This window comes from Photobacterium phosphoreum (genome assembly GCF_002954725.1).
Lineage (GTDB): Bacteria > Pseudomonadota > Gammaproteobacteria > Enterobacterales > Vibrionaceae > Photobacterium > Photobacterium phosphoreum.
The window spans coordinates 1-57,671 of record NZ_MSCQ01000003.1; the positions used below are offsets into that span (position 1 = coordinate 1).

Consider the following 57,671-nt stretch of genomic DNA (forward strand, 5'->3'; position numbering starts at 1 on the left):
TTTTCATATTAGCCTTAATATCTACATTCCCAGTATTAGGTAAAGATGCACCACAAGAAGCAGCGACTAATGAACCAAAAGAAAAATGGGGATTAGGCGTTCTATTTCTAGCGATTGCTGCTTTATGTTACATCCTAGGTCAACTTGGCTTTATTTCTTGGATCCCTGAGTATGCAACCCAAAAACTAGGCTTATCGATTAGTGATGCTAGCCAATTAGTCAGTTACTTCTGGGGTGCTTATATGATTGGTATGTGGATTTTCAGTGCATTACTGAAAAAATTCGACCTGCATTATTTTGTGGTTGTTTTATCTGGATTAGCCACTGTGCTAATGTATCTATTTAATAAAGATACTGACCCACATAACCTTATCTACATTATTTCAGCACTAGGCTTTATCAGTAGTGCAATTTACACCACGATCCTTACTTTAGGCTCACAACAAACCAAAGTATCATCACCAAAATTGGTTAACTTTATTTTGTTATGCGGCACAATCGGTACCATGTTAACTTTCGTGGTAACAAGTCCTATTGTTAAAAACTATGGCGCACACGCAGCTCTAGTTACTGCTAATGGTCTTTACGCTGCAGTATTTGTAATGTGTATCTTGGTCGGTTTTGTGACTAAACATCGTCTTCATGGTCATGCTGATCACTAGCTAAAACGCTAACCAATAAAAAAGCCTCATTTCATTATGAGGCTTTTTTTATAACTAAATAAAAGCAGAGACCACTCTGCTTTATCTATTTATTGTTTAATTATTACTAGGGCGCATTGATGGGAATAAAATCACATCACGAATAGTATGTGCGTTAGTAAATAACATCACTAAGCGATCAATACCAATCCCTTCACCCGCTGTTGGTGGTAAGCCAAACTCTAGCGCACGGATATAATCTTCATCATACTGCATGGCTTCATCATCGCCAGCGTCTTTAGCGTCCATCTGTGCTTTAAAGCGTGCGTCTTGGTCCTGAGCATCATTAAGCTCAGAGAAGCCATTGGCAACTTCACGACCACCAACAAAAAACTCAAAGCGATCAGTTAAGAATGAATCTTCATTACTGCGACGTGCTAATGGGGAAATGTCAGCAGGGTAGCCAGTAATAAAGGTCGGTTGAATTAGCTGAGGTTCAGCCGTTTCACCAAAGATTTCCTCTAATAACTGACCACAAGTCCAGAATGGTTCAACCGTTAAGCCAACTTCACGTGCAATATCTGCCATTAATTGACGATTTTTAACATCATCATAGGTTAACGCTTGAATACGCGCATTGTCTTTAGTGTAGTGCTGAATTGCCGCTAGCATTGTCATACGAGTATAAGGACCATTAAACTCAATAACATGCTCACCATAAGGTAGGGCTGTGTTACCACAAAGATCTTTAGCAATAGTACTTAATAAGCTTTCTGTAAAATCAATCAGATCATTATAATCAGAATATGCCATGTAAAATTCCATCATGGTAAATTCTGGATTATGGCGAGGCGATAAACCTTCATTACGGAAATTACGGTTAATTTCGAACACACGCTCAAAACCACCAACGACAAGACGCTTCAAGTAAAGCTCTGGTGCAATACGAAGATACATATCAATATCTAACGCATTATGATGAGTTACAAAAGGTCGAGCAGAAGCACCGCCAGCAATTGGGTGCATCATTGGGGTTTCAACTTCCATAAATTGCTGTTTGATCATGAATTGACGAATCGCTGCAACCACCTTAGAGCGCATAATCATTGTCTTGCGAGATTCTTCATTAATGATCAAATCAACATAGCGCTGACGGTAACGTTGTTCTTGATCTGTTAAACCATGATATTTTTCAGGTAATGGACGTAATGCTTTAGTTTGTAGCTCATAGCTATCCATATTGACATAAAGCTCACCACGATCGGAACGATATAGTTGACCTTTAACACCGATAATATCGCCAATATCTAAACCGTGATATTTTTCTTTTAATTCTTTTTGTACTTCTTTACTCGCATAAACTTGAATACGTCCAGAAACATCCTGTAATACTAAGAATGGTCCTCGTTTTGCCATAATACGACCGGCAACTGCGGTGGTATAAATGGTATTAATTAAATCTTCTTTTGATTTATTTTCAAACTCAGTAATTAATTCATTTGCTAATTTCAACCGACGAAAAGTATTTGGGTGACCATTTGCTTTACTGCCTTTTCTTATATGATCAAGTTTTGCTCGACGTTCCGCAATCAGCCTATTTTCATCAATTTCATTTTCTAACATAATATTACCTTTAATCAATTAATCGTTTTATTAAAAAGAGAGGTTTCGAATATTTATTTAAAAAAACTAAATTTATAACCCGATTATGGGCCTACTTTAAAATAAATAACCACCAAATAAAAAACGTGACATTCGTCACAAAACATTAGAAAGGCAATAAATATCTTTTATTCTAGGTTAAAAATGAAATATGAAATTACAGTTAGCCTTTGATTAATAATTTCCATCTATATATAAAAGCAAATAATATAGAATTAATTAAACACAATCATTAACAATAGAAATGAAACCAAATGGCTTGGGTAAATTATAAAATAAATAACTGGTTATTAATTACAACAGAAAATTGTTTATATAAATCAGGTAAAAATTATATTATTGAACCCAGGATAACCAAACTATTAGCTTTTTTAGCTAAGCATCAAGGTATCGTATTTACACGAGACGAACTGATTGAAAATGTTTGGGATGGTGCTGTAGTTAGTGAACAAGTAGTAACACAGTCTATTTTTGAGTTACGTAAAATACTAAAAAAAATGGATGAAGAACATTGGATTGTTACTATTCCCAAACGAGGCTATAAGCTTGATATCGATGTACAACAAATATATGTCGATCCTAATACTGGTTTTAAGCTAGAAGAATTTCATTCTTCACATGAACATACCAATGATGTGTCAACTCATGCATCATTTCCAGCGGGACCAATGACACGGGCTTTTAACAATACAGCAAAAGAAACCCCATCGGCCACAACGAAAGCAGTTGATAATGCTAAATGGAACCATTGGTTTTTCGATATCTGCATTCTAACCATGCTACTAATAACACTCGTATTTATCAGTTGGAGCAACGAAAAAGTTACCCCTCCTACTGCGGCCTTAAATCCTCGTTTAATCAATATAGTATCGGCACCGCAATCAGCAACCAATCAATTGTACTCACTTGCAAATATAATCAAAGACACATTATTTAAGTCGACGAATTACATCAGTAGTTTTAGTCATCAACCCAATGCAGGTAAAACGCTATCGCTATACGTTAATCAACACCATCAATTACATATTGAATTGTTTAATAACATATCAAAAACAATTATGTTACGTAAAAATCTAAGCCTTGATAGTAATAACGCATATCTGATCATTGAAAAACTACTTAATGATTTAATACAATCCCTTAATTATAACCACCAACAAACTCAGTATTATATTGCTATTACTAACCCCGACATATTGTATGATTACCTTGAGTTACCAACTGTTATCACTACTGATAACCAAACAAATACTCACTATATTGAAAAAATAAACACACTTATTCAATCATACCCTCAAAATAGTTACTTATTAGCACAACGATATCTTGCTTATGCGATCCTACTTACGACTAACAATAAAATAACATCGATGCCAACACTAATGAATTATGGTAAAGTATTAGTCAAAAATGTCACATTAAATAAACAACATGAACCTACTGAAATATATGATGCTTTAGCACTTAATGAACTTTACCAAGGTAATTTAGCAGCGTCTTATCATTATTTGTCTCTTGCAAAATCACAGTCGCAACAAAATACAGCTTTCCGCTATATATTATTAGGTAAGATCAGTGAATTGACACATAAAAACCAACAAGCTAATGAGTATTATAGTATGGCTCTGTATTTATCCCCGGATCAAGAAACACGAATACTATGTGAAAAGCTCGTTTTCATATCACAAATAAATACGACAGAAGGCACTCCCCGCCATTAGTTTTATAACGTCATAGTATTGATCACACAACAACTGTGCTTGTTTCATTATTCATTGAATAAGATTAGCTATTCAAATCTTATGATAGACCTTAGCTGTAGCACTTTTTTACTGCTCATAACAATGGCAGCATTACAATGCTAATTAAAATTAACACTCAATCTGAGGTTTATAACCATTATAAACGAGTAATTATTTTATTGATAAATAAATTATTTTTTCACTATCAATGTAACGCATTGATTAAATTAAACTTAAAAATAAAATAAATTAAAAAAAAACCAATTTTATTATTTTAAAATTGTGAGTAGAAGGTTATTTAATTAACGTTTCTATCTGCTGTAGATTACATCGAACTTACTCGTCATTGATTATTTGAAAGTAAAAACATTCTTATTAATGACGCTAAACGTACATAAACATTTTAAATATAATTGTATTCTTTGGAGATTGTTACATGTCGTCCGATACATCCAAAAAAATAGGCTTAGTAGCCTGTACTGGTGTGGTAGCTGGTAATATGATGGGTAGTGGTATTGCGCTGCTTCCCTCGACATTAGCAAAAGTCGGTTCTATATCTATTTATAGTTGGATTATTTGTTTAGTCGGCGCGTTATCATTAGCTTTTGTTTACGCCCGCTTAGCAACCAATAACCCTCAAGAGGGTGGTCCAATTGCCTACGCTGGTGAAGTTTCGCCTGCTTTTGGTTTCCAAACGGGTGTGCTTTATTACCATGCAAACTGGATTGGTAACCTTGCTATTGCAATCACTGGGGTATCTTACCTTTCTGTGTTTTTCCCAATTTTGAATAACACTATTCCAGCGGCAATCGCAACTATTGCTTCAGTATGGGTATTCACCATTATTAACTTACTTGGTGGTTCATGGGTAAGTCGTCTATGTACGTTAGGTCTAGTACTAATTCTTGTTCCTATCGTTGGTACTGCTGTTGTTGGTTGGGGTCACTTTGATGCGACAACGTACATGCAAAACTGGAATACATCACACAGCTCAAACTCTCATGCAATTGTAAGTGCTGTATTGATCACTCTATGGTCATTTGTGGGTGTTGAATCCGCCGCAGTATCCTCTGGTATGGTAAAAAATCCTAAGAAAACAGTTCCGTTAGCAACCTTACTTGGTACGATTATTGCGGGTGTTATCTATATTCTATCAACCCAAGTTATTGCTGGTATGTTCCCAGCTTCTGAAGTAGCTGCTTCTGGTGCACCATTTGCACTAGCAACAACCGCTATTTTTGGTGCTTGGACTGCTCCATTTGTTGCAGCATTTACCGCTTTAGCGTGCTTTACATCTCTAGGTTCTTGGATGATGTTGGTCGGTGAGGCTGGCAAACGTGCAGCTCGTGATGGCAACTTCCCTGCTGTTTTTGGTGAAACAGATAAAAACGGTGTTGCTAAAAAAGGCTTAGTACTTGCTTCTGTGATGATGACTATTCTGATGATCGCAATCACTCTCTTTAGCTCAAGTGATAGCCATGCTTCAAACCTATTCGATATTTTAACTTCTGATGCAGTGTTATTGACTATGCTGCCTTACTTCTACTCAGCGGTTAACCTTATTCGTTACGAAGGTATGACTACCCGCAATGTATTTGTGATGTTATTTGCAGGTGTTGCATGTATCTTCTGTTTCATCGCACTTATCGGTGCAGATCCATCAGCATTAGCCGCAACGTTTGTTGTTTCGCTAGCTATCTTCATGTTCTACGCTCGTAAGCTTGGTTTCCGTCAACACTTACAACTAGAACAAGAAAAAGCAAATAAAGTGGCACAATCCCACTAAATTAACCCCCTCATAATATTATTCAGGCGCACAATTACACCTCCCAAACTGGAGTGGTGCGCCTTTGTTTACTCTGGAGATATTCAACAATGAATACCATAGCAATCTTAAATAACTTAGGTGTATTCTTCAAAAAATACCCAGTTCAAGAATTAGAACAAGCATTAGCAGCACGTGGCTACAAGGCTGTGTACCCTGTTGATGAAAAAGACTTAATGAAACTACTTGAAATGAATCCACGTATCAGTGGTGTGATTTTTGACTGGGATACTTACTCATTAGACTTGTGCCAGCAAATTAACCAAATTAACGAGAAACTACCGTTATATGCATTTGCTAACGAGCATTCAACCTTAGATATTAACTTAGCGGATCTACGCTTAAATATTTACTTCTTTGAATATTGCCTTGGTAGTGCTTCTGATATTGCGCATAAAATTGAGCAAGCAACGGAAGACTACAAAGACAGTATTCTACCACCACTAACAAAAGCATTATTTAACTACGTTGATGAAGCTAAATATACTTTCTGTACGCCTGGTCACATGTCAGGTACAGCATTTAATAAAAGCCCAGTGGGTAGTATCTTCTACGATTTTTACGGTGCGAATACCTTCAAGGCTGATATTTCAATTTCAATGCCTGAACTCGGTTCGCTATTAGATCACTCAGGTCCTCACAAAGAAGCTGAAGAGTACATTGCGCGTACGTTTAACGCGGATCGTTCTTACATTGTGACTAACGGTACGTCTACTGCAAACAAAATTGTGGGTATGTTCTCAGCACCTGCTGGTAGCACTGTACTGATTGACCGTAACTGTCATAAATCATTAACTCACATGATGATGATGACAGATGTTGTGCCAATTTATTTCCGCCCAACACGTAATGCTTACGGTATTTTAGGTGGTATTCCTAAGAGTGAATTTAGCCGTGAAGTGATTGCTGAAAAAGTGGCTAACACTCCTGGTGCAACTAAACCTGGCTATGCGGTTATTACAAACTCAACTTATGACGGTTTGTTCTATAACACCCAATTTATCAAAGAATCATTGGATACTAAGTTCATTCACTTTGACAGTGCTTGGGTACCTTACACTAACTTTAACCCTATTTACGAAGGTAAGTGTGGTATGAGTGGTGAAGCAATGCCGGGTAAAGTGTTCTATGAAACCCAATCAACCCATAAATTATTGGCAGCATTCTCACAAGCTTCAATGATCCACGTTAAAGGTCAGCTTGAAGAAGAATCTTTCAACGAAGCATTCATGATGCACACTTCAACATCACCACAATACGGTATTGTGGCGTCTGCTGAAATTTCTGCAGCTATGATGCACGGCAACGCAGGTCGTCGTTTAATTCAAGACTCAATTGATCGCGCTATTCGTTTCCGTAAAGAAATCAAAAAATTACGTTCAGAATGTGACGGTTGGTTCTTTGATGTATGGCAACCAGAAAACATCGATACTACTGAATGTTGGAACCTAAAACCTAATGAAAAATGGCATGGTTTCAAAAACATCGATGAAGATCATATGTTCCTTGATCCCATTAAGATCACCCTCTTAACCCCAGGGATGAACGAAGATGGCGAACTTGATGCTTCAGGTATTCCAGCATCACTTGTGGCTAAATTCCTTGATCAACATGGTATCGTAGTTGAAAAAACTGGTCCATACAGCCTATTGTTCTTGTTCTCTATCGGTATCGATAAGCCAAAAGCAATGCAGCTACTACGTGCTCTAACTGAGTTTAAACGTGGCTATGATCGTAACATGACCATTAAGTCATTCTTACCATCGCTATTTAAAGAAGATCCTCAGTTCTACACTAATATGCGTGTACAAGATCTTGCTCAAGGTATTCACGACCTAACAGTGAAATACCAATTGCCAGAACTAATGTACAAAGCATTTGATGTGTTACCAGAAATGAAGATGACACCACATGATGCATGGCAGCAAGAACTACGTGGTGAGGTTCGTGAGATCCCATTAGCAGAAATGGTTAATGAAATCAGTGCTAATATGATCCTACCTTATCCTCCAGGCGTACCTGTTGTGCTTCCTGGTGAAATGGTGACTGAGCAATCTCGCCCAGTATTAGATTTTCTTGAAATGCTATGTGAAATTGGTAATCACTTCCCAGGCTTTGAAACTGACATCCACGGTGTTTACAACGTTGATGGTGTTTACAAAGTGAAAGTGATCAAGCGCTAGTACCTACGTGACTAACCAATAAAAAAAGGCCTAATTATTCATTTAATTAGGCCTTTTAAAATCAATGTAATAAATAATAATTACTTGGCCATATATTCTTGAATCATAAGTCGACCGCGATGAATCCGACTTTTAACCGCCATTCTGGTTAATAATAATTTGTCTGCAATTTCACCAATAGAAAGCTCTTCTAAGTCCCTTAATAAAATAACCGCACGATATTTATCAGGTAAAGAGTGAATAGCCGCAATAAGATCTAACCGTAAATCATTATTTGAATAATAAGAAAATAGCTCTTGGTAATCATCGGGCATTTCATCTAACTTATGCGTTTGCTTCATTAATTTGGCGCATTCTCTTTTGACAATAATAAATAACCAGCCTGGAAATGCTTCCACTGTTTTTAAAGTACCAATGCGCCGCCAAATAATTGCAAGAGATTCTTGTACTGCATCATCAACATCATTCAACGAACATTGTTTAAATGCCATTTTTTTTAATGTCGGTTGCCAATTAACCAACAATTTTTCAGTCGCTTGTTGATTACCATTACGGGCTTCTTCGATTAAAAAGTAGCGATCATCCATCATCAGATTCCTCTTACATAAAATGACGCGATAATTTTATTACTATGCTGAGCAATGAATCCAAATGTCACTCCCCATGCAATATGGGCTAAGTAGACCGTTACAGGAAAAGCAATGGGAGCAAATTGATGGCCGAAATAACCAACACCTAGAATATTCATTACCGGGCTAACCATAAATGTCGTGCCAACCGCAATGGAAAATAAGACTCCAAGCCACCACCTACCCTTGCTTTTACCAACCAGAGCTAAATAAATAAAAGTAAATCCAATCCCATTCCAGAAATGATCTCCCCAACCGACCATGTTTGACCACCAATTAGGTCCAACCATAAATTGGTCTGTGAGTTTAACTCCCATCAACATCGGTAAAGAGCCAGGCATTGCATGAAAATAACTAAAGCCAATACTTCTGACTATTTCCATACTAACAGTACCAGCACCGCCTGCTAGAATGGATAACAACATCAAGTTAACCAATGACTTATTAGACGACCATGCTGCGTAAATTAGAATACTAAACCATACTAATACTGCAGGAACAATGGTATGAACACCTAGCCAATGAAAGGTATACAAACCCGTGGCAGATAACGTAAACGCAAGAGGAGAAATAGATGCCGCGACTACAGCTATTAATATTAACGTTACATCACGACTATTTGATAGCTTTAATCGCTGCATGACTTATTGCCTTATTTAGTTGCTGCTTGAGTAGCAATATTCATAATTTTCTTTTCTAACATTTGGCCTGGCATGACTAATTTAGGCGAGATCATGCCAAGTTGTTCTGCAGGGTTAAACCATCCAATCCATGTTTTATTATTTTGATTCCATACGTATAAACGTAACGGTAACACCGCACCCGCAGCTGGATTCATACTAAATACTTTTTTCGCCATTTCAGGATTACCAATTAAAAAGCTCGTTCCTTTTAAATCTAACCCTGTCATTGATAACACCTTACCTTGATCTATTTTCCCCATCACCATCATTTGATGACGACTGGTTGCTGTTTGTATCGCAGCTGTAGTCTCGGTAAATGTTTGTTGCGATTCTACTTTGGTAAATGAGGTAACAGGAGCCGCAATAGCACTTTGACTTGCCATAAAGAATACCGCACTCATTAGCGTTGATAGTAAAATATTTTTTGTTTTCATTTGGTGTCACCTTATTGATAGTAAGTAAAATAATTTGTTTCTACTTTAAAGAGCAATGAGATCACCAAAAGGATTCAATATATTTCATCTTTTTTTCATTTATCACAAAAATAAAATATAACTAATTGATACTTATAATATTAACAATTAATTTTTTTAAATTTTAAGCATAAAAAAATCCGAGTATATAAATATACTCGGATTAATCATTAATCAAACTAACGTGTCTTTATAAATACAGCGACATCATGGTCTAAATATTACGTGCGACTTCATAAGCATCCCAAACCGCATTCATGATATTTGACACTTTACGTGCATCACCAATAAGGTAGGTATCTTTACCACGACTTAAAATCTCATCATGGAGATCGTTAACGCTTGAATAACCGACGGCAATACAAACATTATCTGCAACTATTTCTTTAACACCAGTAGCAGTTTCGATATGCGCATGGCCATTTTTATAACCAACAAACTTACTGCTGGTCATAATGTTAACTTGTGCTTCTTCCATTAAATCAAGCAGCATTGATTTGTTGGCCCAGTTAGTATCAGCACCGCCATCCATAACTTTGGCGAGGTATTCAACCACGGTTACTTGCTTGCCTTGGTTTTTCAGCCATAGTGCAACTTCACAACCCACTAAACCACCACCGATAATCACCACGTTATCGCCAACAGGCTTTTTGGCTAATAAAATATCATCTGCGCTGCAAATTTGTGGTTCATCAATACCTTCGATATTGCGTAAACGCACAGGCACAGAGCCTGTCGCAATGATCACCGCTTGCGCATCATCTAACTCTTTTGAGTCTTTATCAATAATGGTATTTAAATACATTGGTACAGCAAGTCGCTCTAGTTCAACACGGTACCAATCAAGCAATTTCTCATCGGCTTTTTTAAAATCAGGTGCGGCAGCTTCATAAATATGGCCACCAATTTGATCTGATTTTTCAAATAGCTTCACTTCGTGACCTGCAAGTTTTGCTACTCGAGCACTTTCAAGACCTGCAATACCGCCACCGATCACGATCACACGTTTAGGCTCTAGTGCTTTTTCAATACTGTAAATTTTTTCACGACCACAAGCAGGGTTCACTGAACATGAAATTGGCTTATGGTTGAAAATACGTTGTAAGCAGCCATCATGACAACCGATGCAGGGACGAATTTGCTCTTCTCGATTTTTCATGACCTTATTTGGCCACTCAGGATCAGTCAATAACGGACGTGCTAGGCCTACAAAGTCAATTGAACCGTTTTTAATTGAGTCTTGAGCAAGTTGAGGATCACCCATCTTACCGCCCATAATGATAGGCACATTTACCACATCTTTGAGTTTTTTTACAAACGGAAGGTATAGACCATCTTTAGCATATAGCGGTGGGTGGGCCCAATACCATGCATCATAAGAGCCAGTATCAGCATTAAAGCCATCATAACCGGCTTTTTCAAGGATCTTTGCTAATTCAAGACCTTCTTCAGTATCACGACCAGATTCTTTAGCCGCAACATTAATACCGCCTTTACCTAATTCTTTGATAAAAGAACGAATACTATAACGTACGGTAACGGGGTAGTTTTCACCCGCACCACGACGAATCGCTTTCAATATTTCAATAGGAAAAGTAGCACGTTGCTCTAAATCACCATTAAAGCGATCAGTTCGATCTTTGTTAAACACTGACATGGTAAACTGATCGGCTAAATACCCCTCGTGAACTGCATGCAATTCGATACCGTCAAAACCGACTTTTTTAGCAATTGCCGCCGCTTCTTCAAAACGAGAGATAATGCGCTCAACTTCTTCAGTTGTTAACGCACGGCACATCACTTCTGGATCCCAATAATTTGGTACTGCTGTTGGTGCCACTGGCTGAGTTTCAAGTAACGTTGGCTTCGCTACACGCCCAAGACCTGCTGATACTTGCAAAAATATTTTTGCGCCATAAGAATGCACACGCTCAATCATTTCATAACATGAATTTTCAAAAGCAGTAGGGTTATGAGTTACACAGGTAAATGTCGGCATTTTCATGCGTTCAATTTCATTTTCTACCTTCGTAAAACCCGTAATAATAAGACCAACACCGCCCTTCGCTCTTTCAACAAAATAATCAGCAGCGCGTTGATTAAATTCGCCTTCACGACCAGCAAGTCCCATCAGACCCATAGGTTCCATTACGATTCGGTTTTTAATAGTTACGCTACCAATTTTCATTGGTGTAAAGAGTTCTGATCTATTCATTGTTAGGCTTTTGCGTTAATCAACATTGCCCAAAGTCTAAAAGTAAAAACCCTATTAATTAAGTGTATTAAATGCATGTTTGTTATGCCTATATGTCATAACGATTACTTTTTGTATGACAATAATATTAGTTATTATTACCTTACTAAGTAAAGTCGTCATTAATACCGACTTTGAGACCATTGTTACTTAAACAGCCATAAATCATTGTATAAAGTAAGGATATAGGCTTGGATAGATATCCCTATCACAATGCGACCACGCTAACCTAATACTTATCGAGGGGATTGGTTACTGTTTACATTAAAAATATCCATCATCAGTAAATAATGATCGGGAACATCTATAAAACCAGACAAAGCCATTTTTCAAAAATATGACCATTCAGATTAATAGAATCATTTTAAGCATTGCTAATGGATATTATTTAACGATTAATGTTGTTAGCGCTGCCACAAAAAACAATACCTACAAAGGATATAATACTGTACTGTTTACTTCTTAGGGAGCCTTAAAGTGCTTAAAAAATGCATATTAACACTGGCATTTGTTAGCCTGAGTCAAGCTGCACTAGCGAGTCCATCTCCAGCAGCAACCAGCTATAACCTGTTTTTGATCCCAAGTCACAATGTTGATACAACGGTATCAACAATTAGCAATCAACTAAAACAACACCAACTATCTGCTCTTTATAGCCAAGGTTATTTACCACATATCACTCTCTATCTAACCGAATACCCAACCACAAACCTCAAGTTACTCCAACAACAAGCCCAACAACTTGCTCATCAATGGCATCAATTTCCTTTAACACTCAAACATATTGAACGTACTAAGGGAGACTGGCTAATGCTTAAGGTCAGTAACACTCGTGAGTTACAACGCTTAGCCGATACCGCAGCTATTACTGTTTCACCTTTGCGTTCTATGGATCCTAAAGTACCAGCATGGGTAAGCCACTACCCTGAAAAATTAGCTGCATTTCAGCGCTATGGCAGTCCTAATGTCTTTACTAATTTTGAACCACATATCACCTTATTAGCGCAGTCTGATCCTCAAAAACTGACCCAATTTATGGCTGATTATGGTGATAAATTTCAATCAGTAAACTTTAAAGCACTAGGCATAGGTATCGCAGCGGTTAATAGTAATGGCCAAGCTAAAGCGGTGATTGCACGTTACTCATTTGCTAAATAGCGCCGATAAAAAAGCCTCAACCAAAGATTGAGGCTTTCATGTAACACTTTGCTATTTCAAGCTAAATAATGATAGCGATTACTCACCTTCATCTTCATTTATTTCATCCATGAAACGAGCTCGACGTAATTCAGCTTCTGCCATAACCGCATTGATTTCAGCCATTAAGCCATCAATATCAGCATCAATCTCGCTTTCAATATATACGCCAGTTAATTCTGTTTCTGGGGTTAGCGTACCAGCTTGAAATAATGCCCACATTTCTTTGCCGTATTGAGTTTCAAGTACTTCTGGCGCATAACGACCATAATACTGGGCCATGTTATTAACATCACGCTCAAACATCCATTTAGCGTTATTATTTGCAGAAGCATCTACCGCTTGGGGTAAATCAATAATGACAGGCCCTTGACCATCCACCAGCACATTAAATTCAGATAAGTCGCCATGAATAAGACCAATACATAACATACGCTTGATATACTTTATCATTAGCGCATGATCGCGTAAGGCTTGCTCTTTGGTCAACGTAATATCATTTAAACGTGGAGCAACAGCGCCATCAGCATCTGTAATCAGCTCCATTAACAATACGCCATCGAAACAACCATAAGGAATAGGAGCACGTACATCGGCTTTTAGCAATAATGACAGTGCATCAACTTCAGCCTGCTGCCATACTTTTTCTTGCTCATCACGGCCAAATTTAGAGCCTTTTTCCATTGCTCGAGCGCGGCGACTGTTACGTACCTTACGCCCTTCACGGTAAGTTACCGCTTTTTTAAAACTGCGCTGATCAATTTCTTTATAGACTTTAGCGCAACAAATTTTACCACCACTGCGAACAACATACACAGAGGCTTCTTTACCGCTCATCAGTTGAGATAAAACGTCATCAACAAGACCATCTTCAACGAGGGGTTGTAATCGTGGAGGAATCTTCATTACACCTACATTTGTCAGTAACTGGGAATATACTTATTTATAATATCGCATTATCGCCAGCTGAAAATTTTTAACAAGTATTGATGATGGTTATTTCTCAATAGCTCAAATAACCATCAAAGTTAACATGCAGATCACAGCGTTAAAATTAGATTATTAATCATTAAATACAACAACATAAAATTCCAATCTTCAATGTATCTTTCACCTTAAGCTCCTTTCATTATTAGTCTCAATAAAACACCATCTGTCGATGGTGACTGATTTAAAAATAAAAAAAATAATGAGAAATCACATGAAAAATGGCTTATTACCCCAAAAATCATTACTCGCGGTAGTAATCATGAGCACCCTTGCTCTTTCACCACTAGCAATAGCACAAACACCAACCAATACCTCAATCAATAATCAATTTATAAATAATTCATCATTAAATATTAAATTAATCAGTGATACTCGAGTTCGTTCTCGTAATGACAACTCAGCGTTTGATGCTTATGGTCGGTTAAATTATTCAGCCTACAATGCCATTATTGATTTTAATTCTGGCTATTATGATAATTTTATCGGAGTAGATGTTGCAGGCTATTTAGCCGGTGATGTTTATAACAACAGTATCCAAAATGATAATAATGAATATTTATCCAATGAAATTTCATTATCACACAACCAAGATTGGGGGGCGGGTAATGGTCCACATCTCAAACTTTATACTGCGGCGGTCAAATTTAAATACCACGATCTTTTTAGCGGCAAAATTGGTTTAATTCAATCAACAGGCAACGGCACAATCGGTAACGTCTGGTCATTTGTACCAGGTACTTACCGAGGTTTAGAACTGAACGCTCATATTGACGGGGGTAAGTTAACCTACTTCTGGGCTGATAAATACACCGCACCATGGCTACTCAGTGAGGATGATTACGTTGGTTGGGCAAATACCCAATGGAATTATATTCACTCATTAGGTTATGAAAACAGCTTCGGTGATTTTTCTTATAATCTTGGTATTGGTCAAGCGATGGATGTTCGTTATAGCGATACAACTCGCAGCGTTAATCCAACCTCCTATAAGATCTACACTCGCTATCAACTGAACCCTAATATTCAACTTGCAGCTGATTTTTATGGCGTTAACGACAAGATTAAATATAACGGTTTAGGTTATATGAGTGGGCTATCATTGAATATGAATCATGGTCAATGGAGTTGGTTATCACAGTTAAGGTACGCTAATAGTAATAACGGTACTGAAATTGTGCCACGTACTATTTATACCTACGCCATGAATAATGGTAGTTGGTCTCAGTTTTGGGATGCACTCTCTGATTGGAACCAGTCAGGAGAAGTCTCGCTGTATAACCGCTTATCTTTTAATGCTGGCAATGGTTGGAACTACTACATGGGCTTAGGCTATGGTTCAGGAATGGACAGTGCTAAAGTGGGTTATAACAACGAAGCCGCCATAAATGGCACTGTTGGTTACACCTTACAACAAGGCACATTAAAAGGCAGCGTAGTGCAATTACATAGCACCTGGTTAACCCGTGACGAAATTAAATCAGCTACTGCTGGTAGAGATGAAACCGATGTTCGCTTGCAAGTGATCATTCCCTATTCTGTATTTTAATTGAAGTAGTCAAAATCACTAAGCTACAGATATATGCGCCTCAACGTTTAGTTGGGGCCTTTTTATATCAACAATCATGATCACTTTATCAAAGACAATAAATACATAAAGGTAATAAACAATAAATTGGGGACTTAAACCCGCTTTCCTTTGATTGATGACAAGGTGAAAAGCGAACTTAAGAAATTTTGAATGACGATGAGGCACAAAAAAAGCCCCAATCTTGCGATTGAGGCTTTCTTCTGAAATTTGGTGCCCGAGGACGGACTTGAACCGTCACTCCCGAAGGAAACGGATTTTGAATCCGTCGTGTATACCAATTTCACCACTCGGGCTTATGGCGGCTATTATACGGATATCATGTTGATGCGCAAGTACTAATCCAGAACATTTATCATATAAATACTCAAGCGCTGATTTTTCAAACTATCTTGATTTTATTGATGGTAATCAAACCACTATGTAATGTGATCGATGAATATATTTTGTAGCAATTTAGTGCATTCATTCGCAATTAGTTTACTGCTACACTGCCGCCCATAAGGATTTGTTCAACTATTATTGATACAGGAACCATCATGAAGAAAATCAAACCGCAACCGACTAAACCTTCACACCAATATCCAAGCTTATTACGTCGTTTAGGCGCTTGGTTCTACGATACTCTTATCGTCGCGGCTATTTTAATGGTTGCTGGTGCGGTTGCGATGGCAATGGTTGCGGCACTCCTTCATTTTGGTGTACTGACGTTAGGCAACTACCTAGATGCCAGTGATTATATAATCTCTGACCCGACAGCTAGTGCGTTATACAGTGCTTATCTTGCCATGGTTATTATTGGTTTTTATAGTTATTTTTGGACTCAGGCTGGTCAAACTCTAGGAATGCGAGCATGGAAACTAAAGCTTCAAAATAAAGATGGCTCTCATATTAAAATCACCCAAGCTTTTATTCGTATAGCGACTTCTGCATTTGGTTTAGGTAACTTAATGGCCTTTAATAATAAGCGCCGTTCAATGCAAGATATTATGGCAGAATGCGAAATGATCGTGACGACAGAAGTGCACTAACCCTACGTACGATACAAAACAATGCCAATAAAAAAGGAGCCATGCGGCTCCTTTTTTAATCGCTATAATTTACGGCGGAGTAAATAAATAGTGATCGCTAAAAACACCAGACTTGGCGCAAGCGCGCCAACTATCGGCGGTAAGTTATAGACTAAGCTCATTGGTCCAAACACTTCATTGGAAATATAAAACGCAAATCCAAAGATAACCCCAGATAACACCCTTGCGCCCATGGTGACAGAACGCAACGGTCCAAACACAAACGACAATGCTAATAACATCATTACTGCAATAGAGACGGGTTGCAGTGCTTTACGCCAAAACGCCAATTCATAACGTACAGCATCTTGCTTCGATTCTTTTAAATAACCAACATAATCATATAACCCAGAAAGCGATAACTCTTCCGGTTTAACGGTTACAACGGCTAACTTATCGGGCGTTAATGTGGTTTGCCATTTTTTAGTGTCGTAATGAACATTTGTAATCTGAGCAGGATTAGTCATATTGGTTACGGTAACATTCTGCATCGTCCAGCCAAGCTTGGCGTCATAAGTTGCGGTTTTTGCCGATAACACATCAAGTAGTTTATCTTGGTTATCAAATTGCCAAATATTCACTACATCAATTTGATTTTTATCGTGCACACGACCCAGATAAATAAAGTCATTATCATCTTTTGCCCACACACCACTTTGCACCGATAGCATACTGCCACCGCTGATCCACAATGCACGAAGTTCACGCGCTGCTTTTTGCGCTTGTGGTGCGCCCCATTGACCTAATAACGTCACAATGATCATTAATGGTACAGCTGTTTTTAGGGTTGATAAGCCAATGTCTAACTTAGAAAAACCTGACGCTTGCATTACCACTAACTCAGAGCTTGATGCCAACATCCCTAAGCCGATTAATGCCCCCAACAATACTGCCATCGGGAAAAATGTCACAATGTCTTGTGGCATGGATAATAATACAAAATATAACGCTTTCAGCAGATCGTAACTGCCCTCACCCACTTTACGTAACTGCTCAACATATTTAATGATGGCAGATAACCCCACCAAGGTTGATAAGGTTAATGCCGATGTCGCGATAATAGTTCGGCCAATATACCAGTCGAGAATTTTAAACATTAACCGCGTCTCCGTAATTTATCTTTGAGGCGTCGAACCGGTAAGCTATCCCAGCTATTTAAACCAATCGCGATCAATAAAGCGCCAATATTAATCGGCCACATTCCCATCCACCCAGGAATAAAACCATCTTCAATCGCAGATTTTGCGGATGATATTGCTAGGAAATACGCTAAATAAATTAATACTGCTGGCGCTAATTTAGCAAATCGTCCTTGACGAGGATTGACCGCTGACAACGGCACCACAATCATAACCAATAACGGAATACATAAAATTAACGATAACCGCCACTGTAGTTCTGCGGTAGCGGCTAAACTTGGATCTTTTAACAATTCAGCGGTGGTTTTCGCTTCCCAATCACGGGAGCCTTGCTTTACTTTACGTTGCCCAATTAAGGCTTGATAATCATCAAAATGTGTAATGCCATAATTAAGCTGAGTCGGTACCCCTTCATAACGGGTACCATGCTGTAAATCTAACATTTGGCGACCATCAGTTTGTTCTGTCACAAAACCACGTTCCGCCACCATAACGCTTGGTTGCAATGAATCTTGGGCTTTTAATTGCGCCACAAACACATGATGCAGTTTGGAACCTTTATCTGTAATGTTATTAACAAACACCACCCCTGAGCCATTTGGGGTCATTTGGAAAGTGCCTTTAACTAACATATTTAAGCCTGGATCCGCTTTGGCTTGATCTGTTACTTGTTCAATTTTATTTTGAGCCCACGGCGCAACCCATAATGAATTCGCCGTTGCTATCGATCCGGTAATCAATGCCAATGCTAGTGCAGCGCGAATAAGAAACTTATTCCCCATACCAGTGGCACTCATCACAGTAATTTCGCTTTCAGCGTACAAGCGGCCAAAGGTGAGCAAAATACCAATATATAAACTCAGCGGTAACATTAACAATGCCATTGCTGGAATAGAAAGTCCCATTAAAGTAATGATCAGATTGCTCGGAATCGAACCATCGGTCGCTTGTGCTAAAATGCGAATGAACTTTTGGCTAATAAAGACAAGAAAAAGCACAAAAAGTACTGCTAATTGGCTTTTTACTGTCTCTCTCGTCAAATACCTAACAATAATCACGCGTTATATTCCCATAGAAAACTTGTTTTTTTGATGGAATCACTATAGTTTTTCGTTAAATTAGTTATTTTTTTATCTTTCGGCTGAATGTAGTCCGCGCTTCTAAGCCTATACCGAAATCTCGGCAGAGCAAGCAAGTGTGGTATTATCTAACATTTAGCGTTAATTGTCTTTATAGGATGTTAGGAGTACGCATGGAGTTCAGTGTCAAAAGCGGTAGCCCCGAAAAACAGCGCAGTGCGTGTATTGTCGTGGGTGTATTTGAACCACGTCGCCTCTCTCCAATCGCGGAACAGCTAGACAAAATAAGTGATGGCTATATTAGCTCATTACTGCGTCGTGGTGACCTTGAAGGTAAACCAGGACAAATGTTGTTATTGCACCATGTTCCCAATGTATTATCTGAACGTGTATTACTGGTTGGTTGTGGTAAAGAACGTGAACTTGATGAACGCCAGTATAAGCAAATCATCAAAAAAACCATCAGTACCTTAAATGAAACCGGTTCAATGGAAGCGGTATGTTTTCTTACTGAGTTGCATGTTAAAGGTCGCGATACCTACTGGAAAGTACGTCAAGCAGTAGAAACAACCAAAGATAGCCTTTATACCTTTAACCAATTTAAAAGTAACAAGCCTGAGACGCGCCGTCCACTACGTAAATTAGTTTTTAACGTACCAACACGTCGTGAACTGTCTTTAGGCGAACGTGCTATTACTCATGGTCTTGCTATTTCTTCAGGCGTAAAAGCCAGTAAAGACCTTGGTAATATGCCACCTAACGTCGCTAATCCTGCTTATTTAGCCTCACAGGCACGTCGTTTAGCAGATGATTTTGAAACGGTTAGTACCAAAATCATTGGCGAGCAAGAAATGGCAACTTTAGGTATGACATCATACTTAGCAGTTGGTCAAGGCTCTAAAAATGAAGCCATGATGTCAGTGATTGAATACAAAGGTCATCCTGATCCAGAATCAAAGCCCATTGTACTTGTCGGTAAAGGTTTAACCTTTGACTCAGGCGGTATTTCTATTAAGCCTAGCGCTCAAATGGATGAAATGAAGTACGACATGTGTGGTGCAGCTTCTGTATTTGGTACCATGAAAGCACTGGCTAAACTAAACTTACCAATCAATGTCGTGGGTATTTTAGCCGGTTGTGAAAATATGCCAGGTGGTGGTGCATATCGCCCAGGTGATATTCTTACTACTATGTCAGGTCAAACAGTTGAAGTATTAAATACTGATGCTGAAGGCCGTTTAGTGCTATGTGATGCATTAACTTACGTTGAGCGTTTTGATCCTGAATGTGTGGTTGATGTTGCGACATTAACTGGCGCATGTGTGGTGGCACTTGGTCATCATATTAGTGGCTTAATGGGTAACCATAATCCACTTGCTCACGAACTGATTAATGCCTCTGAGCAATCGGGCGATCGCGCTTGGCGTTTACCAATGAGTGATGAGTATCAAGAGCAAATTGCCAGTCCATTTGCAGATATTGCCAACCTAGGTACGCCTGGTGCTGGCACTATTACTGCTGCTTGTTTCTTATCTCGCTTTACTAAGAAATATAATTGGGCTCACCTTGATATTGCAGGTACGGCTTGGAAAGGTGGCGCTGCGAAAGGCTCGACCGGACGTCCAGTGCCATTGCTGGTCCAATTCCTACTCAATCGAGCAGGCCAAGAGATTGTCGAATAAGACACTCAGAAAAGGGCCTATGGCCCTTTTCTTTTAGGACATTAATTTATGACTCATGCTACGTTTTATATATTAGATGATAATCAAGATGATGCTGATAGCGATTTTCAGTGGCATTTTGCTTGTCGTTGCGCAGCCATGAGTTACCGTCAAGGATTACGGATTTACCTACTTGCAGCAGACAAACAACAGGCAGAACAAATAGATGAATATCTATGGCAACAAGATCCCGACAACTTTGTCCCGCACAATTTAATTGGCGAAGGACCAAGAGGTGGATCGCCGGTTGAAATTGGTTGGCCCGGTTTACGCTATAGCGGACACCGCGCAGTATTAATTAATTTAGCCGAAATTGTCGCAAATTTTGCGGTTAGCTTTGCACAAGTGGTAGACTTTGTCCCTTGCGACGAAACGCTCAAACAGCAGGCGCGCGAGCGTTACAAGGCTTATCGCCTTGCTGGCATTCAAATTACGACTGCCAATGCTGTTACTGAGACGCCTTAATTCCACATAGAATAGAATCCTTCTAAGAGCGCTATGGAAAAGACATACAACCCACAATCAATTGAACAAGCGCTTTATCAGCGCTGGGAAGAGGCTGGTTACTTTAAGCCTCATGGTGATACATCTAAAGATGCTTACAGCATTATGATCCCGCCACCAAACGTCACAGGCAGCCTTCACATGGGCCACGCGTTCCAGGATACCATTATGGATACCCTGATTCGTTGTGAGCGTATGAAAGGTAAAAACACCCTATGGCAGGTTGGTACAGACCACGCAGGTATTGCTACCCAAATGGTTGTGGAGCGTAAGATCGCTGCTGAAGAAGGCAAAACTAAACACGACTACGGCCGTGATGCTTTCATCGATAAGATCTGGGAATGGAAAAACGAATCTGGTGGCACTATCACCAAACAGCTTCGTCGCCTTGGCGCATCAGTAGACTGGGATCGTGAGCGCTTCACGATGGATGACGGTCTATCAAATGCAGTACAAGAAGTTTTCGTTCGCCTATACCAAGAAGATCTACTTTACCGTGGTAAGCGTTTGGTTAACTGGGATCCAAAACTGCACACAGCAATCTCTGACATCGAAGTTGAAAATAAAGATGTTAAAGGTTACATGTGGCATTTCCGTTACCCACTAGCAGACGGTATTAAAACTGCTGATGGAAAAGATTACATTGTTGTAGCAACTACTCGCCCAGAAACTATGCTGGGTGATACAGGTGTTGCGGTAAACCCTGAAGATCCACGTTACAAAGATCTGATCGGTAAAGAGATCATTCTGCCTATCGTTGGCCGTCGCATCCCTATTTTAGGTGATGAACATGCTGATATGGATAAAGGTACGGGTTGTGTAAAAATCACCCCTGCACACGATTTCAATGACTACGAAGTCGGTAAGCGTCATAGCCTACCAATGATCAACATCCTAACTTTCAATGCTGATATTCGTGATGCGGCGGAAGTCTTCACCACTAACGGCGAAGAAAGCGATGTTTACAGCACTGAAATCCCAGCAAAATACCAGGGTATGGAGCGCTTTGCAGCCCGTAAAGCTATCGTTGCTGAATTTGACGAGCTAGGTCTGCTAGAAGAAATTAAAGATCACGATCTTACTATTCCTTATGGTGATCGTGGTGGCGTGGTTATCGAACCAATGCTAACCGCACAATGGTACGTTCGCGCGGCACCATTAGCTGAACCTGCTATCCAAGCAGTAGAGAACGGTGATATCCAATTCGTCCCTAAGCAGTACGAAAACATGTACTTCTCTTGGATGCGTGATATTCAAGATTGGTGTATTTCACGTCAACTTTGGTGGGGTCACCGCATTCCAGCTTGGTACGATAACGACGGTAATGTTTACGTTGGTCGTAACGAAGATGAAGTACGTGAGAAACACAATCTAGCGCCTGTTGTGGTGCTAAACCAAGACAACGACGTACTGGATACATGGTTCTCTTCAGCACTATGGACATTTGGTACCCAAGGCTGGCCAGAAAACACCCCTGATCTTAAAACTTTCCACCCATCTGATGTGTTGGTAACCGGTTTTGACATCATCTTCTTCTGGGTTGCGCGTATGATCATGATGACCATGCACTTCTGTAAAGATGAAGACGGCAAGCCACAAGTTCCGTTTAAAACTGTTTACGTTACTGGTCTTATCCGTGATGAAAACGGCGACAAGATGTCAAAATCGAAAGGTAACGTACTTGATCCTATCGATATGATCGACGGTATTGATCTTGAGTCTCTAGTAGAGAAGCGTTGTGGCAACATGATGCAGCCTCAACTAGCTGCGAAGATTGAAAAAGCCACTCGTAAGACATTTGAAGCAGGTATTGAACCTTACGGTACAGACGCATTACGTTTCACCCTTGCTGCAATGGCTTCTACTGGCCGTGACATCAACTGGGATATGAAGCGTCTTGAAGGTTACCGTAACTTCTGTAATAAGCTATGGAACGCTAGCCGTTACGTACTGATGAATGCAGAAGATCAAGATTGTGGTTTTGCTGCCGATAGCGAACTTGAATACTCAGTTGCAGATAAGTGGATTGAATCACAATTCCAACTAGCCGCGAAAGACTTCAATGCTCACATTGATAACTTCCGTCTAGATATGGCTGCTGGTGTACTGTACGAGTTCATCTGGAATCAATTCTGTGACTGGTATTTAGAGCTAACTAAACCTGTTTTATGGAAAGGCACTGAAGCACAGCAACGTGCAACACGCCATACCCTAATTACAGTGTTAGAAAAGACATTACGTCTTGCTCACCCTGTTCTTCCTTACATCACTGAATCAATCTGGCAGAGCGTGAAGCCGCTAGTTGATGGTGTTGAAGGTGAAACTATCATGACTCAGGCTCTGCCTCAGTTTGATGAAGCACAGTTTGATCAAGCGGCGATCACTGATATTGAATTTGTAAAAGCATTCATTACCAGCATTCGTAACTTACGTGCAGAATACGATATCGCACCAAGCAAGCCACTGTCAGTAATGCTGAAAGTCGCTGATGCTAACGATGCTGCCCGTATTGAAGCGAACCTGACTGTACTTAAATCTCTGGCTAAACTTGAAGAAGTTAAACTATTGGCTGACGGCGAAGTAACACCGGCTTGTGCGACTGCACTTGTAGGTAAATCTGAGCTGATGATCCCAATGGCAGGTCTGATCGACAAAGATGCTGAACTTGCACGTTTAGACAAAGAAATTGCGAAAATGGCAGGCGAAATCAAACGCACTGCTGGCAAACTAAGTAACGAAGGTTTTGTTGCTAAAGCACCTGAAATCGTAATCACTAAAGAACGTGAAAAACTAGCGGGTTATGAAGAAACATTGGTTAAGCTGACTGAGCAAAAAGCAACTATTGCTGCGCTATAAGTTTTAGCTAAATCCTAGAAACAAAAACCGACGTTTTTTGGCGTCGGTTTTTTTATTGCCCTTATCATTACAAGCCTCCCCTCAATCTAAACAGACTCCTAAACATACTCCTAAACATACTCCTAAACATACTGACAGATAATAGCTTTTACCTATTGGTAGTATATAAAATACCGAATTTATCTATTGAAATAAGTTTGTAATACTCATTGCATCAAATTAATGAGATTACCCTTATGAAGAAAACCCTCAGTTTTGCCATCATCCATTTTACCGTTGCTTTTAGTTTGGCATTTCTCTTAACGGGAAATCTTTTAATTGGTGGCTTAATCGCTTTAATTGAGCCAATGGTTAATACTGTTGCTTTCTACTTCCATGAGAAAGTATGGCAAACCAAAAATCTTGTTCAAACCCAACATTCCTCTCCGAGTAAAAAGACAATCAGTTTCGCTATACTGCACTTTAGTGTCGCTTTTACGGTGGTGTATTTATTAACGGGTGATGTGCTTCTTGGCGGCACCATGGCAATGATCGAGCCGACTATCAATACTTTTGCTTATTACCTGCACGAGCGAGTGTGGCAAAAGAAGCAGCATCAAAATACGCCTCAACAATTAATGTCGATGATGGTGTGTTTACACCATTAAGATAGTAAAAAACCCTGCTTGTTAAATGACATTACATCAATAACAAGCAGGGTTTATTAACTGGTATTATGGGTCGCTAATAACATTACTCACGCATAAACAGACTACTAATAACTTTGCTTAAGGTGATAAACCCGTAAACCTTGTACCACTTCAGCATAAGTCGCAGCGCCAATGTATTTTATTTGACGTTGGTGTTCAGGCACTAAAGTGAAACTTGAATCTTCAAATCGTCCTTCGCCTTCAAATTCCAAATGCACAAAGAAAGCTGGCTTACTGCTACTGAGCATTACCACGATATCATTATTGTGTTCGGCAACTTCAAACCGTAAATCAGGACAGGCTAACTCACAGTATTTAGGACGCGCTGGAAACCACGTATTTTCAATTAATTGCTGACCACTATGCAAATGAACATGGAAAAAACCATCTTGTTCATGACCATCTAAATCTTCATTAAGCCATTCCCAAACCACTTTGGTTGAGTCAGCTTCTAAATATTGAGTAATCGGCTCACGATAAAGAATTTCCCCTTCCCAGCTTTGCCACACCACCTCGCCTTTTAACTCGGTATTTTTACGGCCATCATTGACTAAATGTAATTTCAGCCCTTGTTGATCTCGCGTAAAAGTGGCTATTTGAGGTGCAAAAAAACGCCGCGCATGGTAATGCAATTGTTTCCAACGGCCGCTGTATTCAATCGATGACCACGAGCTTACTGGCCAACAGTCATTTAACTGCCAAAACAGCATCCCACGGTTAGTTGGTTTTTGAGTACGCCAATATTCAGCAGCTGTTTTAACCGCTAATGCTTGTTGCACTTGCGATAAATACAACATATTAACGAACCCGTTTGGAAACCTGAAATAGCGGGTAAACATCTCGGTAATAACCGAATTACCATGACTGCTTTTCTGATGGTTTTCAAAACTTGGCGAGCTTATATTCCAATCTTGTTCAGGTAAGAAACTCTTTACCGTTGGCAATGATGGCCAAGATTGAAAACCAAATTCAGAACAAAAACGCGGGGTCACTTGCAGATAAGCATCAAATTCTTTACCACTATCCCACACATCCCAACAGTGCATATCACCCCGTAGCGGATCATGATGCCACGTATCGATAATATCCAATTCACCATTACACGGTGAGCTTGCCCAAAAACGACGAGATGGATCTTCACGTTCAACCACTTCAGCTAAAGTACGGTTAAGACGATCATAGTTAAGCAGATGTTTTTCACGATGTTGACGCGATTCAGGATCGCGATCAATCGCACCTAAGACTTCATTATCACCGCACCATAGTACTAAACTAGGATGATCTTTTAAGCGTCGAACTTGGTATTCGACTTCTTGCTCAACTTCAGCAATAAAATCTGGGGTTGATGGGTAAAGGGCGTTGGCAAACATCAAATCTTGCCAAACAAGCAACCCTAATTCATCACAAAGATTATAGAAAATATCTTTTTCATACATTCCACCACCCCATACGCGTAGCATGTTCATATTGGCAGCGGCAGCATCGGTTAACAAACTTCGATAACGTTGCTCAGTCATACGCGCAGGCATGGCATCAATCGGGATCCAATTGGCACCACGAGCAGAAATAGGCACATCATTGACCATCACCACCATGCTTTGGCCCTGATCGTCATCTTCAGTGATCAGCTCTAACTTACGTAAACCAATTTGTTTGGTGATCGCAACGCCATCAGCTTCCAGCGCCAACTTATATAATCGCTGCTTACCGTAACCTGCTGGCCACCAATGACGAGGGTTATCAATACGGAAAATGACACTGGCTTTGGTGGCTTCACGATCGAGAGTAAGGTGGAAAGTCTGACCGTCAAAGGTCACTGACGCATTAGCTAACCCTTTTTCAGAAACAACTTCATAATGTAATGTAACCGCTAACTCACACCCTTGCTGGTGCCATTTCTGTTTGGTGGCTAAATGGCTTATGCGAACATGCTCAATCGGCTGCAGCACAATATCACCATAAACACCTAATACAGATAAACAAATACTCCAATCCCAACCACTATGGAACTGTGGTTTACGCAACGTATTCATAAACGGAATTTGGTTATTACCCTTTGCCCACGGCACTGGAAACGGTAATTTATCAGCACGATTTTTAGCCGCTAAATCAGCACGATGTAATACAATTTCAATACGGTTAGCACCAATTTGCAGACAACTTAACACATCCACTTTATGACGCATGAACATATTATTAAAATCGGCAACGGTATGACCATTAATACGAATTTCGGCTACCGTATCAAGCTGATCTAATACCAAATCCATGGCATTACACGTCAATTGTTCGGCAGTTAATTCAAAGTGGCGGCTGACAATCCAGTCGCACTCACCAACCCACTGAACTTTTTTTTCATTGGTCGCCCAATAAGGATCAGGGATCTCTCCGGCTGCATATAATGCTGAGTGAACATCACCCGGCAAATCAATATGAAGGTCTTGAATTGCTGAGCGTTGGACACACGCAAGCAACCACTGGCCATTAAGTGAGATTGTCATCAATCACTCCAATACTGAATTATTCAGTATGATTTAAATGTGTGAGGATAAAAGGAAAGATTTACACGCGTCGTGATTACAGACAGTGATCACGAGTAAATTTCTATCATATCGTTAATATCAAAGTTTGATACCAATGCCAAAAAGTAGAAAAAGCCAGCAAAATGCCGGCTTTTAAGAACAGAGTGGTGTTATGACGATTTATTCTTCGTCTTCATTCTCTTCTTCATCATCTTCGTCAGATTCGAAGTAAGTACCCCAACCGTCGTAATCGATGCTGTGCTTTTCAGCCAGTTTAATCAGCTTTTCAGCTTGCTCATCAATTAGTTCTACATTTAGGGCTGATTCCATTACGGCATCAAAACATACAACTTTGCCGCCGCCATCTTCAGGATCCAGTTCTAACTCTTCTGCTTCTAAAACATTAAAACCAAGTTTAAATGCTTCAACCGCAGCAGCTTCTAGTTCTTCAAATGTGTCTGCAGAGAAGTGGTGCTCAATAGTATAAAGCGCCTCTGGCTCACTGCCATCTTCAAGTAACGCGGCTATAATTTCGCGCGTTTCTTCTTTTTGCTCTGCAATCAATTCTGCGTAAGACATAGTATCACTCTACCTATGGAATAAATTTGCTGGCAAATATCGCATGGTTTGCACTCAATTACCATATCTTACGCGTAAGCCCAGCCTAAATTGATCTTAATCAACCGTTGATGGATTAATGCTTGAAGACCAAATACTCATCAATATGCATAAAATTTCACAATCATTACCCTCTATTCTTCGCTAATAACCACAACACCAACCTTCAGTCTGCTATTTAACAATAACGATTCGCATAGCCACCCAGTTTTTTTAAACAAATATCCCCAAGATAAAAATGATGCTTTAACACCTCGATATAAAAGCCAAAAAACTGTGAACAGTCGTTGAGTTAGCAACCATAAACCACTTTAGAATCATGATGCCCCACCGCTAAATGAGACCGCTTATGATCGATTTACCACCGTGATATTAGGCTGTACTTTTTTTAATTAGTTACGTTTATTGTTTGTTCCCTTATTTTTTCATGAGTGATCCTTATCTCTCATGCAGACAAACACACCTTATGGTTATCACTAACCGACGGTGCAGGAGATAACCATGACAGCACATACAGAGATTAAACCGGTAAAGAAAAGCTTCTTTGCTCAGTTAAAATTCCCATCTGCTTATACTATTTTATTTATGCTGATTGCTTTTGTTGCCGCCCTCACATGGGTTGTACCCGCAGGTCAATATGATCGTGAAATGAATACAGAACTCGGCAAAGAAGTACCTATTACCGGCACTTACAAACCGGTTGAGAGTAACCCTCAGGGCGTTGTCGATGTATTACTGGCACCAATAGATGGTTTTTATAACCATGAATCTTATGAAGCAGCGGCTATTGATGTGTCGTTGTTTATTCTCATTATTGGTGGCTTTCTAGGCCTTGTAACTAAAACAGGTGCGATTGATGCTGGTATTGAACGCGTAACCGCTCGCTTACACGGTAAAGAAGAGTTAATGATCCCTATTTTGATGGGTCTGTTTGCTGCTGGCGGCACAATTTACGGTATGGCAGAAGAATCATTACCTTTTTATACACTGCTTGTTCCTGTGATGATGGCGGCACGTTTTGATCCCTTAGTTGCGGCAGCGACAGTATTACTTGGCGCTGGCATTGGAACGCTAGGATCAACCATTAACCCCTTTGCTACCGTTATTGCTTCTAATGCTGCTGGTATACCTTTTACTGATGGCATTATGCTGCGAGTTATTATTCTGACTGTCGGTTGGTTAATCTGCGTTGGTTATGTGATGCGCTATGCAAAAATGGTGCGTGAAGATAAAACTAAATCAATTGTGTATGACCAATATGAACAAAATAAAGCCCATTTTTTAAGTAATCAATCAGATCAAATGCTTGAATTCACCACCACTCGTAAAGTTATTCTGGCTATTTTTGGACTCTCTTTTGCGGTAATGATTTATGGGGTTGCCATTGCCGGGTGGTGGATGCCACAAATATCTGCCATGTTCCTTGGCGCTGCGATTGTAATAGGCTTGGTATCACGAATGAGCGAGGAAGATTTTTCAACCAGCTTCATTGATGGGGCGCGAGATCTGCTTGGAGTCGCGTTAATTATCGGTATTGCACGTGGTATCGTGGTGATCATGGATCGTGGCATGATCACCGATACCATCCTAAACTCAGCCGAACATATCGTTACTGGTCTCTCGGCGGTAGTGTTTATCAATGTGATGTACATTTTGGAAATATTACTGTCATTTCTAGTGCCATCAACTTCAGGACTCGCAGTACTGACAATGCCGATCATGGCACCACTGGCTGATTTTTCTGGGGTCGGACGGGATCTGGTTGTCACCGCTTACCAATCGGCCTCAGGCGTCGTTAACCTTGTGACTCCAACCTCAGCAGTGGTAATGGGAGGGCTAGCAATTGCACGTGTACCTTATGTTCGCTGGTTAAAATGGGTCGCGCCATTATTAGGTATTATTATTCTATTTACGATGGTGGTACTCAGTGTTGGCGTGATATTAATGTAGCTTGTTAATTCACGTTTAAATTAATATCATCAATTAAAACCGCCAACTGGCGGTTTTTTATTATCCATAACAAACATAACCATAGTTATTATCACAGAGCCATAAAATAGTTATTTATTCGGTTATTTTATAACTATCTATATCCCTCTATTCATCTATTCATCTATTCATCTATTCATCTATTCATCTATTCATCTATTCATCTATTCATCTATTCATCTATTCATCTATTCATCTAGAAGAATAAAACAGCCATTACACACATACAATAAAAACATTAAACAACATATTTAAATTAAAAAAATAACACTAAAACAGTTAAAAAAATAACAAACAGTCATCACAAAAAATACCTAAATGTATTATTTAAAAATCAAATAAACGCGTTATTTACTATATCTACTCACCTTAATTGAATAATATTCGCGCCTGTTAATACTTATTTTAGACAACCAAATGCATAAGATTTCATATCAAAATAAAATAAACAACAAAAACAAAAACTTACCAACAAACATTGCTTTAAAAAGCAGCGTGAGCACATAATAAATCACTGCGCCTATTTGTTTGTTGATGCTATTTTTCTGTAAATAACCACTTTACAGCGCCTAACTCATTAATAATTAAACTGTGATAGTGATCTTATACAAATAAAATCCATCACGTAGAATCAATTACATAAACAACACCTAATACTTATTTAACGTTTCGTAACTTAAACATAGCCAATCACTAATAGGCATAAATAGAGAGATACTATCATGAGTAACTTTTATGTGGGTTCTGAAATAGGTCAACTACGCCGCGTACTCATTCATCGTCCAGAGCGTGCTTTAAATAATCTAACACCATCAAATTGCCAAGACTTATTATTTGATGATGTATTATCTGTTGAAAAAGCAGGTCAAGAACATGATGTCTTTGCGAATACTTTACGCCAACAAGGTGTTGAAGTTTTATTATTACAAACCATGTTAAGTGAAACATTAGCCGTTCCAGAAGCAAAAGATTGGCTATTATCAACTCAAATATCAAATTACCGTTTTGGGGATACCTTTGCCAATGATATTCGCTGTTTCTTAGCTGACTTACCTCACCCTGAACTCGCTTCTATCCTATTAGGTGGTTTAAGTTACGCCGAATTACCACTGCTATCATCTTCTATTATGCAAAAAATGCATTCGCCTTGTGATTTTATTATTAAACCATTACCGAATCATCTCTTTACCCGTGATACCTCATGCTGGGTCTATGGTGGTGTGTCTATTAACCCAATGGCCAAAGAAGCGCGTCAACGTGAAACTAATCATTTACGGGCAATTTATCGCTGGCACCCGACATTTGCAGGCCAAGACTTCATTAAATACTTTGGCGATGAGCAAAATGCTTATGACAAATCCACCATTGAAGGCGGCGATGTTTTAGTTATCGGTAAAGGCAGCGTGTTAATCGGGATGTCAGAGCGCACTACCCCACAAGGTGTTGAAGCGTTAGCGGCGAGCTTATTTAAGCACGGTCAAGCCAAGCAAGTCATTGCGATGGAATTACCAAAACACCGTTCATGCATGCACCTCGATACGGTTATGACGCATATGCGTGAAGATACCTTCTCTGTGTACCCTGAAGTGATTCGTAAAGACGTCCAATGTTGGAGCCTAACTGGCGATAATTATGGCAACGTTAAAGCCAAAGAAGAAAATTATTTTGTTCACGCTATCGAAAAAGCTTTGGGCGTTGATCAACTAAATCTCATTACCACTGGCGGCGATGGCTTTGAAGCAGAACGTGAACAATGGAACGATGCTAACAACGTGCTAACCGTCAGCCCTGGAGTGGTTATTGGTTATGAGCGTAACACTTACACTAATGAAAAATATGATAAAGCAGGGATCACCGTGTTACCTATCCCTGGCGATGAATTGGGTCGTGGTCGTGGTGGCGCACGCTGCATGAGCTGCCCAATTGAGCGTGATGGTATTTAACTTAATAACAAAGGCTGGGGCGCCTATCGACCAGCCACTAATAAATACGGAGAGACACAGCTATGACTAAAAAAACAGTTGTTATTGCCCTTGGTGGTAACGCCTTATTACGTCGCGGCGAGCCTTTAGAAGCCAGCATTCAACGCCAAAACATTGCCACCGCAGCCAAAACCATCGCTGAAATTGCACTGCAATACAATGTCGTGCTCGTTCATGGCAACGGTCCACAAGTGGGGTTACTGGCACTGCAAGGGTTGGAATATAAAAAAGTGATGCCTTACCCATTAGACGTATTGGGCTCTGAAACACAAGGCATGATCGGCTACATCTTAATGCAAGAACTGAAAAATTTGCTCCCAGAACAAGATGTCTCGTGCATGCTCACTCAAATGCTAGTTGATCCACAAGACCCAGCCTTTGCCGATCCAACCAAGCCTATTGGCCCAGTGTATCAAGAAGCAGAAGCACGTGAATTAGCCGAGAAATTTCAATGGACAGTAAAAGCTGACGGTCAATATTTCCGTCGTGTAGTGCCAAGCCCACAACCGATTGGGATCGTTGAATGCGATGCTATCGAAACCTTAATTAAACGCAATCATTTGGTTATTTGTACTGGCGGCGGCGGCATTCCAGTGAAACGTGAGAATAACAAACTGATTGGTGTCGAAGCCGTAATCGATAAAGACATGTCAGCTGCATATCTTGCCAAGCAATTAAATGCTGATGCCCTGCTTATTTTGACTGACGCTGATGCGGTTTATCTTGATTGGGGCAAAGCAACCCAAAAAGCAATTTCAAGCACCACCCCACGAGCATTAGCACAATACCGTTTTGATGCTGGTTCAATGGGGCCCAAAATCGAAGCATCGTGTGAATTTATCAACCAAGGCGGAAAGTTAGTCGGTATCGGTGCATTGCATGACGGATTAGAGATCCTCAAAGGGCTTGCTGGAACAAATATTATCGCAGATAAATAGAATAACTATTCACAAATAATAAAAAATGAGATACACATATTATTAACATTGATTATTATCGAGTAACTCAACCATAACATAACAAGATTCAGTCGAAGAGATACTGAACCTTAAGAGGGATACATCATGGCTTTTAATCTTCGTAATCGTAACTTCCTAAAATTACTTGATTTCACTCCTCGTGAGATTCAACATTTACTTGAGCTTTCGGCTGAATTAAAAAAAGCAAAATACAATGGTTATGAGCAACCACGCCTAAAAGGTAAAAATATTGCACTGATTTTTGAAAAAACCTCAACCCGTACTCGTTGCGCATTTGAAGTTGCCGCTTTTGACCAAGGTGCTCAAGTTTCTTATTTAGGCCCGTCCGGTTCTCAAATTGGCCATAAAGAATCAATGAAAGATACCGCACGTGTATTAGGTCGAATGTACGATGGCATTGAGTACCGTGGTTTTGGTCAAGCCATTGTTGAAGAGCTTGGTACATATGCAGGGGTCCCAGTATGGAATGGTCTAACAGATGAATTCCACCCAACACAAATTTTAGCTGACTTTCTAACCATGCAAGAGCACGGTCGCGGTAAAGCATTACACCAAATATCATTTGCTTACCTAGGTGATGCACGTAATAACATGGGCAATTCATTGATGGTCGGCGCTGCTAAAATGGGAATGGATATTCGTCTAGTGGCACCAAAAACATTTTGGCCTGATGCTGAACTTGTGGCTCAATGCCGTGAAATTGCCGCTGAAACAGGGGCTAAAATCACCATGACTGAAGATGTTCAAGAAGGCGTTCAAGGCTGTGATTTCCTTTACACTGATGTCTGGGTATCTATGGGTGAAGCCAAAGAAGCGTGGGCAGAGCGAATTAACTTAATGCTGCCATACCAAGTTAATATGGCAATGTTAAAAGCAACGGGAAACCCACACGTTAAATTTATGCACTGTTTACCAGCTTTCCACGGCGAAGATACCGCTGTTGGCAAAGAATTAGCCCAAGCTTATCCCGTGTTATCTAAAGGGGTTGAGGTGACCGATGAAGTGATTGAATCAGCGCATTCAATTGTGTTTGATGAAGCTGAAAACCGCATGCACACCATAAAAGCAGTAATGGTTGCGACGTTAGGTAGCTAACGGCTCCTCCTATAACATTACCACTGTTACTTAACTGCCGCTTACTTGAGCGGCAGTTGCATATTATTTCAATCACATTATTTAACATTAATTAAAAGTGTTATTTTACAAATAAATACAAACAAAATAGTCCTAAGATATTTCAGTTTTAATTGCATAAAAATCCGTTGTTTGAATAGTTAACGCAAACGCTTGCGCCATTAAAAATAGACGGTATAATCCTTGCAATTTGCCTAGCAAGAGATAAAAAATGAACCCTGCCATGAACACAATATTGACTCGCAGTAATCATCCATTGATGATGGTTTGTTATTTTATTTTTACTATTTTTCAAAAAAAAGCCTCCTTTTAGTAGGGGGCTTTTTTTTGCCTAAAATTTAGTAACAAAGACAGTTGTTAATTTAATCACACCATCATAGGGAAAGAAGCCATGGCTAATTCGCTGTTTAAGAAGCATATTATTTCCATCCCCGAGCTTAATCGCGCTGAACTCGAGCTTATTATTGATACCGCTGCGAGACTAAAAGCCGATCCGAACCCGACTTTGCTGCAAAATAAAGTCATCGCAAGTTGCTTCTTTGAACCTTCAACCCGTACTCGTCTTTCTTTTGAAACCGCCATTCAGCGTCTAGGCGGTACTGTGGTTGGGTTTGATTCACCAGGCAATACCTCGCTGGCAAATAAAGGCGAGACATTATCTGATTCAGTGCAAGTGATCACCTCTTATGTAGATGCCTTTGTTATGCGTCACCCACAAGAAGGTGCAGCTCGATTAGCGTCTGAATTTTCCAATGGCGTCCCCGTTATCAATGGTGGTGATGGTGCTAACCAGCATCCAACCCAAACCTTATTGGATCTGTTTACTATCCATGAAACTCAAGGCCGACTTGATGGTATTAATATCGCCTTTGTGGGTGATTTAAAATATGGCCGTACCGTACACTCATTAACTCAAGCATTATCAAAGTTTAATGATGTTAAATTCTTCTTTATTGCCCCTGAAGTATTGGCAATGCCAGATTACATTTGTGAAGAATTGGATGATGCGGGGATCAGTTACAGCCTCCATAACAACATGGAAGATGTTATTCCTGAATTAGATATTCTTTATATGACACGGGTTCAAAAAGAACGTTTTGATGAGTCTGAATATGTCCATATGAAAGCGGCTTATATTCTGACAGCGAGCATGTTAGAAAGCGCCCGCGACAATTTAAAAGTATTACATCCACTACCACGGGTTGATGAAATCACGGTTGATGTCGATAAGACTAAACATGCTTATTTCTTCCAACAAGCAGAGAATGGCGTCTATGCACGTCAAGCATTACTTGCACTTGTCCTTAATGAAACCCTATAACGAGGTATGACGATCATGGTTAAAGAAACCCAACTCAAAGTTGAAGCAATTAAAAACGGCACCGTTATCGATCATATTCCAGCAAATGTTGGCATTAAAATCCTTAAATTATTCAACATTGATGGTACTAACGAACGCGTGACGATTGGTCTTAACTTACCGTCGTCAGCATTAGGCGCTAAAGATCTGATTAAAATTGAGAATGTGTTTGTTAGCGAAGATCAAGCCAATCAATTAGCCCTTTATGCTCCTAAAGCAACGGTTAATCAAATTGAAAATTATGCCGTGGTTAAGAAGCTTAATTTATCATTACCTGAGTTTATCAGTGCTATTTTTAAATGCCCAAATAGCAACTGTATTTCACATGGTGAACCGGTAAATAGTGGTTTTAAAGTATTGACTAAAAAAGCGGATATTCAATTAAAGTGTAAGTACTGCGAAAAAGTATTCTCACGCCAAATCGTGACTGAATGTAATAGCTAACGCATTATATTTAACCTGCCCAGCACATACACTTTCAACGAGAAAGCACTATCAATATGCGCTGGGCATTTTTTATCTGGATTCAATTAACGACAAACTCAAAGTAATCTATAACGTTAATCGTCATCACATTACTATCATTCACTGGCATAACTTCATATCACGTTTGTTATTTGGTGATAATGGTCATATCTCCGCTACATTATAATTGCTACCATTAATATACAACAAATGGCATTATCATCTAATGATTACAGCCTCTTATAGCGACACCGATAATCTATCCCGCCTAATCTATTATTGATCGATACATTGCCAAGGAGTGACTTCAAATGGACACCCAACACCCAGCAATCGAACATCATTCTTGTAATGATAATATGACATCTGCATGTAAACGCTTATTACAACAACAAAGTTTTACAACCCAAGATGATATTCGGTATCAATTAATTCAATTAGGCTTTCACGATATCAGTCAATCAACAGTATCACGGCTATTATTACGACTAGGTGTCGCTAAGGTGCCCAATGCCGCAGGTAAAAAAATATATTGTCTAACCACTGAAAATGAACCGATTCTGATTAATGCCTCGATTGCATCACAAATAGAGTTTGTTAGTCATAATCAGTTAGTGGTTGTTATAAAAACCCATCCTGGTGGGGCGCAATTGGTGGCAAGGTTAATTGATATGCAACCTCACGTTGACATTTTAGGCACGGTTGGTGGTAATGATACCGTTATGGTTGCGCCCAAAGACATTACACGAATAGACCAATGCTTACAGATCGTAAAACAACGCTTAGGACTTAAATAGCGATTGATAGCCATAATGATTAGTTGAATATAGGTTTTATTGCCCCCATATCAATACACACTGAAAGGCGATTATTTTGCCTTTTAATGACCATAAAATAGGATAACTCATGACAAAAATTCTTCATACAGAGCAAGCACCTGCAGCAATCGGTCCTTACGTACAAGGTGTAGATCTTGGCAGCATGGTAATGACATCAGGTCAGATCCCGGTTAACCCACTAACAGGTGAAGTTGCAGCAGATATTGCCGCCCAAACACGTCAATCATTAGATAACGTTAAAGCTGTTGTTGCAGCATCTGGTCTTACTGTGGCTGACATTGTGAAGATGACGGTCTTTGTTAAAGATCTGAATGATTTTGGTGCGGTAAATGAAGTCTACGGTGCATTCTTTGATGAACACAATGCACCTTATCCTGCTCGATCTTGTGTTGAAGTTGCACGTCTACCTAAAGATGTGAAGATTGAAATTGAAGCAATTGCAGTACGTAAATAATTATAAAAATAGCGATCACGAGACTGAAATCAGTGATCGCTTTTTGTTCCTAGCACTCGCTATGTGTTCGCTCTGCCAGAGCTAATACTTGTGCAAACCATGCTGTAAACAACTGCGGTGCCTGTTGTAATTGCAACTGTAATTCAGCAGTAGACCACCAACGATATGCCATCACTTCCGCCGGATTAGGAGTAAATACCATCCCCTCACCATTGGCAATCAAGACATGATCTAACTCATGTTCAATCAATTTATTATCCAATTTAGCGTAATAACAAAAATGACCTACATCTGCTAACGGGGCCGTCAATGTAATCCCCATCTCCTCTTGTAAACGACGCACACCAGCCTGACTTAGGCTTTCCCTCTGCCGAGGATGAGAGCAACAAGTATTAGTCCATAAACCGCCGCTATGATATTTTTCTAATGCACGTTGATGTAATAAATATTCACGCCCAAAAGGAGTATCTCGATAAAGTAATACCGAAAAAGCCAAGTGCAATGCACCATCACGATGAGCTTGCATTTTTTCTTGTAGACCAAGTTGATGGCCTTGTTCATCTACTAATATTACATATTCTTCAGTCATGATTATCTTCTACTTACTGTCTCAAAATATTGCTTATCGTTATTAAGTAACTATAAAACAAAACAAGGACATGCTTATAAAACATGCCCTTGTTAATAACACTTATACTATATCTTTTAGTTATGATTTTTAAGTATTATATATTAAGTATTAATGTTTATTACGCTGAGCGACTTCTTGATCCAATTCTGCCAGTTTAGTCGCCATTAGTTTACGGCTTTGAGTAAGTAAGTTTCGTACATCTTCTTTTTCTAAACCAACAGTTGCAATCGGCTTCATTACCTCAACAATCACTAACCCGTTATCCCAACGATTAAGTTTTACCTTATCGGTTGAGCTACACACAATCGGTACAATCGGCACTTGAGCGCCAATAGCCGCATGAAAAGCACCGGTTTTAAACGGCAATAAACCACGACCACGCGAGCGTGTACCTTCAGGGAACATCCATACGGATACTTTATTTTTTTTGATTTTATCCACAACCTGACCAATAGTACCTACTGCTTTACTGCGATTTGCACGATCAATTAGAATGTTACCGGTGATCCAATATAGCTGCCCAAACAATGGGATCCAGACTAAACTTTTTTTACCAACCGTGACTGTACGCTGCATGATTGCACCTGAAACGGTAAATAAATCATAAGTATTTTGATGGTTAGCGATATAAACCGCAGGGCCGACTTGCTCAGCACCTTCCGCATAACGGATCTCTAGTTTAATGCCAACAACACGTGACATTTTGCTAAAAAGTCGCCCAAAAGTATAAACATGTTTAGGATTACGGGGACTAAATAAACAATAACCACAGCCAAAGACAAAAGTTACAATGGCAAAAATAGCGATCGCAATCATGCGCAAAATATAAATCATTAAAACACTCCTCAGCGTACAAGTGTGCGCTAGTATACCCACCACAAGGGAAATTACACTTGTTATGTGTATCGACAACTCAAGCGACAGCAGCACAATTGACGCAAATAAATCATTAAAAAGCCCTCATAGATACGAGGGCTTTATTGTGTGTATAGCCGAAATTAACTGTCAGTTAATTGATCATCACTAAGAGTTTGTGGTGAATCAATTTCAATCTCAGTCACTCGTTGCAATCCACGTGGCAACATTGATCCTCGACGGCCTCGTTCACCACGGAAATTCTCAAGATCACTTGGTTTCAAGCCTAACTTCCGCTTACCAGCATACAAGGTAACATGGCTATCTGCGGTAATAACCGTTAAGTAAGATAAAAATTCTTCACGCGCTTTTGCTCGTGCTGATGGAATATTAATGATCTTATTACCCTTACCTTTACCTAGTTGCGGCAAATCTTTAATTGGGAATAACAACATTCGACCTTCATTGGTGATCGCCATGATTTGGTCGTTATTAATATCAGCAATCGGTTGAGGCGGTAATACCAATGACTTTTCAGGTACGGTTAATAAGGCTTTACCGCTCTTATTTTTAGAAACCATGTCACTGCTTTTACAAATGAAACCATAGCCAGCATCCGATGCCATTAGCCATAATTGATTATCATCCGCCATCATTACCTGACGCATATTGGTGCCAGGAGTCAGATTTAGACGACCGGTAATAGGTTCACCTTGGCTACGTGCTGACGGTAGACTATGCGATTCAAGCGCATAACTACGACCATCTGAACTGAGGAAAATAGCAGGCTGATTACTCTTACCACGCGCATGGGCAAGATAATTATCCCCTGATTTATAATTCAGCGTATTAGGATCAACCTCATGCCCTTTGGCATGACGGATCCAACCTTTTTCAGACAACACCACGGTGATCGTTTCACTTGGAATTAAATCACGCTCTGTTAATGCTTTTGCTTCTGCTCGTTCAACCAATGGAGAACGACGATCATCGCCATACTTTTCAGCATCAGCGATAATTTCTTTTTTAATCAAGGTATTTAAACGACGCTCAGAACCTAACAACTTTTCAAGCTGATCGCGCTCTTTAGCTAATTCGTCTAATTCACCACGGATCTTAATTTCTTCAAGCTTGGCTAATTGACGCAGTTTTATTTCTAAAATAGCATCAGCTTGAGTGACACTTAAATCAAAGCGAGACATTAATTCTGCTTTCGGATCATCTTCACTACGAATGATCTCAATCACTTCATCAATATTTAAATACGCCGCTAATAAGCCTTCTAAAATATGTAATCGAGCGATAACTTTATCTAAACGATACTGCAAACGACGACGGACCGTATTACGACGATACTCGAGCCATTCTTTAATGATCGTCACTAAGCCTTTCACTTGTGGACGACCATCTAAACCCAGCATATTGATGTTAGCACGGAAACTTTTTTCTAAATCTGTCGAAGCGAATAAGTGATTCATCAATTGATCACAATCAATCCGATTTGTACGAGGCACTATCACGATTCGGGTTGGATTTTCATGATCAGATTCATCACGTAAATCTTCGACCATTGGCAGCTTTTTAGCACGCATTTGCGCGGCAATTTGCTCCAATAATTTGGCACCTGACGTCTGATGAGGCAGCGCAGTAATAATAATATCACCGTTCTCTTTATGCCAAATCGCACGCATTCTAATACTGCCACGACCCGTAGCATACATTTTCTGCAAATCAGATTTTGAAGTGATAATTTCAGCTTCAGTCGGATAATCTGGACCTTGAACAAACATCATCAGTTGTTCAAGATCAGCATTTGGATTATCGATCATATGCACCGCAGCATTAGCGACTTCACGCACATTATGCGGGGGAATATCGGTTGCCATACCCACGGCAATACCGGTAATACCATTCAATAAAATATGCGGTAATCGTGCTGGCAGCATTTTAGGCTCAAGCATAGTACCGTCAAAGTTAGGTACCCAATCTGCTGTGCCTTGATTTATTTCAGCTAATAATATTTCTGAAAAACGCGATAAACGGGATTCGGTATAACGCATTGCAGCAAAAGATTTTGGATCATCAGGCGCACCCCAGTTACCCTGACCATCCACTAACGGATAACGGTAAGAGAAAGGCTGTGCCATTAGTACCATCGCTTCATAACACGCCGAGTCGCCGTGTGGATGGAATTTACCTAATACGTCACCGACAGTACGTGCTGATTTTTTATATTTTGCAGTGGCACTCAAACCTAACTCTGACATCGCATAAATAATACGACGTTGTACTGGTTTTAAGCCGTCACCAATAAAAGGTAAGGCACGATCCATAATTACATACATGGAGTAGTTTAAATAAGCGTCTTCAGTAAACTTTCTAAGTGGAAGCTGTTCAACGCCATCCATAGAGACATCAGTCATCGTGAGATAATCCGTCTTAAATAATGCGATTCGGCAAACATAATGTTTGCCGATTTAAAAATGAGATATATGTGGGGCTGAATTACACTTCCGCCATGTCGCCTTTGCTTTGTAGCCAATGGCGACGATCTTCTGCGCGCTTTTTACCGAGCAGCATATCCATCATTTCATTAGTTTCACTATCATCATCAATAGTAAGTTGAACTAAACGACGGGTATTAGGATCCATGGTAGTTTCACGTAATTGCAGTGGGTTCATTTCACCCAGACCTTTAAAGCGCTGCACGTTGATCTTACCGCGCTTGCCTTTTAAACGCTCCAGAATGGCATTTTTTTCTGATTCATCCAGTGCATAAAAAACCTCTTTACCCAAATCGATACGATAAAGGGGTGGCATCGCGATAAATATATGCCCTGCTCGTACTAACGCTTCAAAGTGCTTCATAAACAAGGCACATAATAACGTTGCGATATGTAGTCCATCGGAGTCCGCATCGGCAAGAACACAGATTTTACCGTAACGTAGACCACTTAAATCATCACTATCAGGATCAATACCTAATGCGATTGAAATATTATGGACTTCTTCTGATGCAAGTACTTGATCAGATGATACTTCCCACGTATTCAATATCTTACCGCGTAATGGCATGATAGCTTGGAACATACGATCGCGAGCTTGTTTCGCTGAACCGCCTGCCGAATCACCTTCCACTAAGAACAATTCTGTGCGGTTTAGATCTTGCTGCGAACAATCGGCTAATTTACCCGGTAAAGCCGGACCTGAGGCAATTTTCTTACGCACCACTTTCTTGCTGGCACGCATACGTCGATGGGCATTAGCAATACAGACTTCAGCTAATAACTCCGCCAGCTGTGGACGTTCATTAAGCCATAAACTAAAGGCATCTTTCACTACACCTGAAACAAATGCCGCACATTGACGTGACGATAAGCGTTCTTTGGTTTGACCAGCAAACTGTGGATCCTGCATTTTCACTGATAATACGTATGCACAGCGATCCCAGATGTCATCAGCGGTAAGTTTTACTCCACGCGGTAACAAATTGCGGAATTCACAGAACTCACGCATCGCATCAAGTAAACCTTGGCGCAGACCATTAACATGGGTACCACCTTGTGCGGTTGGGATCAGGTTAACGTAACTTTCAGTGATCAGTTCACCACCTTCAGGTAGCCACAATAACGCCCAATCAGCCGCTTCTGTCGCACCACTAAAGACACCTGTAAAAGGTTCTTCAGGCAGTAAAGTGTAACCTTTTACGCCTTCAGCCAAATAATCTTTCAAGCCATCGTCATAGCACCAACGTATTGTTTCATCGGTGATTTTATTAGTAAAAACAACTTCTAAGCCAGGGCATAAAACGGCTTTAGCTTTTAAATTACTTTTAAGACGAGTAACCGAAAATTTGGCACTATCAAAATATTTAGGGTTCGGCCAAAAATGGACTTTAGTGCCTTTAGCACGACGACCACAAGTACCAATAACCTCTAATTCAGAGACTTTATCGCCGTTTTCAAATGCGATTTGATACACTTGACCGTCACGTTTAACAGTCACTTCAACCCGATCAGAAAGGGCGTTAACAACGGAAATACCTACCCCGTGCAAGCCACCTGAAAATTGGTAGTTTTTACCCGAGAATTTACCTCCGGCATGTAATTTACAGAGAATAAGCTCAACCCCAGAAACACCTTCTTCTGGATGAATATCAACAGGCATACCACGACCGTCATCAATCACTTCTAATGATTGATCGGCATGAAGAATGACTTCGACTTTACGAGCATGTCCAGCCAAGGCTTCATCGACACTGTTATCGATAACTTCTTGACCGAGGTGGTTAGGTCTTACCGTATCGGTATACATACCCGGACGGCGGCGTACTGGCTCAAGGCCATTTAGAACCTCAATGGCTCCAGCGTTATAGCTTTGATCTGTCATATCACGGAAATTTACGGGAAAATTTTGCAAACAATAGTCAGTAACCCTCGCGATGTTGTCAAGCAAGAGTCAGCGGAAGACTCACATTCAGTGAGTCGAGTCTCTTTTCTGTCGTCATGAAAAGGGACGTAAACTGGGTATCGATTTTATGCTAATGCACATAACTTGATTTATAGGGTAGCCTATCTCGTTACTCAATGAACAGATAAGTCAGGTTATAACCCTAAGAATTGAAGAATGGTGGCGGGAAAACGTTCAAAATTACAAAAACTATGATCACCATTAGCTTCTATTGTTAGCCTACAGTGTGCATATTTTAATGCTGCTTGACGATAATCTAGCACTTCATCGCCTTGTTGTAATAACACCCACAACCGTTGTGGCTGAGTAATAGTAATCACGTCGAGTGCTTTTAACTCATCAATGTGTTGAGGTTCCAACACGTAATTTTCACCACTATAGGGATTCTGTTGTGGCCCAAGATAATCAACCAACAGCTGATAAGGCGTAACCGCTGGGTTAACTAACACTGCTGACAACTGATAACGCTCACTGAGCCAAGCACTTAAATAGCCCCCCAAAGAACTACCAACAACACCGATAGTGTAATGGTCGTTATATTGCTCAATCAATTGTGTCAAATATTGACTTGCTTGTGCCGGATAACTTGGTAATTGAGGCGCTATGACCTTTATATCAGGTCGATGTTCACGACAATAGGCTAGCATTTGTTGGGCTTTCAAGGAAAATGGTGAACTATTAAACCCATGTAAATAAATTAATAACGACGGCATCAGTACCCTTCTGCATCAAGTTTAGGTTTAAATTGATCACCACTAATACGGTGGACGCTGGTAATAATTTGTCCATCATTGATTAATTCTAAGTAACGCCACCCCGGATTATTATGATCTAAAGCAAAATCATCAGAATCTGGCATAAATTGAATACAGGTTGATGGTGTCGCCAGCACGCGTACGCCATGGTAAGTACGATCTAAATCTTGATGAATATGACCACACAATACTGCTTTTACTTGAGGATGGTCATCAATCACCTTCCATAAGCCACTGTTATTATGTAGTTGATGTTGATCTAGCCACGCACTACCGGCTTCAAGCGGGTGATGATGTAATAAAATTAATGCATGCCGATCAGGGTAACGTGCAAGAGCGGCATCTAATAAAACTAACTGTGCAGCGCTTAGCTCACCATGCGGTACACCTTGCACTTGGCTATCAAGTAAAATCATTTGCCAATGATCGCCCACTAGTACCTGCTGTTGTGGCTTTATTTGCTCACTCGGTAAAATGGATTGCATCGTTGGCTGAAAATCATGATTACCCGGTAACCAAAAGCACGGTTGTGACCAGCGTGAAATACCATCAGCAAAACGCTGATAAGAATAAGGGGTGTGATCTTGAGAAATATCACCCGTAGCAACGATGGCGTCAAAATGACGCGCAGCAGCATCTACCCCATTAAGCACGGCATGAAAACTGTCTTTGGTTGCCACGCCAAGCAAAGAGCCGGAACCATTGGCAAACAAATGAGTGTCGGTAATTTGCAGAAGAACCACACTTTCGGGGTTGGTCTGCGGCAGCGAATAGGTCTGCAAAACGTCAAAAACCTTGTCTATTCTGAGCAATTAAGTTCAATTAACAAACGCATTGTTTACTAAGCCCGTGGCGTAAACAATGCTTCAACCAGTCACCTAAGAAAAGGTTGACTTGATGTTTCTCATTTTTTTGGTGCATACGCAAGTTTGGATAATCATATATTGGCTTGAGACGAGAAATCTGCTGCACAGCACACACTTCTGCGACCTTAGCATCATGATATAACCGTACCGTGAGTAAGGGCGCTAAATAATCAACAACGCTCTCATTATCAACTAAACCTAATGTTACCACGGTGGTATAGCGAGTCGATTCAATAATTTTCAACTGGTATGTATCATTACAGACGAGGTATACCTGCACATCTCCAACATCATCGCTACGCGGCAATAACGGTAAGAGTTTTGCGTAATTAGTTTCATACAAGCGCATTAGGCTTGTCAAATCAACAGTATACCTTTTATTCAAATCATTCCCCTAGGATTATACGATAATTTATTTTATGCTTTTCGCAAACGTTGATGATGTAACTGCAGCCATTGTAGTGCGATAATTGTAGCCGCATTTTCAATTTTACCAGATTCTAACCATTGATAAGCCTGATTTCTTGAAACAACATGAACCCGAATATCTTCTGATTCACTGGCGACACCATGAATACCAGCAGCTAAACGGCTATCTACCTCACTAATAAAGATATCAAGTATTTCGGAACAGCCACCTGAACTGGATAAATAGCGTGATATTTTTTCTGTTTTACCCAACACTAATCCCGATTCTTCCGTCGCTTCTCGGCGTACCACTTGCTCCGGCGATTCATTATCATGATCGAGCATACCCGCAACAATTTCTAACTGCCATGGCTGACAATTAGCCGCCATCGCACCAACACGGAACTGCTCAATCAATACCACCCGATCAAGCACTGGATCATAAGGTAAAACCGCAGCGGCATGACCACGTTCAAACAATTCGCGTTCAAACTCGCCACTCCAACCACCAGCAAATAACTTATGCCGTAAGCGGTATTTAACCATTTTAAAAAAACCGTCATACACTGTTTTAGTTGATAAAATTTCAACATCTTGCCGATTAAACGTCGGTTGAGTAGGTAAACTATTTGACGTTTTATCCATAATTTCGTCTCCTTTGAGGATAGATATCTATTAAAAGTTAACCAACTTCAGTCAGATAGTATCAAATTTAGGTTATATTCCTTACGGCCATACTAAAAGTGTAATATTCCATTTTTAGCGTTTAAACAATTAAATATTATGTATCTTTTTGACACGCTGTTTATTAAATCGATTACAATGAACCTATAATTGAATGTTAAAATACAATCATTAAGTAAAACTACGTAATGATCAGTTTCAAGCAAGCCCGCTTCAGGTAAAATAACGCTTGCACTATTTATACATTCCCATTTTTGTCAGCAAGACCAGGAAAGGCATCCATGAAAAAATTGCTTCCAATCATTATTAGCCTTGTAATTGGCTCTATTAGTCAATCAGCATCGGCTGACGATCTCGCTCAGATTTATCAGCAAGCCAAGCAAAATGATCCCCAACTTCTAAAAGCCGCGGCCGATAAAGATGCAGCTTTTGAAGCAATCAATTCTTCACGTAGCACACTTTTGCCACAAATTAATCTTTCTGCTGGCTACAATACCTACTACCTTGATGCCAAAGATGGCCGAGATAACGGTTTTAATGCGGGTGTTAGTTTAAGCCAATCATTATACAACCGTGCCAGCTGGGTAGGTCTTGATATCGCAGAAAAACAAGCTCGTCAAAGCGATGCTTCTTACGCGGTAGCTCAACAAGGTCTTATTTTACGCGTTTCTACAGCGTATTTTAATGTTTTAAAAGCCAAAGATGACTTGAAATTTGGTGAAGCAGAAAAAGCAGCCGTCGGTCGTCAATTAGAGCAAATGAAACAACGCTTCGAAGTGGGTCTATCTGCGATCACAGACGTTTATGATGCTCAAGCACAATACGATACGGTACTGGCTTCTATCATTGTTAAGAAGAATACCCTTGCTAACAGCTACGAAGAATTACGTGAAATTACTGGTAATGCTTATTCGTCATTAGATCCATTAAATACTGCTAGCTTCTCAGCCAACAAGCCAAAACTGGCTGCCGATAATCTGGTAAAAGATGCTGAGACTGAAAACCTGACCTTATTAGCATCGCGCATTGGTCAAGATATTGCGCGTGATAATATTTCGTTAGCAGATTCTGGACACTTACCGACCTTATCGTTTGAGTCAGGTTATCAATATGATGACACGAGCCCAATGCCTGGTTCGCCAGATCAAGGTAGCCTAACCGCAGGGATTAAACTTGATTTACCCATTTACAATGGTGGTAATACCACCTCTCAGGTAAAACAAGCCCAATATAAATACGTATCAGCTAGTGAAAATCTGGAAGCACAATACCGCTTAGTGGTAAAAAATGTCCGTAACTACTACAACAACATTAACGCGACCATTGGTTCAATCAATGCTTATAAACAATCAGTGGTTTCTGCAAAATCTGCGTTAGAAGCAACTGAAGCAGGTTTTGATGTAGGTACCCGTACTATTGTTGATGTATTAGACTCAACCCGTAGCCTATACTCAGCTAACAGTGAGCTTTCTAATGCGCGTTACGATTATATCCTAGCGCAATTACAGTTAAAGCAAGCGGTAGGCACACTTAGCGAACAAGACGTATTAGATATCAATTCAGGTTTAGTACAAACTAAATAAGCCTGACAATATCGATATAAAAAAAGCGCCTCACGGCGCTTTTTTTGTGGGTGATAATCCTAAGATTAACCACGCCCACCACGAATAGCTTCAATGATTTTAGAGGTCGAACAACCATCTTCAAAATTAAGCACTAATACTTGACCACCCGCAGCAATCACTTCTTTGCCACCCGCAATTTGGTCAGGTGTATAATCACCACCTTTAACTAAAATGCTCGGTAACACTTCACTAATTAGTCGTTGCGGTGTCTCTTCGGTAAACGGAACCACCCAATCAACCGCACCTAAACCTGCTAATACCGCCATACGGCGATCTTCAGGATTAACCGGACGTCCAGGGCCTTTTAAGCCTTTGACTGAATCATCAGAGTTAACGGCAACAATTAAACGATCACCCAATTTAGCCGCTTGCGTTAAGTAAGCCACATGACCTGCGTGAAGAATATCAAAACAGCCATTGGTCATAACTACGGTTTCACCACGGGCACGGGCTAATTTAACCGCATCAACCAGCGCTAATTCAGAAATAACCCCAAACCCACAATCTTGGCTGCCATGGATCGCTTCCGTTAATTCAATCGTCGATAAGGTTGAAGTACCTAACTTCGCGACTACCACGCCAGCAGCAGCATTCGCAAGCTTGCATGAATCTGACAACGATTTACCTGCTGACAATGAAGCGGCTAATACTGAAATAACCGTATCACCAGCACCGGTCACATCGTAAACTTCTTGCGCCAAAGTCGGCATATGTAATGGTTCACCGCCTTTTTCAAGCAGTGTCATTCCATGTTCAGAACGGGTGACTAATAAGGCTTCAAAATCAAATTTTTCAATTAATGCCATGCCTTTGTCGACTAACTCTTGCTCAGAATTAACACACCCTACAACGGCTTTAAACTCTGATAAATTCGGCGTCAGTAACGTTGCACCACGGTAACGTTCAAAGTCGGTACCTTTAGGATCAATCAATACCGGCAATTTTGCTGCACGCGCTAATTGAATCATCGCCTGCACATGTACCAACGCGCCTTTGGCATAATCCGATAATATCACGGCCTTCGCATTCTTGAGCGCTGGTTGCATACGTTCAAGTATTAATGCAGGATCAACATTCTGAAAGCCTTCTTCAAAATCTAATCGAATCAACTGCTGACCACGGCTCATTACCCGTAATTTAGTAATAGTGGGATATTCAGCCAATGCAACAAAATCACTACTCACATTGAGTGACGACAATTTTTCAGTTAATGCACGTGCAGGTTCATCCGTTCCAGTTAAGCCGATCAATTTAGCATGACCACCTAACGCTGCAATATTCATTGCTACGTTGGCCGCGCCACCCGGGCGTTCTTCAATCTGATCAACTTTAACCACTGGCACTGGCGCTTCTGGTGAGATACGTTCAGTGGGACCCGTCCAGTAACGATCGAGCATTACATCGCCAACAATCAATACCTCTGCATGGTTATAATCAGGCAGCGTCAGTTTCATTTTTTTCTCCGAGAATATGGCAACGTTCGAATCTTAACATAAACTAAAATCGAGGGGCATTAGGATAACCGCTAAACCTCATTAGGCTCTAACCATTGTTGCCATACCAACTCAACAATATGCCGCATATCAACAAATTGCTGCTGATCGACATATGCAGGCAGACCTAACAAACTCAATCGATGTATCGCATTTCGCATATCACAATAAGCGTGCTGTAATTGGTTCGCGATAGTGCTATCAATAATGTCATGATCCGCCAATGATTCAAAAATACGCACATTATCAGACCAGCGCGTTAAAGCAGGTTGTTGATGAGCATAAGCTAACACTAAATACTGCGCTAAAAACTCAATATCAGTGATCCCGCCTTGATCTTGTTTTAGACCAAACATAGCCACTTTTTTCTTACCTAGATGCGCCCGCATTTTATGGCGCATACTAACCACATCATCGGCTAATTGAAGCTGATCACGCGGTATTGTTAATACTTGCTGGCGAACATTAGCAAATGCTGCCTGTAACATTGCATCTCCATATACCATCCGTGCCCGTACTAATGCTTGATGCTCCCATGTCCATGCCTGTTGCTGCTGATACTCACCAAATGCACTCACGGTAGTAACTAATAAACCTGAAGCACCTGACGGACGTAAACGCATATCCACTTCATATAACACCCCAGAAGCGGTTCGGGTTGAAAATAAATGTATGATCCGTTGCGCTAAACGTAAATAAAACTGCCGTCCATCAATCTCTTTATTACCGGTAGTATAGATATTATCAGGGCAATCATGGACAAACACTAAGTCAAGATCTGAACCATAACCCAATTCCCAACCACCGACTTTGCCATAACCAATCACGGCAAAACCTTTACTTTGACGCTCTAACAAATGACCCGGTTCGCCATATTTTGCTGATATTTGTAACCATGCTTGATTGACTACCGCAGCAATAATCGCTTCTGCAAGATAGGTTAAGTGATCACTTACTTTCATTATAGGCAGTACACCTGCAATATCAGCAGCAGCGATACGTAATAATTGGGTTTGTTTAAACTGTCGAATCGCTTCCATCTGTTGCTCCATATCCTCTTCAGGAATACGAGCCAGATATTCACGCAATTCATCTTGATAACTGGTGAGTTGGGTTGGCTGATACAAATGCTGCGGATCAAGCAATTCATCCAATAACAACGGATACAAGGCTAATTGATCCGCCACCATTGGACTAGCAGCACATAGCCTAATAAGCTGTTTAAGTGCAACGGGATGTTCGGTTAGTAATTCAAGATAGGTGGTACGAGTAGCAATACGAATGATCAATTTCGTCAATCGCGGTAACAGTTGTACCGCATCATCACGTAACACCACTTGCGCTAAAATTTCAGGCATTAATGTTGCTAGAGCTTCACGCCCACGAGGACCTAAGGTACGTTTTGATAATTCATGTTTAAAAGCCATTAAATTCTGAGCTTGTAACTGTTGCTCCGATGCCTCTAATTCAGCCAGAATACTGAGTAATACGTCCTCATTGGTCACCATCGACCACATTTCATGATACTGAGTCGCGACTTCTTGCTGATTATCTTGTTCATCATGGCCAATAATATCATCGAAAATGGCATGAATAGCGCTCATATGCTGTTCTGTCGTTACTACTAATGCCGCCCAATTGGGCTCTGCCATTGCACACGCTAATCGTGCTTGATCAAGGGCTTTATCTGGCAAGGTTTGGGTTTGCTTATCATCAATCGCTTGCAATAGATTTTCTAGGCGACGTAAATGGCAATATCCAGCGGTTAAAGTATCGACATCAACTGGCGGTAATAAAGCCAATTCCTTAATTGCAGCAAGGGTTGGTAATAAACCCCGTCCTCGTAAACTTGGTTCACGTCCACCCCTAATTAATTGAAAAGATTGGGCGATAAATTCAACTTCTCGAATGCCACCCGCTCCTAATTTAATATTATTGGTCAGGCCACGCCGACGCACCTCACTGCCAATCATCGCTTTCATGCGACGTAGCGACTGAATAGCACTAAAATCGATATACCGTCGAAATACAAACGGCCGTAGCATTTGGCGTAAACCTTGATATTGGCTAAAACTTTCTTTACCCATAACCCGTGCTTTGATCATCGCGTAGCGTTCCCAATCACGACCTTGTTCTTGGTAGTAATCTTCTAATGCCGCATAACTCATCACTAACGGTCCGCTATCGCCAAAAGGACGTAACCGCATATCAACCCGATAACAAAAGCCATCAAAAGTGACTTGATCAAGCGCTTTGATCAAGCGCTGCCCTAAGCGAGTAAAAAACTGGGCATTGGCAAGGCTACGTCGACCGCCGACCGTTTCACCGTTTTCAGGGTAAGTAAAAATAAGATCAATATCCGAAGAAAAATTCAGCTCCCCCCCGCCCAGTTTACCCATGCCTAAAATTAACATTGGCTGTGGTTCGCCCTGATCATTCATTGGCGTGCCCCACTCGGTGCAACATTGGCGATAAAGCCAATGATACGCTTCCATGATCAACGCTTCTGCCAATTGTGATAAACAAGCGAGGCTATACTGCAAAGATGCCTGCTGGCTAAAATCTTGCCATGCGATTAACGTCATATAGCGACGTCTAAAATGACGCAAACTACGCATCAAACTGGCTTCATCGGTTACTTGGGCAAGTTGTTGGCTCAATAACTCACGATAATCAATCGCCACACAGTACTGACGCTGTTCAAATAACCATCCAAGTAACTGCGCGTCCTGTTGTAAAGAAGCACTAATAAAATCACTCAGCCCTAACATGGCATACAATTCGTCTTTAGCATCCCCTTGCCATAACGCCAACTGTTGTGGCTGTTGCTGAGCTAATTTTTCCCACGCTAAATCTGCGGCGATAACGATATCGCTACAATGATTAATAGTTGGATATGGGTATGGTTTTTCGGTCGCCATGTGCTGTCCTTGAACAAGTAACTCGATAAAGAGTTCTAATTTAGCATACAAAAACGCCCATCAAGCGATGGGCGTTATAATTTTATTTTATCGAACCAACAGCAGTTTATTTACACGTTAAACGTGGCTATTTTGGTTTCAAGATCATTGGCTTGCTGATGCATGTCTACAGCAGTTTGTGCTAACTCAGTAACGACACCTACCGAGCCATCGACTAATTCTCGCACATTGGTTAAGTTGAGGTTCATTTCATCAGCAACGGTACTTTGTTGCTCTGCAGCTGCGGCAATCTGAAAGTTCATATCATTAATCTGCTGAATTTGTTCAACGATTTTATTCAATTCACCTCCCGCACTGGTGACTAATTCAACCCCTTCCGCCGCTTCAACAACACTGCGTTCCATTAAATGAACGGCTTGCTGTGCACTTTGCTGCAACTGCGCGATCATATCTTGGATTTCAACCGTCGCAGTTTGAGTGCGCTGAGCGAGATTACGCACTTCATCCGCCACGACTGCAAAACCACGCCCAGCGTCTCCCGCTCGCGCCGCTTCAATGGCAGCATTAAGTGCTAATAGATTAGTTTGTTCTGAAATACTTTGAATCGTCACAATCACTGAGCTTATTTTATCCACTCGAGTTTCCACTTGATTAACGGCACCAGCTGATTGAGTAATGTCATTCGATAGTTGGTTAATCGTCACCATCGTACGACTGACAAACTGCTGCCCTGTTGCCGCTTGCTCTGAGGTATCAAGGGTTGCATTCGATGCATCACGAGCATGACCCGCAACGGTTTGTACTGTCGAGGTCATTTCTGCCATTGCTGAAGCTAATTGATCAATCTCAGCAAACTCTTCTTGAGCCGATTGTTTAGTTTGATCCATCATTAGTGACATCATTTCAGCTGATTGTAAGAGGGCTTTTGCTGCCTGTCGCTGAGCAATAAATACCGTGGTAAGCTGAATGCGACTCTGTTCAAGTTCTCGGCTCAGATCACCAAACTCATCACGGCATTCCATCACTATTGGCGGAGATAAATCATAACAAGTTAATGCCTGAATACGTTGCTGAATATAGCTAATCTGACGCAACATAATCCGTGATACGAGAAATAATACTAGAATAAAAATCGCCACCATCAAGGTGGTTTGCCACACAATTTGGAACAAGTATTGCTGATAATAGGCGAATGCCTGCGCATTGGATTGATAGCTAATCACCGCTAACTTTAAGGTCGGTAGCTTTACAATATAGCCATTACCGCTATTATCTTGCAGCGTAAAAGCCTGATTATTTTGATTATTATTAATAATAGCACTCAGTGTTTGACCACTTTTAAGCAGCTGTTTTAGATTAATCACTTGTTTAAGATCAGATTTATCTAGCATGCCACCATCACTATAATCAATAACGTAGACGCCATTATTGGTCATTGTTGAAGATAATGCCGGTACTACCGCAGCAGATTTGGCCTCAGCAGTTATTAATGCCGTTAGCATCTGCGCATTAGACACCGCTAATTGCTGTACTTTATCTTGCTGATTGGCGATCACTGCTTGATAGAATAATTCCGCATCCCATAGCTGCTTACCAATTAACAGCAACGTACTAAATACCATTAATAGTATCAATTTTGGTCTTAATTTGAGGTTGGTTAACCACTTTTCCCACGGTTTAAACATTAGCGTCGCCATTCATCATCTCCGTATCACTAACGTTTACACCATTCACCTTGGCAGTGACGGCATTATTCGCCAGCCGTAATATCATCCATAAGCATCATTGCTTTACTCTCTGAATTAGTTATCGACATCCGTGATTAAATATTTAGCCAACAACCTAAGATATTCTTTAAAACATGACCGATACCACATCAATGATGGTATCCGTAACGTTGTGATCAGTATAAAAACAACAACGCCCCGCATAAAGCGAGGCGTTGATATTTAAGACTAACTCGTTACCTATTACGGCCAGTAAGGGGTTAGCTCAATACTGATCTGCCGAGTCTGACTCATGGCATGTAATAATGACTCTTCTTGACGCTGCAGCCATTTTTCAATTTGCGCTAAGTCATCACCTTCAAATAAAGGTAATAACTGTCGAATCGGTTCTAATTCACGTAAATCTTCTAGGCCTTGTAATAAATCTAACCATGGCATTCTAAAACAAGCGCGACGATCTTCATCATATAAGCCTGCAAAAGCAATACCACTCATCAAATTACGGACTAAACGTGGCTTTTGATCAAGGTAATCAATTCGACTCAGCTGACGCTCTGCAGGAAATACATCAAGTAATTCCGACCATGAACGGGTTAACATATTATCAGCAAAACCTTTTACGGGAGCCGCTAACTTGTCGCGGGACTTATCATCAAGGAATGGCTGCCAGCCTCGGCTTAAAATCCAACGGCTGAGATCTAACAATAATCCACAATAGCGCGCAGATCGCATCAATTGGATCATATCGTCACTATCAGGTAATTGTACGTAACGAAGTTCTAATTGCTGTTGTAACGCTTTACGAACATTAAGCTTACGTAATACATAGGCTTTATCGTCAATCAACGCCTGAATACTGTTCGCTTCTTCCAACCAATCAAGCTCACCTTCTAGCCATTGCAATTCTTGACGTAACAAGGCACTAGCACGACGAGGAATGATACCGCCAAACGTCGCGAAAGTTTGACGAAGTAAACTTAACGCTTGTGAAATTTGTATTAACGCTTGCGGATCTTGGCGTTCCACATAAATTTGCTCATGATACAGCCAATGCTCTAACGCATGTTCAAGCGTATTAATAAATGTAGTTTCAACTGAATCTTGAGACGTTGTCTCAACAAAAACTAACGACTTGATAGGATCGCCTTGATAATCAGCAGCAAGTCGGTAGCCACGAGCAGCCTTGCTAAGATTACCTAACCGCATTCCACCATCAACGCATAATTCACGCGCTAAAGTGAATAAAGCGTCTGTCTGACCCGATTTAAGTTCTAGTTCTACTTCACAAATTGGCGAGCGTTTATCATCGACACTCACTTCACCATGATCAAATGCTAATTCAATTTGGCTACCATCTGGCATTGCTACTAACCATTGCTGACGAGTAAAATCAGTACTAAATAATGGTTGAATTTGCTGCTGAACAGCAACAATATCAAAGTCGTGAGGCCAAGCATCTGCGGGATGAAGCGCTAAACTTGGTGCCGTACTATTCACTTCAACATTGTATTCAGGACGCTGATGTAATCCAGCAACAACACGGCCTGCCGTTTTTAATGTTTGAACAAACACATCATCAAAACGACGAATACGTAAACCGATATCATGTTGGCGCAATACTTGATCGGGAGTGTCAAAGTAAATATTACCCAACTCTCGACGGCTCTGTTGCAGAATTTTAGCTGCGGAAATTTTTCCCACCAGCTGAGTTGAAAATTCTGGTAAGACAAAAAACTTCAGTTCTATCTCGGTTTCCATAGTTATACCTATAAACGGTGGCAAACCAAGGATATTTGCTTATTCACTCAAGGGCAAGTGAGAAATATCAATAAAACCTTGATCAAAACTAGTTCCACTATACTCTTTAATACGTTAAAATGCGCGATTCAATGACCATCGCTCAAGATTTAGCCTTATTCGGGCGCTCTTTAGGTTGATCGGCTATGCCAGTAAATACAATAATGGGGCTCTTTGCAAAATCCCCAATCAAACCACTACAACGCCATGTTATTCGCGTAACTGAGTGTTGTGATCTGCTTATCCCGTTCTTCGAGGCATGTAATGCTGGAGATTGGGAAAAGGCGGCCGTTTTACGCGAACAGATATCGCAACTTGAAAAAGATGCGGATGTACTCAAGCGTGAGATCCGTCTGAAGCTTCCTCGTGGTCTTTTCATGCCAGTAGATCGTACTGATATGTTAGGACTGTTAACCCAGCAGGACAAACTCGCTAACCTCTCTAAAGATATCGCTGGTCGAGTCTTAGGTCGTAAGCTACAAATGCCTGCTATCATGTACCCAGACTTCGTGGCATATATTCAACGTTGCTTAGACGCGGCTGATCAAGCTCGCCGTGTAATCAATGAATTGGATGAATTACTCGAAACTGGTTTCAAAGGCAGAGAAGTGACGCTTGTCGCCGAAATGATTAATCAGCTAGATGTTATCGAAGACGATACCGATGCTATGCAGATTGTCTTACGCCAACAATTAATGTCCATCGAAGACCAACACAGCCCGGTGGATGTCATGTTCCTGTACAAAATTCTCGAGTGGGTAGGCGCAATTGCTGATCAAGCACAGCGGGTCGGCTCACGTTTAGAAATTATGCTTTCGCGTTCTTAATAACGAGAATTTAACAAAACAAGGTTTTACAATGGAAATCCTGGCTAACTACGGCACTCTATTAATCGGAGTGGCAGCTTTTTTTGGTCTTTTGATGGCGATTGGTATTGGTGCAAATGATGTTGCCAATGCCATGGGTACTTCAGTTGGTTCAAAAGCACTTACAGTAAAACAAGCGATCATCATTGCGATGATTTTTGAATTTGCAGGTGCTTATCTTGCAGGTGGTGAAGTTACCGATACTATTCGACAGGGTGTTATCGAAACTTCTCTATATGCGGCCCACCCTGAAACCCTAGTTTTTGGCATGATGTCAGCGCTTCTTGCTGCTGGTACATGGCTACTTGTCGCTTCTTTTATGGGCTGGCCTGTTTCAACAACACACTCAATTATCGGTGCTATCATCGGTTTTGCCTGTGTGTCAGTTGGCACCAATGCAGTGGATTGGCATTCAATTCAAGGTATTGTGGGTAGCTGGCTAATTACACCGCTTATTGCCGGTATATTTGCGTATCTAATTTTCATCAGTGCTCAACGATTAATCTTTGATACTGATAACCCGATGGCAAATGCAAAGCGTTTCGTTCCCATTTATATGTTTATCACAGCGATGGTCATTGCATTGGTAACAATTAAGAAGGGTTTGAAACATATAGGTTTGCATCTAACAACGGGTGAAGCTTGGATGGCATCCATTGGTGTCTCTTTTGTCATCATGGTTGTAGGTTACTTCTACATTCAGCGCAAATATGCTGATGACGATCTAGTAGATAGTAATGGTTATGCAGGCGTTGAGAGTGTATTTAGCGTATTGATGGTTGTTACGGCGTGTGCAATGGCATTTGCCCATGGTTCAAACGACGTAGCAAATGCAATTGGTCCACTATCAGCGGTTGTTTCAACCATTGAGAACTCAGGTCAAATTGCAGCGCAAAGCCAAATCGCATGGTGGATCCTTCCTCTAGGTGGTATTGGTATCGTCATCGGTCTAGCGACTCTTGGTCATAAAGTAATGGCTACCGTAGGTACAGGCATCACTGAGTTAACACCGAGCCGTGGTTTTGCAGCTCAGTTAGCAACAGCGTCGACTGTTGTTATAGCATCAGGCACGGGTTTACCAATCTCAACCACACAAACACTTGTTGGTGCGGTATTGGGTGTTGGTTTTGCTCGCGGCATTGCTGCTCTTAACCTTGGTGTTGTTCGCAACATCGTTGCATCATGGATTGTTACTTTGCCGGCAGGTGCTTTACTTGCCATCATCTTCTTCTACATAATACAAGCAGTATTTAGTTAAAGAGTGGCAGAGTTCAAAGAGAGAGGTCTCCCCCTCTCTCTTTTCTTGCT

Annotated in this window: 44 protein-coding genes and 1 tRNA gene; 22 read left to right on the forward strand and 23 right to left on the reverse strand. The window is 40.5% G+C overall.

Annotated features, from left to right (window positions below; all coding sequences use genetic code 11):
• Window positions 1-662: MFS transporter TsgA (gene tsgA, locus BTO21_RS17905; protein WP_105026965.1), on the forward strand; the 662-nt coding region annotated here is incomplete at its 5' end.
• 96 nt (window positions 663-758) lie between these two features.
• Here tsgA and lysS read toward each other — a convergent pair.
• Entirely contained in the window at window positions 759-2,264 is a 1,506-nt protein-coding gene (gene lysS / locus BTO21_RS17910; protein WP_045027875.1) for a lysine--tRNA ligase, read from the reverse strand.
• 293 nt (window positions 2,265-2,557) lie between these two features.
• Here lysS and BTO21_RS17915 point away from each other — a divergent pair, with 293 nt between their 5' ends.
• The 3 genes from BTO21_RS17915 (at window position 2,558) to cadA (ending at window position 8,053) form a co-directional block, all read left to right on the forward strand.
• A complete protein-coding gene (locus BTO21_RS17915; protein WP_045027877.1) occupies window positions 2,558-4,024 on the forward strand; it encodes a winged helix-turn-helix domain-containing protein in 1,467 nt (488 codons plus the stop codon).
• Window positions 4,025-4,481: 457 nt separating this feature from the next.
• Window positions 4,482-5,831, forward strand: a complete 1,350-nt coding sequence (cadB, locus tag BTO21_RS17920; RefSeq protein ID WP_045027879.1) for a cadaverine/lysine antiporter — start codon at window positions 4,482-4,484, stop codon at window positions 5,829-5,831.
• 89 nt (window positions 5,832-5,920) lie between these two features.
• On the forward strand, window positions 5,921-8,053 hold the full coding sequence (gene cadA, locus BTO21_RS17925) for a lysine decarboxylase (protein ID WP_045027880.1): 2,133 nt from the start codon (window positions 5,921-5,923) through the stop codon (window positions 8,051-8,053).
• A gap of 80 nt (window positions 8,054-8,133) precedes the next feature.
• Here cadA and BTO21_RS17930 read toward each other — a convergent pair whose 3' ends face one another.
• The 4 genes from BTO21_RS17930 to BTO21_RS17945 form a co-directional block, all read right to left on the reverse strand.
• Window positions 8,134-8,643, reverse strand: coding sequence for an RNA polymerase sigma factor (locus BTO21_RS17930; RefSeq protein WP_232573179.1), 510 nt, complete (start codon window positions 8,641-8,643; stop codon window positions 8,134-8,136).
• Window positions 8,643-9,323, reverse strand: a complete 681-nt coding sequence (locus BTO21_RS17935) for a hypothetical protein (protein WP_045027884.1) — start codon at window positions 9,321-9,323, stop codon at window positions 8,643-8,645. Before BTO21_RS17935 ends, BTO21_RS17930 begins: the two co-directional genes overlap by 1 nt.
• Window positions 9,324-9,334: 11 nt before the next feature.
• On the reverse strand, window positions 9,335-9,799 hold the full coding sequence (locus BTO21_RS17940) for a DUF302 domain-containing protein (RefSeq protein ID WP_045027885.1): 465 nt from the start codon (window positions 9,797-9,799) through the stop codon (window positions 9,335-9,337).
• Between the two features lie 253 nt (window positions 9,800-10,052).
• Window positions 10,053-12,053: an oxidoreductase gene (locus tag BTO21_RS17945; protein ID WP_045027887.1), complete on the reverse strand. Its 2,001-nt coding sequence runs from the start codon at window positions 12,051-12,053 to the stop codon at window positions 10,053-10,055.
• Between the two features lie 516 nt (window positions 12,054-12,569).
• Between BTO21_RS17945 and BTO21_RS17950 the strand changes: the two genes are divergently transcribed.
• Window positions 12,570-13,250 carry a 2'-5' RNA ligase family protein gene (locus tag BTO21_RS17950; protein ID WP_201798366.1) on the forward strand — a complete coding sequence of 227 codons (681 nt, stop codon included), beginning with the start codon at window positions 12,570-12,572 and terminating at the stop codon, window positions 13,248-13,250.
• 78 nt (window positions 13,251-13,328) lie between these two features.
• On the opposite strand, the gene BTO21_RS17955 is transcribed toward BTO21_RS17950, so the two are convergent.
• The gene (locus BTO21_RS17955) at window positions 13,329-14,195 is read right to left on the reverse strand and encodes a PA4780 family RIO1-like protein kinase (protein WP_045027888.1); all 867 of its coding nucleotides are present in this window, start codon (window positions 14,193-14,195) and stop codon (window positions 13,329-13,331) included.
• Between the two features lie 295 nt (window positions 14,196-14,490).
• Here BTO21_RS17955 and BTO21_RS17960 point away from each other — a divergent pair, with 295 nt between their 5' ends.
• Window positions 14,491-15,825, forward strand: a complete 1,335-nt coding sequence (locus BTO21_RS17960; protein ID WP_045027892.1) for a hypothetical protein — start codon at window positions 14,491-14,493, stop codon at window positions 15,823-15,825.
• Between the two features lie 250 nt (window positions 15,826-16,075).
• On the opposite strand, the gene BTO21_RS17970 is transcribed toward BTO21_RS17960, so the two are convergent.
• Window positions 16,076-16,160 (reverse strand) — tRNA-Leu (locus tag BTO21_RS17970).
• A 243-nt stretch (window positions 16,161-16,403) separates the two neighbouring features.
• Here BTO21_RS17970 and BTO21_RS17975 point away from each other — a divergent pair.
• Window positions 16,404-16,895 (forward strand): RDD family protein, encoded by a 492-nt coding sequence (locus tag BTO21_RS17975; RefSeq protein ID WP_045027896.1) that lies wholly within the window; start codon window positions 16,404-16,406, stop codon window positions 16,893-16,895.
• 62 nt (window positions 16,896-16,957) lie between these two features.
• On the opposite strand, the gene lptG is transcribed toward BTO21_RS17975, so the two are convergent.
• Window positions 16,958-18,031 carry an LPS export ABC transporter permease LptG gene (lptG, locus tag BTO21_RS17980; RefSeq protein ID WP_045027897.1) on the reverse strand — a complete coding sequence of 358 codons (1,074 nt, stop codon included), beginning with the start codon at window positions 18,029-18,031 and terminating at the stop codon, window positions 16,958-16,960.
• On the reverse strand, window positions 18,031-19,131 hold the full coding sequence (lptF, locus tag BTO21_RS17985; protein WP_045027899.1) for an LPS export ABC transporter permease LptF: 1,101 nt from the start codon (window positions 19,129-19,131) through the stop codon (window positions 18,031-18,033). The genes lptG and lptF overlap by 1 nt, the downstream gene beginning before the upstream one ends.
• 194 nt (window positions 19,132-19,325) lie before the next feature.
• Here lptF and pepA point away from each other — a divergent pair, with 194 nt between their 5' ends.
• From pepA to BTO21_RS18005, 4 genes are all read left to right on the forward strand, one after another.
• On the forward strand, window positions 19,326-20,834 hold the full coding sequence (gene pepA / locus BTO21_RS17990; RefSeq protein WP_045027900.1) for a leucyl aminopeptidase: 1,509 nt from the start codon (window positions 19,326-19,328) through the stop codon (window positions 20,832-20,834).
• Between the two features lie 48 nt (window positions 20,835-20,882).
• Window positions 20,883-21,338, forward strand: coding sequence for a DNA polymerase III subunit chi (locus tag BTO21_RS17995; RefSeq protein WP_045027901.1), 456 nt, complete (start codon window positions 20,883-20,885; stop codon window positions 21,336-21,338).
• Window positions 21,339-21,371: 33 nt separating this feature from the next.
• Window positions 21,372-24,233: a valine--tRNA ligase gene (locus tag BTO21_RS18000; protein ID WP_045027902.1), complete on the forward strand. Its 2,862-nt coding sequence runs from the start codon at window positions 21,372-21,374 to the stop codon at window positions 24,231-24,233.
• A 236-nt stretch (window positions 24,234-24,469) separates the two neighbouring features.
• Entirely contained in the window at window positions 24,470-24,880 is a 411-nt protein-coding gene (locus tag BTO21_RS18005) for a DUF2061 domain-containing protein (RefSeq protein WP_045027903.1), read from the forward strand.
• Between the two features lie 107 nt (window positions 24,881-24,987).
• Here the strand turns inward: BTO21_RS18005 and BTO21_RS18010 are convergent, their stop codons facing one another.
• Both BTO21_RS18010 and rraB read right to left on the reverse strand, forming a co-directional pair.
• The gene (locus tag BTO21_RS18010; RefSeq protein ID WP_045027904.1) at window positions 24,988-27,423 is read right to left on the reverse strand and encodes a beta-mannosidase; all 2,436 of its coding nucleotides are present in this window, start codon (window positions 27,421-27,423) and stop codon (window positions 24,988-24,990) included.
• Between the two features lie 201 nt (window positions 27,424-27,624).
• Complete coding sequence (gene rraB, locus BTO21_RS18015) at window positions 27,625-28,023, reverse strand: ribonuclease E inhibitor RraB (RefSeq protein ID WP_045027906.1); 399 nt, start codon at window positions 28,021-28,023, stop codon at window positions 27,625-27,627.
• Window positions 28,024-28,563: 540 nt separating this feature from the next.
• On the opposite strand from rraB, the gene BTO21_RS18020 reads away from it, so the two are divergent.
• From BTO21_RS18020 to BTO21_RS18055, 8 genes are all read left to right on the forward strand, one after another.
• Window positions 28,564-30,012 carry a YfcC family protein gene (locus BTO21_RS18020; RefSeq protein WP_045027908.1) on the forward strand — a complete coding sequence of 483 codons (1,449 nt, stop codon included), beginning with the start codon at window positions 28,564-28,566 and terminating at the stop codon, window positions 30,010-30,012.
• A gap of 761 nt (window positions 30,013-30,773) precedes the next feature.
• Window positions 30,774-31,994, forward strand: coding sequence for an arginine deiminase (arcA, locus tag BTO21_RS18025; protein WP_045027910.1), 1,221 nt, complete (start codon window positions 30,774-30,776; stop codon window positions 31,992-31,994).
• Between the two features lie 62 nt (window positions 31,995-32,056).
• The gene (gene arcC, locus BTO21_RS18030; RefSeq protein WP_045027912.1) at window positions 32,057-32,971 is read left to right on the forward strand and encodes a carbamate kinase; all 915 of its coding nucleotides are present in this window, start codon (window positions 32,057-32,059) and stop codon (window positions 32,969-32,971) included.
• Between the two features lie 126 nt (window positions 32,972-33,097).
• A complete protein-coding gene (locus tag BTO21_RS18035; RefSeq protein ID WP_045027914.1) occupies window positions 33,098-34,108 on the forward strand; it encodes an ornithine carbamoyltransferase in 1,011 nt (336 codons plus the stop codon).
• A gap of 430 nt (window positions 34,109-34,538) precedes the next feature.
• Window positions 34,539-35,468 carry an aspartate carbamoyltransferase gene (pyrB, locus tag BTO21_RS18040; protein ID WP_045027915.1) on the forward strand — a complete coding sequence of 310 codons (930 nt, stop codon included), beginning with the start codon at window positions 34,539-34,541 and terminating at the stop codon, window positions 35,466-35,468.
• 15 nt (window positions 35,469-35,483) lie between these two features.
• On the forward strand, window positions 35,484-35,951 hold the full coding sequence (pyrI, locus tag BTO21_RS18045) for an aspartate carbamoyltransferase regulatory subunit (protein WP_045027917.1): 468 nt from the start codon (window positions 35,484-35,486) through the stop codon (window positions 35,949-35,951).
• Window positions 35,952-36,283: 332 nt separating this feature from the next.
• Window positions 36,284-36,769 carry an arginine repressor gene (locus BTO21_RS18050; RefSeq protein WP_045027918.1) on the forward strand — a complete coding sequence of 162 codons (486 nt, stop codon included), beginning with the start codon at window positions 36,284-36,286 and terminating at the stop codon, window positions 36,767-36,769.
• Window positions 36,770-36,878: 109 nt separating this feature from the next.
• Window positions 36,879-37,265, forward strand: coding sequence for a Rid family detoxifying hydrolase (locus BTO21_RS18055; protein WP_045027920.1), 387 nt, complete (start codon window positions 36,879-36,881; stop codon window positions 37,263-37,265).
• 49 nt (window positions 37,266-37,314) lie between these two features.
• Here BTO21_RS18055 and idi read toward each other — a convergent pair whose 3' ends face one another.
• The 8 genes from idi to nudF all read right to left on the reverse strand — a co-directional run bounded on the left by idi (window position 37,315) and on the right by nudF (window position 45,895).
• Entirely contained in the window at window positions 37,315-37,854 is a 540-nt protein-coding gene (gene idi / locus BTO21_RS18060) for an isopentenyl-diphosphate Delta-isomerase (RefSeq protein WP_045027921.1), read from the reverse strand.
• 150 nt (window positions 37,855-38,004) lie between these two features.
• Window positions 38,005-38,730: a 1-acylglycerol-3-phosphate O-acyltransferase gene (locus BTO21_RS18065; RefSeq protein WP_045027924.1), complete on the reverse strand. Its 726-nt coding sequence runs from the start codon at window positions 38,728-38,730 to the stop codon at window positions 38,005-38,007.
• Window positions 38,731-38,894: 164 nt separating this feature from the next.
• Window positions 38,895-41,174: a DNA topoisomerase IV subunit A gene (parC, locus tag BTO21_RS18070; protein ID WP_045027925.1), complete on the reverse strand. Its 2,280-nt coding sequence runs from the start codon at window positions 41,172-41,174 to the stop codon at window positions 38,895-38,897.
• 82 nt (window positions 41,175-41,256) lie between these two features.
• Window positions 41,257-43,140: a DNA topoisomerase IV subunit B gene (gene parE / locus BTO21_RS18075; protein WP_045027927.1), complete on the reverse strand. Its 1,884-nt coding sequence runs from the start codon at window positions 43,138-43,140 to the stop codon at window positions 41,257-41,259.
• A gap of 215 nt (window positions 43,141-43,355) precedes the next feature.
• Window positions 43,356-43,934: an esterase YqiA gene (gene yqiA / locus BTO21_RS18080; protein WP_045027929.1), complete on the reverse strand. Its 579-nt coding sequence runs from the start codon at window positions 43,932-43,934 to the stop codon at window positions 43,356-43,358.
• The gene (gene cpdA, locus BTO21_RS18085; RefSeq protein ID WP_045027930.1) at window positions 43,934-44,758 is read right to left on the reverse strand and encodes a 3',5'-cyclic-AMP phosphodiesterase; all 825 of its coding nucleotides are present in this window, start codon (window positions 44,756-44,758) and stop codon (window positions 43,934-43,936) included. The genes yqiA and cpdA overlap by 1 nt, the downstream gene beginning before the upstream one ends.
• A 40-nt stretch (window positions 44,759-44,798) precedes the next feature.
• Window positions 44,799-45,227 carry a DUF1249 family protein gene (locus tag BTO21_RS18090; RefSeq protein ID WP_082056801.1) on the reverse strand — a complete coding sequence of 143 codons (429 nt, stop codon included), beginning with the start codon at window positions 45,225-45,227 and terminating at the stop codon, window positions 44,799-44,801.
• A gap of 32 nt (window positions 45,228-45,259) precedes the next feature.
• A complete protein-coding gene (nudF, locus tag BTO21_RS18095) occupies window positions 45,260-45,895 on the reverse strand; it encodes an ADP-ribose diphosphatase (RefSeq protein WP_065195197.1) in 636 nt (211 codons plus the stop codon).
• Between the two features lie 320 nt (window positions 45,896-46,215).
• Here nudF and tolC point away from each other — a divergent pair, with 320 nt between their 5' ends.
• A complete protein-coding gene (gene tolC / locus BTO21_RS18100; protein ID WP_045027934.1) occupies window positions 46,216-47,517 on the forward strand; it encodes an outer membrane channel protein TolC in 1,302 nt (433 codons plus the stop codon).
• A gap of 65 nt (window positions 47,518-47,582) precedes the next feature.
• On the opposite strand, the gene hldE is transcribed toward tolC, so the two are convergent.
• The 4 genes from hldE to BTO21_RS18120 form a co-directional block, all read right to left on the reverse strand.
• Window positions 47,583-49,013 (reverse strand): bifunctional D-glycero-beta-D-manno-heptose-7-phosphate kinase/D-glycero-beta-D-manno-heptose 1-phosphate adenylyltransferase HldE, encoded by a 1,431-nt coding sequence (hldE, locus tag BTO21_RS18105; RefSeq protein ID WP_045027936.1) that lies wholly within the window; start codon window positions 49,011-49,013, stop codon window positions 47,583-47,585.
• A gap of 71 nt (window positions 49,014-49,084) precedes the next feature.
• Window positions 49,085-51,973: a bifunctional [glutamate--ammonia ligase]-adenylyl-L-tyrosine phosphorylase/[glutamate--ammonia-ligase] adenylyltransferase gene (glnE, locus tag BTO21_RS18110; protein WP_105026966.1), complete on the reverse strand. Its 2,889-nt coding sequence runs from the start codon at window positions 51,971-51,973 to the stop codon at window positions 49,085-49,087.
• A 110-nt stretch (window positions 51,974-52,083) separates the two neighbouring features.
• Window positions 52,084-53,670, reverse strand: coding sequence for a methyl-accepting chemotaxis protein (locus BTO21_RS18115; RefSeq protein WP_045027937.1), 1,587 nt, complete (start codon window positions 53,668-53,670; stop codon window positions 52,084-52,086).
• A 273-nt stretch (window positions 53,671-53,943) separates the two neighbouring features.
• Window positions 53,944-55,458 (reverse strand): CYTH and CHAD domain-containing protein, encoded by a 1,515-nt coding sequence (locus BTO21_RS18120; RefSeq protein WP_045027939.1) that lies wholly within the window; start codon window positions 55,456-55,458, stop codon window positions 53,944-53,946.
• Between the two features lie 185 nt (window positions 55,459-55,643).
• Here BTO21_RS18120 and BTO21_RS18125 point away from each other — a divergent pair, with 185 nt between their 5' ends.
• Window positions 55,644-56,324: a TIGR00153 family protein gene (locus BTO21_RS18125; RefSeq protein ID WP_045027941.1), complete on the forward strand. Its 681-nt coding sequence runs from the start codon at window positions 55,644-55,646 to the stop codon at window positions 56,322-56,324.
• Window positions 56,325-56,355: 31 nt separating this feature from the next.
• Window positions 56,356-57,621 (forward strand): inorganic phosphate transporter, encoded by a 1,266-nt coding sequence (locus tag BTO21_RS18130; RefSeq protein ID WP_045027943.1) that lies wholly within the window; start codon window positions 56,356-56,358, stop codon window positions 57,619-57,621.
• The last annotated feature ends 50 nt before the right edge of the window (window positions 57,622-57,671 follow it).

Bases quoted from the DNA above. Each gene is read 5' to 3' on its own strand.
- lptG (WP_045027897.1), bottom strand. From the start codon at position 18,031: ATGTTTAAAATTCTCGACTGGTATATTGGCCGAACTATTATCGCGACA.
- BTO21_RS18065 (WP_045027924.1), bottom strand. From the start codon at position 38,730: ATGATTTATATTTTGCGCATGATTGCGATCGCTATTTTTGCCATTGTA.
- BTO21_RS17960 (WP_045027892.1), top strand. From the start codon at position 14,491: ATGAAAAATGGCTTATTACCCCAAAAATCATTACTCGCGGTAGTAATC.
- tolC (WP_045027934.1), top strand. From the start codon at position 46,216: ATGAAAAAATTGCTTCCAATCATTATTAGCCTTGTAATTGGCTCTATT.
- BTO21_RS17940 (WP_045027885.1), bottom strand. From the start codon at position 9,799: ATGAAAACAAAAAATATTTTACTATCAACGCTAATGAGTGCGGTATTC.
- pyrI (WP_045027917.1), top strand. From the start codon at position 35,484: ATGGTTAAAGAAACCCAACTCAAAGTTGAAGCAATTAAAAACGGCACC.
- BTO21_RS18005 (WP_045027903.1), top strand. From the start codon at position 24,470: ATGAAGAAAACCCTCAGTTTTGCCATCATCCATTTTACCGTTGCTTTT.
- BTO21_RS18120 (WP_045027939.1), bottom strand. From the start codon at position 55,458: ATGGAAACCGAGATAGAACTGAAGTTTTTTGTCTTACCAGAATTTTCA.
- parE (WP_045027927.1), bottom strand. From the start codon at position 43,140: ATGACAGATCAAAGCTATAACGCTGGAGCCATTGAGGTTCTAAATGGC.
- nudF (WP_065195197.1), bottom strand. From the start codon at position 45,895: ATGGATAAAACGTCAAATAGTTTACCTACTCAACCGACGTTTAATCGG.
- arcA (WP_045027910.1), top strand. From the start codon at position 30,774: ATGAGTAACTTTTATGTGGGTTCTGAAATAGGTCAACTACGCCGCGTA.
- BTO21_RS18020 (WP_045027908.1), top strand. From the start codon at position 28,564: ATGACAGCACATACAGAGATTAAACCGGTAAAGAAAAGCTTCTTTGCT.
- BTO21_RS18115 (WP_045027937.1), bottom strand. From the start codon at position 53,670: ATGGCGACGCTAATGTTTAAACCGTGGGAAAAGTGGTTAACCAACCTC.
- yqiA (WP_045027929.1), bottom strand. From the start codon at position 43,934: ATGCCGTCGTTATTAATTTATTTACATGGGTTTAATAGTTCACCATTT.
- BTO21_RS17975 (WP_045027896.1), top strand. From the start codon at position 16,404: ATGAAGAAAATCAAACCGCAACCGACTAAACCTTCACACCAATATCCA.
- BTO21_RS17915 (WP_045027877.1), top strand. From the start codon at position 2,558: ATGGCTTGGGTAAATTATAAAATAAATAACTGGTTATTAATTACAACA.
- BTO21_RS17930 (WP_232573179.1), bottom strand. From the start codon at position 8,643: ATGATGGATGATCGCTACTTTTTAATCGAAGAAGCCCGTAATGGTAAT.
- BTO21_RS18000 (WP_045027902.1), top strand. From the start codon at position 21,372: ATGGAAAAGACATACAACCCACAATCAATTGAACAAGCGCTTTATCAG.
- BTO21_RS18035 (WP_045027914.1), top strand. From the start codon at position 33,098: ATGGCTTTTAATCTTCGTAATCGTAACTTCCTAAAATTACTTGATTTC.
- BTO21_RS18050 (WP_045027918.1), top strand. From the start codon at position 36,284: ATGGACACCCAACACCCAGCAATCGAACATCATTCTTGTAATGATAAT.
- BTO21_RS17955 (WP_045027888.1), bottom strand. From the start codon at position 14,195: ATGAAGATTCCTCCACGATTACAACCCCTCGTTGAAGATGGTCTTGTT.
- rraB (WP_045027906.1), bottom strand. From the start codon at position 28,023: ATGTCTTACGCAGAATTGATTGCAGAGCAAAAAGAAGAAACGCGCGAA.
- pyrB (WP_045027915.1), top strand. From the start codon at position 34,539: ATGGCTAATTCGCTGTTTAAGAAGCATATTATTTCCATCCCCGAGCTT.
- BTO21_RS17935 (WP_045027884.1), bottom strand. From the start codon at position 9,323: ATGCAGCGATTAAAGCTATCAAATAGTCGTGATGTAACGTTAATATTA.
- pepA (WP_045027900.1), top strand. From the start codon at position 19,326: ATGGAGTTCAGTGTCAAAAGCGGTAGCCCCGAAAAACAGCGCAGTGCG.
- hldE (WP_045027936.1), bottom strand. From the start codon at position 49,013: ATGAAACTGACGCTGCCTGATTATAACCATGCAGAGGTATTGATTGTT.
- BTO21_RS18130 (WP_045027943.1), top strand. From the start codon at position 56,356: ATGGAAATCCTGGCTAACTACGGCACTCTATTAATCGGAGTGGCAGCT.
- BTO21_RS17995 (WP_045027901.1), top strand. From the start codon at position 20,883: ATGACTCATGCTACGTTTTATATATTAGATGATAATCAAGATGATGCT.
- BTO21_RS18125 (WP_045027941.1), top strand. From the start codon at position 55,644: ATGCCAGTAAATACAATAATGGGGCTCTTTGCAAAATCCCCAATCAAA.
- BTO21_RS18010 (WP_045027904.1), bottom strand. From the start codon at position 27,423: ATGACAATCTCACTTAATGGCCAGTGGTTGCTTGCGTGTGTCCAACGC.
- idi (WP_045027921.1), bottom strand. From the start codon at position 37,854: ATGACTGAAGAATATGTAATATTAGTAGATGAACAAGGCCATCAACTT.
- cadA (WP_045027880.1), top strand. From the start codon at position 5,921: ATGAATACCATAGCAATCTTAAATAACTTAGGTGTATTCTTCAAAAAA.
- lysS (WP_045027875.1), bottom strand. From the start codon at position 2,264: ATGTTAGAAAATGAAATTGATGAAAATAGGCTGATTGCGGAACGTCGA.
- parC (WP_045027925.1), bottom strand. From the start codon at position 41,174: ATGACTGATGTCTCTATGGATGGCGTTGAACAGCTTCCACTTAGAAAG.
- glnE (WP_105026966.1), bottom strand. From the start codon at position 51,973: ATGGCGACCGAAAAACCATACCCATATCCAACTATTAATCATTGTAGC.
- BTO21_RS18055 (WP_045027920.1), top strand. From the start codon at position 36,879: ATGACAAAAATTCTTCATACAGAGCAAGCACCTGCAGCAATCGGTCCT.
- cadB (WP_045027879.1), top strand. From the start codon at position 4,482: ATGTCGTCCGATACATCCAAAAAAATAGGCTTAGTAGCCTGTACTGGT.
- BTO21_RS17945 (WP_045027887.1), bottom strand. From the start codon at position 12,053: ATGAATAGATCAGAACTCTTTACACCAATGAAAATTGGTAGCGTAACT.
- arcC (WP_045027912.1), top strand. From the start codon at position 32,057: ATGACTAAAAAAACAGTTGTTATTGCCCTTGGTGGTAACGCCTTATTA.